This window comes from Streptomyces sp. NPDC091281 (assembly GCF_044757425.1).
Lineage (GTDB): Bacteria > Actinomycetota > Actinomycetes > Streptomycetales > Streptomycetaceae > Streptomyces.
In genome coordinates, this window is sequence record NZ_JBIVUY010000013.1 from 54,954 (window position 1) to 110,548 (window position 55,595).

The 55,595-nt window shown below is 73.7% G+C and carries 51 protein-coding genes, 1 pseudogene and 1 riboswitch (2 of these 53 cut by a window edge); of the genes and pseudogenes, 33 read left to right on the forward strand and 19 right to left on the reverse strand.

Annotation, left to right across the window (positions count from 1 at the left end):
- Both ACIQPQ_RS29120 and ACIQPQ_RS29125 read right to left on the reverse strand, forming a co-directional pair.
- Window positions 1-844, reverse strand: partial view of an alpha/beta hydrolase gene (locus ACIQPQ_RS29120; RefSeq protein WP_401309449.1) — the 5' portion only. The gene continues 284 nt to the left of window position 1, outside the view; the window shows 844 of its 1,128 coding nt (coding positions 1-844); it begins with the start codon at window positions 842-844; its stop codon lies off the left edge, out of view.
- Window positions 845-1,256: 412 nt separating this feature from the next.
- Entirely contained in the window at window positions 1,257-1,982 is a 726-nt protein-coding gene (locus tag ACIQPQ_RS29125; RefSeq protein WP_401309451.1) for a class II aldolase/adducin family protein, read from the reverse strand.
- 220 nt (window positions 1,983-2,202) lie between these two features.
- Here ACIQPQ_RS29125 and ACIQPQ_RS29130 point away from each other — a divergent pair, with 220 nt between their 5' ends.
- From ACIQPQ_RS29130 to ACIQPQ_RS29160, 7 genes are all read left to right on the forward strand, one after another.
- Complete coding sequence (locus ACIQPQ_RS29130; RefSeq protein WP_401309454.1) at window positions 2,203-3,486, forward strand: anion permease; 1,284 nt, start codon at window positions 2,203-2,205, stop codon at window positions 3,484-3,486.
- A gap of 34 nt (window positions 3,487-3,520) precedes the next feature.
- Entirely contained in the window at window positions 3,521-3,742 is a 222-nt protein-coding gene (locus ACIQPQ_RS29135) for a hypothetical protein (RefSeq protein ID WP_401309456.1), read from the forward strand.
- 178 nt (window positions 3,743-3,920) lie between these two features.
- Window positions 3,921-3,994, forward strand: a riboswitch (cobalamin riboswitch).
- Window positions 3,995-4,123: 129 nt separating this feature from the next.
- Complete coding sequence (locus ACIQPQ_RS29140) at window positions 4,124-5,068, forward strand: cobalamin biosynthesis protein (RefSeq protein WP_383772173.1); 945 nt, start codon at window positions 4,124-4,126, stop codon at window positions 5,066-5,068.
- A complete protein-coding gene (locus ACIQPQ_RS29145) occupies window positions 5,065-6,696 on the forward strand; it encodes a cobyric acid synthase (RefSeq protein WP_401309459.1) in 1,632 nt (543 codons plus the stop codon). Before ACIQPQ_RS29140 ends, ACIQPQ_RS29145 begins: the two co-directional genes overlap by 4 nt.
- Complete coding sequence (locus ACIQPQ_RS29150) at window positions 6,693-8,804, forward strand: putative cobaltochelatase (protein WP_401309462.1); 2,112 nt, start codon at window positions 6,693-6,695, stop codon at window positions 8,802-8,804. The genes ACIQPQ_RS29145 and ACIQPQ_RS29150 overlap by 4 nt, the downstream gene beginning before the upstream one ends.
- Window positions 8,804-9,403, forward strand: a complete 600-nt coding sequence (gene cobO, locus ACIQPQ_RS29155; protein ID WP_401309465.1) for a cob(I)yrinic acid a,c-diamide adenosyltransferase — start codon at window positions 8,804-8,806, stop codon at window positions 9,401-9,403. The genes ACIQPQ_RS29150 and cobO overlap by 1 nt, the downstream gene beginning before the upstream one ends.
- An 8-nt stretch (window positions 9,404-9,411) precedes the next feature.
- Window positions 9,412-10,926 (forward strand): cobyrinate a,c-diamide synthase, encoded by a 1,515-nt coding sequence (locus tag ACIQPQ_RS29160; RefSeq protein WP_401309468.1) that lies wholly within the window; start codon window positions 9,412-9,414, stop codon window positions 10,924-10,926.
- Window positions 10,927-10,997: 71 nt separating this feature from the next.
- Here the strand turns inward: ACIQPQ_RS29160 and ACIQPQ_RS29165 are convergent, their stop codons facing one another.
- On the reverse strand, window positions 10,998-11,726 hold the full coding sequence (locus ACIQPQ_RS29165) for a ZIP family metal transporter (RefSeq protein WP_401309471.1): 729 nt from the start codon (window positions 11,724-11,726) through the stop codon (window positions 10,998-11,000).
- A gap of 66 nt (window positions 11,727-11,792) precedes the next feature.
- On the opposite strand from ACIQPQ_RS29165, the pseudogene ACIQPQ_RS29170 reads away from it, so the two are divergent.
- Window positions 11,793-12,161: pseudogene (locus ACIQPQ_RS29170) on the forward strand (cobalamin biosynthesis protein); the annotation flags it as partial.
- A 104-nt stretch (window positions 12,162-12,265) separates the two neighbouring features.
- Window positions 12,266-13,435, forward strand: coding sequence for an Rv2231c family pyridoxal phosphate-dependent protein CobC (gene cobC / locus ACIQPQ_RS29175; protein WP_401309474.1), 1,170 nt, complete (start codon window positions 12,266-12,268; stop codon window positions 13,433-13,435).
- 3 nt (window positions 13,436-13,438) lie between these two features.
- On the opposite strand, the gene ACIQPQ_RS29180 is transcribed toward cobC, so the two are convergent.
- Window positions 13,439-14,347: a DeoR/GlpR family DNA-binding transcription regulator gene (locus ACIQPQ_RS29180; RefSeq protein WP_401309477.1), complete on the reverse strand. Its 909-nt coding sequence runs from the start codon at window positions 14,345-14,347 to the stop codon at window positions 13,439-13,441.
- A gap of 355 nt (window positions 14,348-14,702) precedes the next feature.
- Here ACIQPQ_RS29180 and ACIQPQ_RS29185 point away from each other — a divergent pair, with 355 nt between their 5' ends.
- The 8 genes from ACIQPQ_RS29185 (at window position 14,703) to ACIQPQ_RS29220 (ending at window position 23,303) form a co-directional block, all read left to right on the forward strand.
- On the forward strand, window positions 14,703-15,530 hold the full coding sequence (locus tag ACIQPQ_RS29185; protein WP_401309480.1) for an endo alpha-1,4 polygalactosaminidase: 828 nt from the start codon (window positions 14,703-14,705) through the stop codon (window positions 15,528-15,530).
- 328 nt (window positions 15,531-15,858) lie between these two features.
- Window positions 15,859-17,196 (forward strand): ABC transporter substrate-binding protein, encoded by a 1,338-nt coding sequence (locus tag ACIQPQ_RS29190; protein ID WP_401309482.1) that lies wholly within the window; start codon window positions 15,859-15,861, stop codon window positions 17,194-17,196.
- 6 nt (window positions 17,197-17,202) lie between these two features.
- Complete coding sequence (locus ACIQPQ_RS29195; RefSeq protein WP_401309485.1) at window positions 17,203-18,144, forward strand: carbohydrate ABC transporter permease; 942 nt, start codon at window positions 17,203-17,205, stop codon at window positions 18,142-18,144.
- A complete protein-coding gene (locus ACIQPQ_RS29200) occupies window positions 18,141-19,043 on the forward strand; it encodes a carbohydrate ABC transporter permease (RefSeq protein ID WP_401309487.1) in 903 nt (300 codons plus the stop codon). Before ACIQPQ_RS29195 ends, ACIQPQ_RS29200 begins: the two co-directional genes overlap by 4 nt.
- Window positions 19,044-19,212: 169 nt before the next feature.
- A complete protein-coding gene (locus ACIQPQ_RS29205; protein ID WP_401309490.1) occupies window positions 19,213-20,175 on the forward strand; it encodes a carbohydrate kinase family protein in 963 nt (320 codons plus the stop codon).
- Window positions 20,172-21,482, forward strand: coding sequence for an alpha-glucosidase/alpha-galactosidase (locus ACIQPQ_RS29210; RefSeq protein ID WP_383772199.1), 1,311 nt, complete (start codon window positions 20,172-20,174; stop codon window positions 21,480-21,482). Before ACIQPQ_RS29205 ends, ACIQPQ_RS29210 begins: the two co-directional genes overlap by 4 nt.
- Before the next feature lie 49 nt (window positions 21,483-21,531).
- Window positions 21,532-22,419 carry an SIS domain-containing protein gene (locus ACIQPQ_RS29215; protein WP_401309493.1) on the forward strand — a complete coding sequence of 296 codons (888 nt, stop codon included), beginning with the start codon at window positions 21,532-21,534 and terminating at the stop codon, window positions 22,417-22,419.
- Between the two features lie 20 nt (window positions 22,420-22,439).
- A complete protein-coding gene (locus ACIQPQ_RS29220; protein WP_401309495.1) occupies window positions 22,440-23,303 on the forward strand; it encodes a class II fructose-bisphosphate aldolase in 864 nt (287 codons plus the stop codon).
- A gap of 221 nt (window positions 23,304-23,524) precedes the next feature.
- On the opposite strand, the gene ACIQPQ_RS29225 is transcribed toward ACIQPQ_RS29220, so the two are convergent.
- The 5 genes from ACIQPQ_RS29225 to ACIQPQ_RS29245 all read right to left on the reverse strand — a co-directional run bounded on the left by ACIQPQ_RS29225 (window position 23,525) and on the right by ACIQPQ_RS29245 (window position 28,535).
- On the reverse strand, window positions 23,525-24,502 hold the full coding sequence (locus tag ACIQPQ_RS29225) for an SCO1860 family LAETG-anchored protein (protein ID WP_401309497.1): 978 nt from the start codon (window positions 24,500-24,502) through the stop codon (window positions 23,525-23,527).
- Between the two features lie 154 nt (window positions 24,503-24,656).
- Window positions 24,657-25,757, reverse strand: coding sequence for an amidohydrolase family protein (locus tag ACIQPQ_RS29230; RefSeq protein ID WP_401309500.1), 1,101 nt, complete (start codon window positions 25,755-25,757; stop codon window positions 24,657-24,659).
- Between the two features lie 275 nt (window positions 25,758-26,032).
- Entirely contained in the window at window positions 26,033-26,851 is an 819-nt protein-coding gene (locus tag ACIQPQ_RS29235) for an amino acid ABC transporter ATP-binding protein (RefSeq protein ID WP_401309503.1), read from the reverse strand.
- A complete protein-coding gene (locus ACIQPQ_RS29240; protein ID WP_401309505.1) occupies window positions 26,848-27,684 on the reverse strand; it encodes an amino acid ABC transporter permease in 837 nt (278 codons plus the stop codon). Before ACIQPQ_RS29240 ends, ACIQPQ_RS29235 begins: the two co-directional genes overlap by 4 nt.
- Window positions 27,681-28,535, reverse strand: coding sequence for an ABC transporter substrate-binding protein (locus tag ACIQPQ_RS29245; RefSeq protein ID WP_401309508.1), 855 nt, complete (start codon window positions 28,533-28,535; stop codon window positions 27,681-27,683). Before ACIQPQ_RS29245 ends, ACIQPQ_RS29240 begins: the two co-directional genes overlap by 4 nt.
- 224 nt (window positions 28,536-28,759) lie before the next feature.
- Between ACIQPQ_RS29245 and ACIQPQ_RS29250 the strand changes: the two genes are divergently transcribed.
- From ACIQPQ_RS29250 to thpD, 5 genes are all read left to right on the forward strand, one after another.
- Entirely contained in the window at window positions 28,760-29,860 is a 1,101-nt protein-coding gene (locus ACIQPQ_RS29250; protein ID WP_401310003.1) for a pyridoxal-phosphate-dependent aminotransferase family protein, read from the forward strand.
- A gap of 267 nt (window positions 29,861-30,127) precedes the next feature.
- Window positions 30,128-30,643 carry a diaminobutyrate acetyltransferase gene (gene ectA, locus ACIQPQ_RS29255; RefSeq protein ID WP_401309511.1) on the forward strand — a complete coding sequence of 172 codons (516 nt, stop codon included), beginning with the start codon at window positions 30,128-30,130 and terminating at the stop codon, window positions 30,641-30,643.
- A gap of 111 nt (window positions 30,644-30,754) precedes the next feature.
- Entirely contained in the window at window positions 30,755-32,035 is a 1,281-nt protein-coding gene (gene ectB / locus ACIQPQ_RS29260; protein ID WP_401309514.1) for a diaminobutyrate--2-oxoglutarate transaminase, read from the forward strand.
- Between the two features lie 69 nt (window positions 32,036-32,104).
- The gene (locus tag ACIQPQ_RS29265) at window positions 32,105-32,509 is read left to right on the forward strand and encodes an ectoine synthase (protein ID WP_401309517.1); all 405 of its coding nucleotides are present in this window, start codon (window positions 32,105-32,107) and stop codon (window positions 32,507-32,509) included.
- A 7-nt stretch (window positions 32,510-32,516) separates the two neighbouring features.
- Window positions 32,517-33,437, forward strand: a complete 921-nt coding sequence (gene thpD, locus ACIQPQ_RS29270) for an ectoine hydroxylase (protein ID WP_401309520.1) — start codon at window positions 32,517-32,519, stop codon at window positions 33,435-33,437.
- Between the two features lie 67 nt (window positions 33,438-33,504).
- Here the strand turns inward: thpD and ACIQPQ_RS29275 are convergent, their stop codons facing one another.
- The 5 genes from ACIQPQ_RS29275 to ACIQPQ_RS29295 all read right to left on the reverse strand — a co-directional run bounded on the left by ACIQPQ_RS29275 (window position 33,505) and on the right by ACIQPQ_RS29295 (window position 38,490).
- Window positions 33,505-34,593 carry an aminotransferase class V-fold PLP-dependent enzyme gene (locus ACIQPQ_RS29275; RefSeq protein ID WP_401309523.1) on the reverse strand — a complete coding sequence of 363 codons (1,089 nt, stop codon included), beginning with the start codon at window positions 34,591-34,593 and terminating at the stop codon, window positions 33,505-33,507.
- An 89-nt stretch (window positions 34,594-34,682) separates the two neighbouring features.
- A complete protein-coding gene (locus ACIQPQ_RS29280) occupies window positions 34,683-35,441 on the reverse strand; it encodes a DsbA family oxidoreductase (protein WP_401309526.1) in 759 nt (252 codons plus the stop codon).
- Between the two features lie 118 nt (window positions 35,442-35,559).
- A complete protein-coding gene (locus ACIQPQ_RS29285; protein ID WP_401309529.1) occupies window positions 35,560-36,066 on the reverse strand; it encodes a GNAT family N-acetyltransferase in 507 nt (168 codons plus the stop codon).
- Window positions 36,067-36,136: 70 nt separating this feature from the next.
- A complete protein-coding gene (locus ACIQPQ_RS29290; protein WP_401309532.1) occupies window positions 36,137-36,745 on the reverse strand; it encodes a DUF1349 domain-containing protein in 609 nt (202 codons plus the stop codon).
- Between the two features lie 212 nt (window positions 36,746-36,957).
- Window positions 36,958-38,490 carry an aldehyde dehydrogenase (NADP(+)) gene (locus tag ACIQPQ_RS29295; RefSeq protein ID WP_401309534.1) on the reverse strand — a complete coding sequence of 511 codons (1,533 nt, stop codon included), beginning with the start codon at window positions 38,488-38,490 and terminating at the stop codon, window positions 36,958-36,960.
- A 124-nt stretch (window positions 38,491-38,614) separates the two neighbouring features.
- Here ACIQPQ_RS29295 and ACIQPQ_RS29300 point away from each other — a divergent pair, with 124 nt between their 5' ends.
- The 3 genes from ACIQPQ_RS29300 (at window position 38,615) to ACIQPQ_RS29310 (ending at window position 41,546) form a co-directional block, all read left to right on the forward strand.
- Window positions 38,615-39,472 carry an IclR family transcriptional regulator gene (locus ACIQPQ_RS29300; protein ID WP_383772233.1) on the forward strand — a complete coding sequence of 286 codons (858 nt, stop codon included), beginning with the start codon at window positions 38,615-38,617 and terminating at the stop codon, window positions 39,470-39,472.
- A gap of 3 nt (window positions 39,473-39,475) precedes the next feature.
- Window positions 39,476-39,946 carry a GNAT family N-acetyltransferase gene (locus ACIQPQ_RS29305; protein WP_401309536.1) on the forward strand — a complete coding sequence of 157 codons (471 nt, stop codon included), beginning with the start codon at window positions 39,476-39,478 and terminating at the stop codon, window positions 39,944-39,946.
- A 148-nt stretch (window positions 39,947-40,094) separates the two neighbouring features.
- Window positions 40,095-41,546 carry a peptidoglycan D,D-transpeptidase FtsI family protein gene (locus tag ACIQPQ_RS29310; RefSeq protein ID WP_401309538.1) on the forward strand — a complete coding sequence of 484 codons (1,452 nt, stop codon included), beginning with the start codon at window positions 40,095-40,097 and terminating at the stop codon, window positions 41,544-41,546.
- 18 nt (window positions 41,547-41,564) lie between these two features.
- Here the strand turns inward: ACIQPQ_RS29310 and ACIQPQ_RS29315 are convergent, their stop codons facing one another.
- The 4 genes from ACIQPQ_RS29315 to ACIQPQ_RS29330 all read right to left on the reverse strand — a co-directional run bounded on the left by ACIQPQ_RS29315 (window position 41,565) and on the right by ACIQPQ_RS29330 (window position 46,140).
- Window positions 41,565-43,070, reverse strand: a complete 1,506-nt coding sequence (locus ACIQPQ_RS29315; protein ID WP_401309541.1) for an NCS2 family permease — start codon at window positions 43,068-43,070, stop codon at window positions 41,565-41,567.
- 140 nt (window positions 43,071-43,210) lie between these two features.
- On the reverse strand, window positions 43,211-43,843 hold the full coding sequence (locus ACIQPQ_RS29320) for a TIGR03086 family metal-binding protein (protein WP_401309544.1): 633 nt from the start codon (window positions 43,841-43,843) through the stop codon (window positions 43,211-43,213).
- Between the two features lie 90 nt (window positions 43,844-43,933).
- Entirely contained in the window at window positions 43,934-45,187 is a 1,254-nt protein-coding gene (locus ACIQPQ_RS29325; RefSeq protein ID WP_401309547.1) for a hypothetical protein, read from the reverse strand.
- On the reverse strand, window positions 45,184-46,140 hold the full coding sequence (locus ACIQPQ_RS29330; RefSeq protein ID WP_401309550.1) for a 5-dehydro-4-deoxyglucarate dehydratase: 957 nt from the start codon (window positions 46,138-46,140) through the stop codon (window positions 45,184-45,186). Before ACIQPQ_RS29330 ends, ACIQPQ_RS29325 begins: the two co-directional genes overlap by 4 nt.
- A 219-nt stretch (window positions 46,141-46,359) precedes the next feature.
- Between ACIQPQ_RS29330 and ACIQPQ_RS29335 the strand changes: the two genes are divergently transcribed.
- The 8 genes from ACIQPQ_RS29335 to ACIQPQ_RS29370 all read left to right on the forward strand — a co-directional run bounded on the left by ACIQPQ_RS29335 (window position 46,360) and on the right by ACIQPQ_RS29370 (window position 55,095).
- Window positions 46,360-47,223: an NAD-dependent epimerase/dehydratase family protein gene (locus ACIQPQ_RS29335; protein ID WP_401309553.1), complete on the forward strand. Its 864-nt coding sequence runs from the start codon at window positions 46,360-46,362 to the stop codon at window positions 47,221-47,223.
- A gap of 353 nt (window positions 47,224-47,576) precedes the next feature.
- Window positions 47,577-48,347 carry a DeoR/GlpR family DNA-binding transcription regulator gene (locus ACIQPQ_RS29340; protein ID WP_383772247.1) on the forward strand — a complete coding sequence of 257 codons (771 nt, stop codon included), beginning with the start codon at window positions 47,577-47,579 and terminating at the stop codon, window positions 48,345-48,347.
- A 161-nt stretch (window positions 48,348-48,508) separates the two neighbouring features.
- Window positions 48,509-49,879: an ABC transporter substrate-binding protein gene (locus tag ACIQPQ_RS29345; RefSeq protein ID WP_401309557.1), complete on the forward strand. Its 1,371-nt coding sequence runs from the start codon at window positions 48,509-48,511 to the stop codon at window positions 49,877-49,879.
- Window positions 49,876-50,826 (forward strand): carbohydrate ABC transporter permease, encoded by a 951-nt coding sequence (locus ACIQPQ_RS29350; protein WP_383772251.1) that lies wholly within the window; start codon window positions 49,876-49,878, stop codon window positions 50,824-50,826. The genes ACIQPQ_RS29345 and ACIQPQ_RS29350 overlap by 4 nt, the downstream gene beginning before the upstream one ends.
- Window positions 50,823-51,647 (forward strand): carbohydrate ABC transporter permease, encoded by an 825-nt coding sequence (locus ACIQPQ_RS29355; RefSeq protein WP_383772253.1) that lies wholly within the window; start codon window positions 50,823-50,825, stop codon window positions 51,645-51,647. The genes ACIQPQ_RS29350 and ACIQPQ_RS29355 overlap by 4 nt, the downstream gene beginning before the upstream one ends.
- Window positions 51,644-52,633, forward strand: coding sequence for a zinc-dependent alcohol dehydrogenase family protein (locus tag ACIQPQ_RS29360; RefSeq protein WP_383772255.1), 990 nt, complete (start codon window positions 51,644-51,646; stop codon window positions 52,631-52,633). Before ACIQPQ_RS29355 ends, ACIQPQ_RS29360 begins: the two co-directional genes overlap by 4 nt.
- Before the next feature lie 205 nt (window positions 52,634-52,838).
- The gene (locus ACIQPQ_RS29365) at window positions 52,839-53,789 is read left to right on the forward strand and encodes an RNA-binding protein (protein WP_401309562.1); all 951 of its coding nucleotides are present in this window, start codon (window positions 52,839-52,841) and stop codon (window positions 53,787-53,789) included.
- A gap of 94 nt (window positions 53,790-53,883) precedes the next feature.
- Window positions 53,884-55,095, forward strand: a complete 1,212-nt coding sequence (locus tag ACIQPQ_RS29370; RefSeq protein ID WP_401310006.1) for a TerD family protein — start codon at window positions 53,884-53,886, stop codon at window positions 55,093-55,095.
- Window positions 55,096-55,244: 149 nt separating this feature from the next.
- Here ACIQPQ_RS29370 and ACIQPQ_RS29375 read toward each other — a convergent pair whose 3' ends face one another.
- Window positions 55,245-55,595 carry the 3' portion of a MarR family winged helix-turn-helix transcriptional regulator gene (locus tag ACIQPQ_RS29375; protein ID WP_401309565.1) on the reverse strand. The gene runs 120 nt beyond the window's last position, so the window shows 351 of its 471 coding nt (coding positions 121-471); its start codon lies off the right edge, out of view; its stop codon occupies window positions 55,245-55,247.

The following is a 55,595-nucleotide window of genomic DNA, read 5'->3' on the forward strand; positions in this document are numbered from 1 at the left end:
CGCCCGGCGTGTGGCGGGCCGAGGCCAGCGCCCGCAAGGTGGCCGGCCAGTCCAGGACCGGCGAGTCCAGGACCAGGCCCGCGACACGGTCACGCACCCCGGAGCGGGCGGCGGCGCGCAGGGCCATCGTGGCGCCGGTGGACCAGCCCAGCAGCACCAGGCGCTCGGCGCCGTGCCGGACCGCGTGACGCATCGCCGCGTCCAGGTCGCGCCACTCCGTCTCACCGAGGTGGCCCAGGCCGTCCGGCGGGCGGGGCGCGCCGAGGTCGCCGCGGTAGGAGAGGGCGAGCACCGGGAAACGCAGGGCGTGCAGGAACGGCAGCAGGTTCAGGACGTGCTCGCGGGTCGTGCCGAGGCCGTGCACCGCGATCACCCAGGTGCGGCGGGCGGCCGGGACGAACCACGCGGGCAGCGGGCCCAGCTCGCCGGGCAGCTCCACGTCCGTGTGGTCCAGGCCGAGGGTCGCGGTCGGGTTGCCGACGTACAGGTTCGGGGTGAGCCAGACCGCGTCGCCGGGGGTGAGGGTGCCGTGCGTGACGCGCTCCAGACGGCGTACGACGGTGTCGGCGGAGGGGGCCGGGGCGGTGAGGACCGGGCCCACCACCGCGTGGGAGCCGTCTCCGGCGAGGCCGTACGTGCCGGGGCGGAGGGAGGCGAGGGTGCGGGTCAGTGTGATGTGGCCCTCGGCGGTGGCGTGCACGGTGAGGCGGGGCTCGGTGGGGAGGGGGCGGCCCGGGGGTGCCTTCAGCGCGGCGTCGCTGGCGAGGCGGCCGGCGGCGATGGAGGCTGCGCCTGCGGCCAGGGCGGCGGTGACGGCGGCGGTGGTTGCGGTGACGGTGCGCACCTGTCCAGTGTCCTGGCCCATCTTGTTCGGGGCCAGTGGAGGGGGGTGGGGGGGTGTCGGGTGCGGGTGGGGACTCGGGGGGTGCGCAGTTCCTCGCGCCCCTGGGGGTTTCCCTGGCGGGGAGTGCGTTTGTGCGGGTTGGACTGGTGCTGTGCGCGGTTCCCCGCGCCCCTGAGGGGGGTTCCGTGACCGGGGGTGATTGTGCGGGTTGGACCCGTGCTGTGCGCGGTTCCCCGCGCCCCTGAGGGGGGTCCCTGACCGGGGGTGACTGTGCGGGTTGGACCCGTGCTGTGCGCGGTTCCCCGCGCCCCTGAGGGGGGGTTCTCCCTGACCGGGGTGTCGGGTGCGGGTGGGGAAGCGGACCGTGCGCGGTTCCCCGCGCCCCCAAGCGGCCGGCCGGGCCGGGGGCCGGTTATGGGTGTTGGCCGTAGGTGGTCAAGGCCTTGGTGGCTTCTGTGAGTTGGGTGGGGGTGAGGAGGGTGGGGGTGAGGGTGGGGTGGGTGGTGGCGGTGAGCCAGAGGTGGCAGAGGTATTCGAGGTGGGCGGTGCGGTCGTAGGCCTGGGCGAGGGTGGGGGCGTGGGCGAGGGTGCCGTGGTTCTGGAGGAGGCAGGCCGTGCGGTCGGTGAGGGCGGTCAGGGCGTGGGCGGCGAGTTCCTCGGTGCCGTAGGTGGCGTAGGGGGCGACCCGTACGGGTCCGCCGAGGGCGGCGGTCATGTAATGGATCGGCGGCAGCTCGGTCACCAGGGTGGAGACGGCCGTCGCGTGCACGGCGTGGGTGTGGACGATCGCGCGGGCGTCGGTGGCCCGGTACACGGCGAGGTGCAGGGGCAGTTCGCTGGTGGGGCGGAGGGTGCCGAGGACCTGGCGGCCCGCGAGGTCGACGCCGGTGGCGTCGGCGGGGGTGAGGCGGTCGTAGGGGACGCCGGTGGGGGTGACGAGGACCAGGTCGCCGACCCGGACCGAGACGTTGCCGGAGGTGCCGACGACGAGGCGGTCGGCGACCGTGCGGCGGGCCGTGGCGACCAGGTCGTCCCAGGCCTCCGCCACCTCCTCCGTCACCTCCTCCGTCACCTCCTCGGGGGCCGGTGCGGCGGGGCTGTCGGGGTGGTTCTCGGGGGCGCGTCGCTGCTCTGCCATGGGCCGATCGTGCCAGGTGACGTAAGTCTCTTTCGGGGCCCCTCCGGGGGGTCCCTGCGGACGGTCAGGAGCGGGGGCCCGTGCGGCACTTGGGCCGGTGGGGACGAGGAGAAGAAAACCGGGCCGCGCGGACACTTCGAAGCCCCGCTCAGTTCATCTTCCGTTCACCCAGGTTACCTACGTTCGTCCGGCCAATGACTTCGAACGATTGCCTGGGTAAATGGAAAACTTCTCGCTGATCCTCGCGATTGTGGTCATCACCGCACTCGCGTTCGATTTCACGAACGGTTTTCATGACACCGCCAACGCGATGGCCACGACCATCTCGACCGGTGCGCTCAAGCCCAAGGTCGCGGTGGCCATGTCCGCCGTCCTGAACCTTGTGGGTGCCTTCCTCTCCGTGGAGGTCGCCAACACGATCTCCAAGGGTCTCGTCGACGAGACCGGCATACGGCCCGAGGTCATCTTCGCCGCCCTGGTCGGCGCGATCCTCTGGAACCTGCTGACCTGGCTCGTGGGCCTGCCGTCCAGTTCCTCGCACGCCCTGATGGGCGGCCTGATCGGCGCCACCATCGCCTCGGCGGGCGCCGGCGCGGTGCACGGCGACGCGCTGGTCACCAAGGTCCTCATCCCGGCGATCGCCGCGCCCCTCGTGGCCGGTGTCGCCGCGATGCTCGCCACCCGCCTCTCCTACTCCCTGGGCCGCAAGGCCGACGGCAAGGCCGCCGAGAAGGGCTACCGCGCCGGGCAGATCGCCTCCGCGGGCCTGGTCTCCCTGGCCCACGGCACCAACGACGCCCAGAAGACGATGGGCATCATCACCCTGGCCCTGGTCGCGGGCGGCGCCGTCGCCCCCGACTCCGACCCGCCGATGTGGGTCATCCTCTCCGCGGGCATCGCCATCGCGCTCGGCACCTACCTCGGCGGCTGGCGCATCATCCGCACCATGGGCAAGGGCCTCACCGACCTCCAGCCGCAGCAGGGCTTCGCCGCCCAGACCAGCGCGGCGACGGTCATCCTGGCCTCCTCGCACCTCGGCTTCTCCCTCTCCACCACGCACTCGGTCTCCGGTGCGGTGATGGGCGCGGGCCTCGGCCGCAAGGGCGGGGTCGTCCGCTGGTCGACCGCCACCCGGATGTTCGTCGCCTGGGGCCTGACCCTCCCGGCCGCCGCCGTCGTCGGTGCGCTCGCCGAGTGGGTCACCGGCTTCGGCGACTGGGGCACGGCGCTCGTCGCGGTCTTCCTCGTCGGCTCCAGCGCCTGGATCTGGAAGCTGTCGCGGCGCGAGGTCGTCGACCACACCAACGTCAACGCGGCCGAGGACGAACCGGCCGGAGTGGTCACCACGGCCATCGCCGCCGTCACCCCGCCCCCGGCGGGCCAGATCGCCGACGACCTGACCGCCACCATCCCGGCCCCGCAGACCGCACCGGTCGCACCGGCCGCCCCGGTCGAGTCCGCCCCTCCGGCGTCCTCGGCACCCTCGGCCGCCACCCCCGCCTGAGCCACGCCCCACCGGTTGTGAAGGAAACAGCAGTATGAAGATCGACTGGGCGGCGCTCGGCTCCGTGTTCGGGGTCAGCCTCGTGGTCACCGTGGCCCTCGTGGGCCTGTTCACCCTCGGCATCATGGGCCTCTCCCGGCGCGAACGCGCCGCGGCCCAGGGCGGTACGGCGGCCCTCGCGGTCACCGGCGCCTACGCCTGCTTCGCCGCCTGCGCGGCGGCCGTCGCGTACGGGATCTCCCTGATCGTCGCCTGACGGCCACGGCCGACGCGGCGTCGTACGGACACCGGAGGGCCGGGTGCCCGCCTCCCCCGAGGCGGGCACCCGGCCCTCCGCGTGTGGGGTTGTGCACACTCACCTCCGCGCAGGTCAACGGCAGGTTGACGGGTTCTGCGGCCCGTGGTGGACTTCCCTGGCCATGTACGGCAGCAGGAGAGGAAGCCGGTGCGAATCCGGCGCGGTCCCGCCACTGTCACCGGGGTGCCCGGCCCCGGGAGCCAGGAACTCTCGCCGCCGGTCTCGTCGAACCAGGGCGTGGACACCCTGAGTGAGGACACGTCGTCATGCCCGGCTCCCGCCCGAGGTCACGCGCCCGGTCGTCGTCCCGTCCGACCGCCCCCGCGGCCGGCTGAGCCGATGGGTGCCGATCGCCGCTACGCGTACGGTGCCGCCGCCGGCCTCCTGGGCGACCTCCTCCTCGGCGACCCGCGCCGCGGGCATCCCGTCGCCGTGTTCGGGCGGGCCGCGGGCGCCGTCGAGGGCGCGTTGTGGCGCGACCACCGCGGATGGGGCGCCCTGCACACCGTCGTCTGCGCCGGAGGCGCCGTCGCCCTCGGGGCCGCCGCCGCACGCGCCGTACGCCCCTCCCCCGCCGCCTCCGTCGCGCTGACCGGGGCCGCCGTGTGGGCGGTCGTCGGCGGGACCTCGCTGGTGCGCGAGGCGCGGACCGTCGGGCGGGCGCTGGCGGCCGGGGACGTCGAGGGCGCGCGGGCCCGCCTGCCGCACCTGTGCGGGCGCGACCCGCAGGCGCTGGACGCCGACGGGATCGCCCGCGCGGTCGTGGAGTCCGTCGCCGAGAACACCTCCGACGCGGTCGTCGGGGCGCTGGTGTGGGGCGCCGTCGCCGGGGTGCCCGGCCTGCTGGGCTTCCGCGCCGTCAACACCCTGGACGCCATGGTCGGCCACCGCTCGCCGCGCCACCTGCGCTACGGCTGGGCCTCGGCCCGCCTCGACGACCTCGCGGGCTGGCCGGGGGCGCGCCTCACCGCCGTGCTCGCCGCCGTCGCGGGCGACGATCCGCGGGGCGCCGTACGGGCCTGGCGGGCCGACGCCGGACGGCACCCGAGCCCCAACGCCGGTCCCGTGGAGGCCGCGTTCGCGGGAGCCCTCGGGGTGCGGCTGGGCGGCACCCTCTCCTACGGCGGGCGGGTCGAGCACCGGCCCGTGCTCAACGGGGAGACGGGGCGGCCGGTCGCCGTCACCGACATCGAACGCGCCGCCCGGCTCTCCCGCCGGGTCGGCCTCCTCGCGCTCGGCGTCACCGTCGCCGCGCGCCTGGCCCTGAAGGGACGCCGGTCATGAGCGGGGGGCTGCTCGTCGCGGGGACGACCTCGGACGCGGGCAAGAGCGTCGTCACCGCCGGGATCTGCCGGTGGCTGGCGCGGCAGGGCGTGAAGGTCGCGCCGTTCAAGGCGCAGAACATGTCGCTCAACTCGTTCGTGACGCGGGAGGGCGCCGAGATCGGGCGGGCGCAGGCCATGCAGGCGCAGGCCTGCCGGGTGGAGCCGACCGCGCTGATGAACCCGGTGCTGCTCAAGCCGGGCGGCGAACGCAGCAGCCAGGTCGTGCTGCTGGGGAAGCCGGTCGGCGAGATGAGCGCGCGCGGCTACCACGGCGGACGGCAGCAGCGGCTCCTCGGGACCGTGCTGGACTGCCTGGCCGAGCTGCGGAGCACGTACGACGCGGTGATCTGCGAGGGCGCGGGCAGCCCCGCCGAGATCAACCTGCGGCGCACCGACATCGTCAACATGGGCATCGCCCGCAACGCGCGGCTGCCCGTGGTGGTGGTCGGGGACATCGACCGGGGCGGGGTGTTCGCCTCGTTCTTCGGGACGGTCGCCCTGCTGTCGCCGGAGGACCAGGCGCTGGTCGCCGGGTTCCTGGTGAACAAGTTCCGCGGGGACGTCTCGCTGCTGGAGCCGGGCCTCGACATGCTGCACGGGCTGACCGGGCGGCGGACGTACGGGGTGCTGCCGTTCCGGCACGGGCTCGGGATCGACGAGGAGGACGGGCTGCGGGTCTCCCTGCGCGGCACCGTCCGCGAGGCGTCGGTGGCGCCGCCGGTCGGCGCGGACGTGCTGCGCGTCGCGGTGTGCGCGGTGCCGCTGATGTCGAACTTCACCGACGTCGACGCGCTGGCCGCCGAGCCGGGCGTCGTCGTGCGGTTCGCGGACCGGCCGGAGGAACTCGCCGACGCCGACCTGGTGGTGGTGCCCGGCACCCGGGGCACGGTCCGGGCGCTGGCCTGGCTGCGCGAGCGCGGGCTCGCCGACGCGCTGGTCCGGCGGGCCGCCGAGGGGCGGCCGGTGCTGGGGCTGTGCGGCGGGTTCCAGGTGCTGGGCGAGCACATCGAGGACGACGTCGAGTCGCGCGCCGGAGCCGTGGACGGGCTCGGTGTGCTGCCGGTGCGGGTGCGGTTCGCCCGCGAGAAGACCCTGGCCCGGCCGGTCGGCGAGGCCCTCGGCGAGCACGTCGAGGGGTACGAGATCCACCACGGCGTCGCGCAGGTGGGCGGCGGGGAACCCTTCCTGGACGGTTGCCGGGTCGGCGCGACCTGGGGCACCCACTGGCACGGCTCGCTGGAGTCGGACGGCTTCCGGCGGGCGTTCCTGCGCGCGGTGGCCGCCGCCGCGGGCCGCCGGTTCGTCCCGGCGCCGGACACCTCGTTCGCCGCGCTGCGCGAGGAACAGCTAGACAGGCTGGGCGACTTGATCGAGGAGCACGCGGACACGGACGCGCTGTGGCGGCTCATCGAGTCCGGCGCGCCACCGGGGCTGCCGTTCGTGCCGCCGGGTGCGCCCGCGCAGCCGCCCCAGGAGACGGACGAGCCACCGGGCCGGTCGGAGAACGCGGTGCGGGACGAATCGGAGAGCGCGCCGCAGGGCGCGAAGAGCACGGTGCAGGGCGAGTTGGAGGGCGACAAGAAGTGAGTACCCCGTTCCCGTTCACGGCCGTCGTCGGCCAGGACGATCTGCGGCTCGCGCTGCTGCTCAACGCCGTCTCCCCGGCGGTGGGCGGCGTGCTGGTGCGCGGCGAGAAGGGCACCGCCAAGTCGACGGCGGTACGGGCCCTTTCGGCGCTGCTGCCCGAGGTGGCCGTGGTGCCGGGCTGCCGGTTCTCCTGCGACCCGGCGGCCCCCGACCCCGGCTGCCCGGACGGCCCGCACGAGCCCGGTCCGGGCGGTGCCCGGCCCGCCCGGATGGTCGAACTGCCCGTCGGCGCCTCGGAGGACCGCCTCGTCGGCGCCCTCGACATCGAGCGGGCCCTCGCCGAGGGCGTCAAGGCCTTCGAGCCCGGCCTCCTCGCGGACGCGCACCGCGGCATCCTCTACGTCGACGAGGTCAACCTCCTCCACGACCACTTGGTGGACCTGCTGCTGGACGCGGCGGCGATGGGCGCCTCGTACGTCGAGCGGGAGGGCGTGTCCGTACGGCACGCGGCGCGGTTCCTGCTGGTCGGCACGATGAACCCCGAAGAGGGCGAGCTGCGGCCGCAGTTGCTGGACCGGTTCGGGCTGACCGTCGAGGTGGCCGCCTCCCGCGAACCCGACCAGCGGGTGGAGGTGGTGCGGCGCCGGCTCGCCCACGACGACGACCCGGAAGGCTTCGCCGCCCGCTGGCGGGACGAGGAGGCGGACGTACGGGCGCGGATCGTGGCGGCGCGGGAGCTGCTGCCGTCGGTCGTGCTGGGCGACGGGGCGCTGCGGCGGATCGCGGCGACCTGCGCCGCGTTCGAGGTGGACGGCATGCGCGCCGACATCGTGATGGCGCGGACGGCGACGGCGCTGGCGGCCTGGGCGGGGCGGACCGACGTGCTCGCCGAGGACGTACGGCAGGCGGCGCTGCTGGCGCTGCCGCACCGGCGGCGGCGCAACCCGTTCGACGCGCCCGGCCTGGACGAGGACAAACTCGACCGGACGCTGGAGGAGTTCGGGGACGACGACCCCGAGCCCGAGCCCGATCCTGGGCCGGATGCCGACCCCGACCCCGATCCCGATGGGGGTCCGGACGGGCCCGGTGGGGGTGGCGACGGCGGCGGGGGCGGGCTGCCTCCGTCGGGCGGACCGGACGGACCGGACGCCGGGACCGCCGAAGCCCCCCAGAACACGGGGGACACGGGAGACACGGGGGACTCAGCGGATCAGGGCGAGGCGGGTGAGTCCGGTGCCGTGCCCGGGGCCCGGCCGGGCGGGGGCGGGGAGCAGCGGCCCGCGCCCGCGGCCGAGCCGTTCCGGACGAAGGTGCTGAGCGTGCCCGGTCTCGGCGAGGGCGCCGCCGGGCGGCGTTCGCGGGCGCGGACCGAGCACGGCCGGACCACCGGGGCCCGCCGTCCGCGCGGCACCCTGACCAAACTGCACCTGGCGGCGACCGTGCAGGCGGCGGCCCCGCACCAGCGGGCGCGCGGCCGGGACGGGCGCGGGCTGGTGGTGCGCCGCGACGACCTGCGGCAGGCGACCCGAGAGGGCCGCGAGGGCAACCTCGTGCTGTTCGTGGTCGACGCCTCGGGGTCGATGGCGGCGCGGCGGCGGATGGGTGCCGTGAAGGGCGCCGTGCTGTCGCTGCTGCTGGACGCCTACCAACGGCGCGACAAGGTGGGCCTGGTGACGTTCCGGGGCGGCGCGGCGGAGGTCGCGCTGCCGCCCACCTCGTCGGTGGACGCCGCCGCCGTACGCCTGGAGTCGCTGCCCACCGGCGGGCGGACGCCGCTCGCGGCGGGGCTGCTGCGGGCGCACGAGGTGCTGCGTGTGGAGCGGCTGCGGGACCCGGCGCGGCGCGCGCTGGTCGTGGTCGTCACCGACGGCCGGGCCACGGGCGGGCCGGACCCGGTCGGCCTCGCGGGGCGCGCCGCGCGGCTGTTCGCGGCCGACGGGGTCGCCTCGGTCGTCGTGGACTGCGAGTCGGGGCCGGTCCGGCTCGGCCTCGCCGGGCTTCTGGCACGGGAGCTGGGCGGTACGGCGGTGACGCTGGAGGAGCTGCGGGCGGACGCGATCGCCGGGCTGGTCAAGGATGTTCGGGGCGATTCGAGGAGGGCCGCGTAGTGCCGCAGGGACAGCCGAGTGTCATACCGCAGGACGGGCTGACGACCCGTCAGCGGCGTAACCGGCCGCTGCTGATGGTCCACACGGGCGTGGGCAAGGGCAAGTCGACGGCCGCCTTCGGGATGGCGCTGCGCGCCTGGAACCAGGGCTGGCCGATCGGGGTGTTCCAGTTCGTCAAGTCGGCGAAGTGGAAGGTCGGCGAGGAGAACGCGCTGCGCGTGCTGGGTGCCTCCGGCGAGGGCGGCACCGTCGACTGGCACAAGATGGGCGAGGGCTGGTCCTGGGTCCAGCGGGACGCGCAGCTCGACAACGAGCAGAAGGCGCGCGAGGGCTGGGAGCAGGTCAAGCGGGACCTCGCCGCCGAGACGTACAAGCTGTACGTGCTCGACGAGTTCGCGTATCCGCTGCACTGGGGGTGGGTGGACGTGGAGGAGGTGCTGGACGTGCTGCGGGAGCGGCCGGGCACCCAGCACGTCGTGATCACCGGGCGCAACGCGCCGGAGCCGCTGCTGGCGGCGGCGGACCTGGTGACCGAGATGGCGAAGGTGAAGCACCCGATGGACGCGGGGCAGAAGGGGCAGAGGGGCATCGAGTGGTGAGTTCGCCGATGCCCACGCTGGTCGTCGCCGCGCCCTCGTCGGGCAGCGGCAAGACCACCGTGGCGACGGGGCTGATGGCCGCGCTCGCCGCGCGGGGCCTCGCCGTGTCCCCGCACAAGGTCGGCCCGGACTACATCGACCCCGGCTACCACGCCGTCGCGACGGGGCGGCCGGGGCGCAACCTCGACGCGTACCTGTGCGGAACGGACCTGGTCGGGCCGCTCTTCCTGCACGGGGCGCGCGGCTGCGACATCGCCGTCGTCGAGGGCGTGATGGGCCTGTACGACGGGGCGTCCGGCGAGGGTGAGCTGGCGTCGACCGCGCAGGTCGCGAAGGTGCTGCGGGCGCCGGTGGTGCTGGTGGTCGACGCGTCGTCGCAGTCGCGGTCGGTGGCCGCACTGGTGCACGGATTCGTGTCGTGGGACCCCGAGGTGCGGATCGGCGGCGTGATCCTCAACAAGGTGGCCTCGGACCGCCACGAGGCGCTGCTGAGGGAGGCGTTGGAGGGGTGCGGGGTGCCCGTGCTGGGGGTGCTGCGGCGGACGGAGCGGGTGGCGACGCCGTCCCGGCATCTGGGGCTGGTGCCCGCCGCTGAGCGGGGGTCGGCCGCGGTGGCGGTGGTGGAGGAGATGGGGGCGCGGGTCGCGGAGGGGTGCGATCTGGAGGCGCTGGTGCGGCTGGCGTGGACCGCCGGGGTGCTGGAGTGCGGGGTGTGGGACGCGCGGGACGCGGTCGAGGGGGGTCCGCCGCGGTCGGCCCTCTCGGTCCCGGGCCAGGGGGCGGTGCCCTCGGGTGCGCTGGACGCGGCGGTGCGCTCGGGCGGTGGTCCGGAGGCGGCGGTGCGCTCGGGCGACGGACCGGAGGCGGCGGTGGTCTCGGACGGCCTGGACGAGACGGCGCCCGTCGTGGCCGTCGCGTCGGGGGCCGCGTTCACCTTCTCCTACGCCGAGCACCGGGAGCTGCTGGCCGCCGCGGGGGCGGTCGTGGTGCCGTTCGACCCGCTGCGGGACGAGGAACTGCCCGAGGGGACGGCCGGGTTGGTGATCGGCGGCGGGTTCCCCGAGGTGTACGCAGCCGAGTTGTCGGCCAACGAGCCGTTGCGCAAGGCCGTGTCCGTGTTCGCGGAGCGGGGGGCGCCGGTGGCCGCCGAGTGCGCCGGACTGCTCTACCTGTGCCGCGAGTTGGAAGACCTGCCGATGTGCGGGGTGCTCGACGCGACGGCGCGGATGTCGGGGCGGCTGACCCTCGGCTACCGGGACGCGGTGGCCGTCGGCGACAGCGTCCTCGCGGTGGCCGGGACCCGGATGCGCGGGCACGAGTTCCACCGCACCGTCGTCGAACCGGGCGCGGGCGCCGCCCCCGCGTGGGGCATGCGCACGCCCGTACGGCGCGTCGAGGGGTTCGTGGCGCGCGGCGTGCACGCCAGCTACCTGCACACGCACTGGGCGGCCGGGCCGCAGGTGGTCCGGCGGTTCGTGGAGCAGTGCCGGACGGCGGCGCGGACGGCGGTCCGCACGCCGTGAACGACGGGCCGCACCCCGTGAACAGCGGGCCGCACGCCGTGAACGGCGGGCCGTCGTCCGCCGGGGCGGTCTCACTCCGCGAGGCCGACCACCAGCCAGATGAACGCCGCGCCCGCGATCGTGCACAGCAGCGTCGAGCGGGCCGGGTGGTGGTGGTGCGCCTCGGGCAGGATCTCGGCCGCCGCCAGGTAGAGCAGCGCGCCGCCGAAGAGGCCCAGGTAGCCGCCGAGGACGGGTTCCGGGATGGTCACGAACGCCGTCGAGGCGGCGCCGGCGACCGGGGCCGCCGCGTCCGCGAAGAGCATGGTCAGCGCCTTGCGGCGGTCGTTGCCGTAGAGGCTGGTCAGCGTGTACGTGTTGAAGCCGTCCGCGAAGTCGTGGGCGACGACCGCCACCGCGACCGCCGCGCCCATGCCGCCGCCGATCTGGAAGGCCGCGCCGATCGCGACGCCGTCCATGGCGCTGTGGCCGACCATCGCGGCGGCCGCCGCGAGACCCACCTCGGGGCTGCGCCCGGCGTGCTCCTCGGCGCCGTGCGCGGCCTGCCGGTGCGCCAGCAGACGTTCCACCAGATGGGCCAGCAGGAACCCCGCCACGAACAGCAGCAGGGCGGCCGGGACGCCGAACACCTCCCGGCCCGCCGCGTCCAGCGCCTCGGGGAGCAGGTCGAGGCCGACCACGCCCAGCATCAGGCCACCGGCCAGGCCCAGCACCAGGTGACGGCGGTCCGTGACGCGCTGCGCCGTCCAGCCGCCGGCCAACGTCATGAGGAACGCGCAGAGCGCGACAGCCACCGCCATGGCCCCTTCGTATCCGATGAGGGCCCGGCGACGCACATCGGGCAGCGCCCCGGAAGCGGCGAGCAGTCCTTGGTGGTGGGCGTCGGCGCCGCCACCGGTGTCTCCGTGGCGGAGGTCGTGGAGCTGGTGCGGGACACTCTGCGGACGGCGGGGCTGTCCGTGCGGGCGGTCGTCGAACTGGCGACCGTGGCGGCGCGGCGGGACGAGCCCGGCGTCGTCGGGGCCGCCGCGCGGCTCGGGGTGCCGCTGGTGGCGTACTCCGCCGCCGAGCTGGCCGCCGTGCCGGTGCCGAACCCGTCGGACGTGACGCTGGGCGCCACCGGGACGCCGTCGGTGGCGGAGGCGGCGGCGCTGGCGCGCGGCGGCGAACTCCTCGTGCCCAAGCGGAAGTCGGCGGGCTCCCCCGCGAGGGCGACCTGCGCGGTCGCACGACGCGATCACCCCTTCCCCGCAGTCCACCGCCTCCCGTCGGTCCGCCCCCTCTCCACGGTCGACCCGCTCCCCGCGGTGCGTCCCCTTCCGTCCTCCCAGGAGCAGCCGTGAGCATCCCGCCGGACCCGTGCCCTCCCCCGTACGCCGACGGGCCGGATCTGCGGCACCACGGGGACGCCGAAGTGCGCGACGACGGGGCGGAGCTGGTGGATCTCGCGGTCAACGTGCGGGCGGACACGCCCCCTTCGTGGCTGCGGGAACGCCTCGCCGCCTCGCTGGCCGGTCTCGCGGCCTACCCCGACGGGCGGGCCGCGCGGGCGGCGGTCGCGGAGCGGCACGGGCTGCCGGTGGAGCGGGTGCTCCTGACGGCGGGCGCGGCGGAGGCGTTCGTCCTCCTCGCCCGCGCGCTGAAGGTCCGTCACCCGGTGGTCGTGCACCCGCAGTTCACCGAGCCGGAGGCGGCGCTGCGGGACGCCGGGCACAGCGTCGGCCGGGTGCTGCTGCGCGCGGCGGACGGGTTCCGCCTGGACCCGGCGGCGGTCCCCGAGGACGCCGACCTGGTCGTGGTCGGCAACCCGACCAACCCGACGTCGGTGCTGCACCCCGCCGACACGGTCGCCGCGCTCGCCCGGCCGGGGCGGACGCTCGTGGTCGACGAGGCGTTCATGGACGCGGTGCCCGGCGAGCGGGAGTCGCTGGCGGAGCGCACCGACGTCCCCGGACTGGTCGTGCTGCGCAGCCTGACGAAGACCTGGGGTCTGGCCGGGCTGCGCGTGGGCTATGTGCTGGCCGCCCCGGAGACCGTCGCCGAGCTGGCGCGGGCGCAGCCGCTGTGGCCGGTGTCCACCCCGGCGCTCGTCGCGGCCGAGGCGTGCGTGTCCCCGCGCGCGCTGGCCGAGGCGGCGCACGCGGCCCACCATACGGCCGCCGACCGGGAGCGGCTGGTCGCCGGGCTCGCGGCGTTCGCGGACGCCGGGGTGTCCGTCGCGGGGCCCGCCGAGGGCCCGTTCGTGCTGGTCCGGCTCCCCGGCGCGCACGAGGTACGGCGACGGCTGCGCGCCCTCGGGTACGCGGTCCGGCGCGGCGACACCTTCCCCGGCCTCGGGGAGGAGTGGCTGCGGCTGGCCGTACGCGACCGCGCCACCGTCGACGGCTTCCTCACGGCCCTGGGAGCGGCGCTGCACACGGCACCGGCAGCGGCGCCGGCACCACGCGGGGCGCGGCAGGGAACGGCGCTGCACGCGACGACGGACCCGGCGACCCCCGCGGCGGAGTGACCCTCACGTCTCCGTCGCCCGCGTCACCCGCACCCCCCGCGCGCCGATGCGTGCCGCCTCCTCCGGGTCGACGTCCTCGTCGGTGATGAGGGACGTGACCATCTCGATCGGGCAGATGCGGGCGAGGGTTGCCTTGCCGACCTTGGAGTGGTCCGCGACCACGACGGCCTGCGAACTCCCTTCCACGAAGGCCCGGTTGGTGGCGGCCTCCAGCGGGTCGTGGGTGGTGCAGCCGCGGGCCGCGCCGATGCCGTCGACGCCGAGGAAGGCGATGTCCATGTGGTGCTCGCCCAGGGCCCGTTCGGCGCCGGGGCCGACCAACTCGTAGGTCTGGCTGCGGGCGTGGCCGCCCGTCATGATGAGCCGGATCTGCGGCTGCGGGGCCAGTTCGGCGGCGATGTTGATCGCGTTGGTGACGACGGTGATCTGCCCGCGGGTGGCGAGCAGCCGGGCGATCTCCAGGGTGGTGGTGCCGCCGGTGAGCCCGACGGCGTCCCCCTCGGCGACGAGCCGCACCGCGGCCTGCGCGATCGCGCGTTTCTGCGCGCGGAAGCTGTCCGCCTTGCGGCGCAGGGGCAGTTCGAGGCCGTTGTCGACGGCCACCCCTCCCCCGTGCGTGCGGCGCAGCAGTCCCTGTTCGCTGAGGAAGCGCAGGTCGCGGCGGACGGTGGCCTGGGAGACGGCCAGCCACGCGGAGAGGTCCAGCACGTTGGCCGCGCCGCGCTCCCCGACCTGCTGGAGAATCCGCAGGTGGCGTTCGCTCCTGGTGCGGCGGGCGACCGCGGCCGCCTCGTCGGCCCCGCCGTCCGGTCCCCCGGCCGGGTCCGCGCCCGCCCAGTTCCCCCGCCCTGTTCCTGTCGCCGTCGCCGGGGCCGGTCGTCCGGGCCCCGTCCCCGTTTCGGTCTCCGTCATGAAGACACCTCTCCTTTCCACGGCCGCACCCGCCGGGGACGTACGGTCCCCGGCCCCCTCGCGGACGCTGCGGCCGGTCCGTGGCGCCCTTGGGGGCGGGTCGGTGCCGACGGCAGTCGTACGCCCCCCATGGTGCGCGATGTTGACTGTAACGAACAGATATTGCGCGTTTCCACTTCCTTGACGTGACTGAATGTGGCCTGTTTACTCCCTTCCACGCTGAAGTCCAGGACTTCACGCCAGAGGTACGCCCAGCCGGTAAGCCATCGAGCGAGTCCGGCCCGAGTCGCCAGGCACTCCCGTGCGGGGGGTGACCGAGGCGGGGACGTGCCCACGCGACACGGAGCTCAACTCGATGAAGCTTCCTCAGAGGAACGGGCGCTGGGCGCCCATTGCCGTCGCCGCTGCTGCCGTCGCAGCAGTGATCACCGCCCCGGCGTCCGCCCAGGCCGCCTCCGTCACCCTGCCCCCGGTCGGGGCGAAGTGGGACTACCAGATCGGTCAGGCGTACACGCCGCCCGCCGGGGTCAAGATCGTCAGCCGGGACTGGAAGGCGGCGCCGGCCGCCGGGCTGTACAACATCTGTTACATCAACGCCTTCCAGACGCAGAAGCAGGGCGAGGTGCCGGACGGCATCCAGGACTGGCCCTCGGACCTCAAGATCAAGGGCAGCAACGGCAAGGACGCCATCGATCCGGAGTGGAAGGAGGCGATCCTCGACATCACCACGGACGCCAAGCGCCAGCGGATCGCGACCCGGATCAAGAGCCACATCGACGACTGCGCGTCCAAGGGCTTCAACGCCCTGGAGCTGGACAACTACGACAGCTTCACGCGCGGCGTGGTCAAGGGCAAGATCACCAAGGCGCACGCCGAGGCCTACGTCCGCATCCTCTCCTCGTACGGCCACAGCAAGGGCCTGGCCGTCGCCCAGAAGAACACCGCGGAACTCGCCTCGCGGCACGCGCTGAACGGCCTCGACTTCGCCGTCGTGGAGGACTGCGGCCGGTGGACCGAGTGCGGTGACTTCGTCGACGCGTTCGGCAACAACATCGTCGTCGTCGAGTACACCGACGGGGGCCTGGCCACCGCCTGCGAGTACGGCGGCCGCATCAGCGTCGTCCGCCGCGACGAGAACGTCACGGCACCCGGCAGCGGGGAGTACCGCTACGGCACCTGCTAGGTGCCGTACCGGCGGGGCGGGCCCGGCGATCCGCCCCGCCGTCGACCGGCCCAGGCCGAGCACTTCGGGCACGACGGTCTGAGCACAGCGGTCCCAGCACGTCAGCCCTCCGGGTGTCCGGCGCCGGACACCCGGAGGGCAGGCCACCCGCACCTCCCCCGGAACACCCGCACATCCCCCCAGCCACTCCCCGAGCACCCGCACATCCCCCCAGCCCCTCCCCCCACCGGAGCCCCCCGCACCCCCACGGAAACTCCCCCTCGCGCCCGCACCGCGCCGCAGCCCCATCCCCCGAGCACGTCCCACCCACCACCGCCTGGAGGTACAGATGGCCACGCCCCCGTTCTGTCCGAAGACCACCCCGAACCGACGCAGCGTGCTGGGCGCCGGCGGAGCGGTCGCGCTCACGGCGCTGGCCTCACCCGTACTGACCGCCTGCGGCACGCAGGACGACGGCACCTCGGCGGACGGGACCGTCCGGATCGACATGTGGCACGGGCAGACGGACACGGGGCTCACCGCGATCAAGGAACTGGTCGCGAGATTCGAGCGGGAGAACCCCAAGATCAAGGTGAACCTCGGCGGGGGTGTCATCGCGGACAACATGCTCCAGAAGGTGACCGCCGGTCTCGCCTCGGGCTCGGTGCCGGACATCGCGTACATCTTCGGCTCCGACCTGGCGAGCGTGGCCCGCAGCCCGCAGCTGGCGAACCAGACGAAGTTCGTCGAGTCGCGGTCCGTGCCGTGGAAGCAGTACTGGCCGGCCGCCCGCGACGCGGTCACCGTGAAGGGCGAGGTCCGGGCCACCCCGGCGCTGCTGGACTCGCTGGCCGTGGTCTGCAACAAGAAGGTCTTCCAGGACGCGGGCGTGCCGCTGCCTACGGCCGACTGGTCGTGGGACGAGTTCATCGAGACCTCCCGCAAGCTCACCGACTCCAAGGCCAACGTGTTCGGCACGGGCTGGCCGGGCGCCGGTGACGAGGACACCGTGTGGCGGATCTGGCCGCTGATCTGGGACCTCGGCGGGGACGTCCTCAGCAAGGACGGCAAGGAGGTCGGCTTCGCCGGTCAGCCCGGACTGCGCGCGCTGGAGACGATCTCGTCCCTGGTGAAGGACAAGAGCTGCTACGTCGACCCCAAGCCGGGCGGCGAGCAGATGTACCAGGTCTTCGCGGGCGGACGGCTCGCCATGGTCGCCACCGGCCCCTGGCAGCTGCCCGACATCCGCCAGGCCGGCATCGACTACCACGTCGTGCCGCTGCCCGGCTTCAACGGCACCTCGGTCACCATCTCCGGCCCCGACACCTGGGCCGTCTTCAACAACGGCGCCGCCCGCCTCAAGGCCGCCCAGACCCTGGTGGGCTGGCTGATGGAGCCGGAGCAGGACGTCGACTGGGGCATCAAGGCGGGCTCCCTGCCGCTCAGCCCGGCCGCCGAGAAGCTGCCGAAGTGGCACGAGCACGCCGCCGCCGTCCCCGGCCTCGCGGTGTTCACCGCCGCCCTGGAGACCGCGCGCGTGCGGCCCGCGCACCCTGCGTACCCGCAGATATCGAAGGCGATGGGCGAGGCGATCACCGCCGTCCTCCTCCAGCGCAAGTCCCCCGCGGCGGCGCTGCGGACCTGTGTCGAGGCGTCCAACCAGGCGCTCGCGGAAACGAAGGCCTGATCCGGCATGGCACGGCCCGCACCCCTCACCCTCGACCCGCGCGCGGAGCGCCGGCGGCGGACCGCGAAGGTCCGCGAGTCGGCCACGGCCTGGGCGTTCGTCTCCCCCGCCGCGCTCGTCATCCTCGGCCTCAGCATCGTCCCGGTCGTCTGGTCGTTCCTGCTGTCGTTCCAGTCGTCCGACCTGCTCACCCCCAGCACCTGGGTGGGCCTGGAGAACTACCGGCGCCTCAGTGACGACCCGGAGTTCGCCGAGGCCGTCCGCAACACCCTCCTCTACACGGTGCTGTACGTCCCGCTCAGCATCCTGCTCGGCCTGGTGCTGGCCCTCGCGCTCAACCGGCGCATCCGCTTCACCGGCCTGTACCGCACGCTGATGTTCGTGCCGTTCGTGGTGTCGGCGACCTCGCAGGGCGTGCTGTTCTCCTTCATCCTGGACCCCCAGTTCGGCGCCGCGAACTCCCTCCTGGACCGGCTCGGCATCGGCGCCCAGGGCTTCCTCACCGACCCCGGCCAGGCCCTGCTGGTGCTGGTGGGCATCTCGGTGTGGAGCGGCACCGGCTTCTGCGTGGTCATCTTCCTCGCCGCCCTCCAGGACGTGCCGAAGGAACTGACCGAGGCGGCCTCACTGGACGGCGCCAACCACTGGCACGTCCTGCGGCACGTCACCCTGCCCGCCCTCGGCCCGGTCAGCGTCTTCCTCGTGCTGTGGCAGACCATCAACGCCCTCCAGGTGTTCGACCTGGTGTACGTCACCACCAAGGGCGGCCCGCTCGGCTCGACCACCCTGGTCGTCTACTTCGTGTGGGAGCAGGCCTTCAAGAACTTCACCGCCGGATACGGCGCGGCCGCCGCCTACCTCGTCGCGCTCGCCCTGCTGCTGCTCACGGTCGTCCCCGCGACGGCCCGGCGGCTGCGGGCGCGCAGGCTGAAGGGAGCCGGGGCATGACCCTCACCCACGACCACCGGCCGACCGCGGGAGTCCCCGTGCACAAGGAACCCGCTCCGGCGACCGCCCGGCCGCGCCGCAGGCGGCTGCTCCCCTTCGACCCCTGGCACCTGGTGCTGGCCCCGCTCGCCCTGCTGTTCGCGGCGCCGCTGCTGTGGCTGCTGGTCAGCTCGGTGATGAGCAACGCGGAGATCAACCGGTTCCCGCCCGCGCTGTGGCCCTCCGGGATCGACCTCGCCGGGTACCGCTTCGTCCTCAACAACGCGATGTTCCCGCAGTGGTTCGGCAACTCGCTGATCGTGTCGGCGGTGGCGGTCACCGCGAACCTCGTCTTCGGCACCCTCGGCGGCTACGCCTTCGCCCGGATGCGGTTCGGCGGCTCGCGGATCGTGCTGGCGCTGATGCTGGCGACCATGGTGATCCCGTTCCAGCTCACCATGATCCCGACGTTCCTGGTGATGAAGCAGCTCGGCCTGATCGACACCCTCGGCGCGCTGATCGTGCCCTCGCTGGTGACGCCGTTCTCGGTGTTCCTGCTGCGGCAGTTCTTCCTGTCGCTGCCGCGGGAGCTGGAGGAGGCCGCCTGGATCGACGGCTGCGGACGGCTGCGGATCATCCTGCGGATCGTGCTGCCGCTGTCGCGGCCCGCGCTGAGCACGGTCGCCGTCCTGACGTTCCTCACCACCTGGAACGACCTGTCCTGGCCGCTGATCGCGATCAACCACGAGACCAGCTACACCCTGCCGCTGGGCCTGACCACCTTCCAGGGCCAGCACCACATCCAGTGGTCGGCCGTGATGGCGGGCAACGTCATCACCGTACTGCCGGTGCTGATCGCCTTCCTGGCCGCGCAGAAGACCTTCATCCGCTCCATCACCTCCACCGGCCTCAAGGGCTGACCGGCCGCCGGGCGGCCCCCGCCCGGCGCACCCGCACCCCCGTCCCCACCCCCCGTACCGACCCAGCGCACGGACACCCGTCCGCCCCGCGCTCCCCCGGCGTGCCCGGACGGCACCCCGCCCCGCACCCCGACCCCGGCACCCGCCCTCTCCTCACCCTGGACGCACCATGCCGCGCACCTTCGACCTCCTGGTCATCGGCGACGCCAACCCGGACGTCATCATCGGACCCGTCACCGCCCCGCTCGACTTCGGACAGCGGGAACAACTCGTCGACCACGGCGTCATGACGCTGGGCGGCTCCGCCGCCATCACCGCCTGCGGCGCCGCCCGCCTCGGCCTCGGTGTGGCCTTCGCGGGCCGGGTCGGCGACGACGAGGCGGGCCGCTACGTCCGTGACCGGCTCGCCGCCCGCGGCGTCGACGTCGACGCGCTCCACCTGGACCCCGCCCTGTCGACCCCGCTCACCGTGAGCGTCACGCGCGGCGAGGGACGCGCCATCGTGACCGCCGCCGGGACCCTGCCCCGCATCGCGGCCACCGACGTGCCCGCGGAGCTGCTGGCCGCCGCCCGGCACGTGCACTCCGCCTCGTTCTTCCTGATGCCCGCCCTCGCCGCCGGACTGGCCGGACTGTTCCGGGCGGCGCGCGCGGCGGGCGCCACCACCTCCCTCGACACCAACGACGACCCGGCCGGGCAGTGGGCCTCGCCCGCCCTGACCGAGGTCCTCGCGGAGACCGACCTGCTGCTGCCCAACGCCCAGGAGGCCCGCCGGCTCGCCGGGGTCCCCGAGGAGGCGGGGCTCGCCGGGACGGCCCGGCTGCTGACCCGGCGCGGACCGGCGGTGGCCGTCAAGGACGGTGCCGCGGGCGCCCTCTACGACGACGGCACCACCGCCGTCCACCGGGCCGCCCAGCCCGTCGCGGACGTACGCGACACGGTCGGCGCCGGGGACAGCTTCGACGCCGGGTTCATCGCGGCCCGCCTGCGCGGCCTCCCGCCCGAGGAGGCCCTCGCCGTCGCCGGTGCGTGCGGCGCCCTGTCCACCCACGGCTTCGGGGGCACCGACGCCCAGCCCACCTGGGCCGAAGCCCTCGCCACCCTCCCGAACACTGGAGCTGTTTCCTCATGACCGCCCCCAAGGTTGTCCTCGTCGGCGCAGGCAGCGTCGTCTTCACCCAGGGCCTGCTCGCCGACCTGTTCTCCTTCCCGGAGCTGGGCGACGCCCACATCGCCCTGCACGACATCTCCGAGGAGCGCCTCGCCACCGCCGAGGCCGCCACCCGCTACATCGCCGACCAGCTCGGCGCCCACCCCAAGGTCACCGCGCACCTGGACCGGCGGGCCGCGCTGGCCGACGCGGACTTCGTGCTGAACCTGGTCCAGATCGGCATGCACGAGGCCACCCGCACCGACTTCGTCATCCCGGCGCGCTACGGCCTCTCCCAGACCATCGGCGACACCCTCGGCGTCGGCGGCATCTTCCGCGCGCTGCGCACCTTCCCGTTCCTGAAGGCCCTCGGCGAGGACATCCGCGCCGTCGCCCCCGACGCGTGGCTGCTCAACTACACCAACCCGATGGCGATGAACGTGCAGTACCTCTCCGAGGCCACCGGCCTGGAGCGGGTCGTCGGGCTCTGCCACTCCGTGTACTGGACCCTGCACGACCTGAGCAAGCTGGTCGGCGTCCCGCTCGACGAGGTCACCTACACCGCGGCGGGCGTCAACCACCAGGCGTGGGTGCTGCGGTTCGAGCACAACGGCGAGAACCTGTACGAGCGGCTCGACGCGCTGATCGAGAAGGACCCGCAGCTGCGCCGCCGCACCCGCGTCGACATGTACCGGCGCCTCGGCTACTACCCGACCGAGACCAGCGAGCACTCCTCCGAGTACGTCCCCTGGTACCTGCACCACCCCGAGGAGATCGAGCGGCTGCGGCTGCCGGTCGGCGCCTACCTCGACATCAGCGACGAGAACCTCACCGCCTACGCCGAGACCCGCGACGCGCTCGCCGCCGGCACCCCGCTGACCGTCGAGGGCACCATGGAGTACGCCCCGCAGATCATCCACAGCATCGTCACCGGCACGCCCCGCACCATCTACGGCAACGTGCCCAACCGGGGCCTCATCGAGAACCTGCCCGCGCAGGGCACGGTGGAGGTGCCCTGCCTGGTGGACGGCACCGGCATCCGGCCCACCCGCGCCGGACGGCTGCCCGCGCAGCTCGCCGCGCTGAACCGGGCCTACCTGAGCATGAACGACCTGGTGGTGCGGGCCGCGGTGGAGGACGAGCCGCGGCACATCCGGCACGCCGCGATGGTCGACCCGGCGACCGCCGCGACCCTGCCCGTCGAGCGGATCTGGCAGCTCGTCGACGAGATGGTCGAGGCGCACGCCCCGCTGCTCCAGCCCTCCCTGCGCGTCCCCCTCGGCGCCTGACCCGCGCCCCACCCCCTGTCTGTCCGCCTCCCTCATGTCTGGAGCACCCATGTCCCACACCTCCCAGGAGATCGCCTCCCAGCCCGTCGCCTGGCAGCGCGCGCTCGACGACCTGCCCGCGCACACGGTGGCGCTGCCCCGGCGAGGGGAACGGGTCGCCGTCATCGGCTGCGGCACCTCGCTGTTCGTGGCGCAGGCCTACGCGGCGCTGCGCGAGGAGTCCGGCCAGGGCGTCACCGACGTGTTCCCCGCCTCCGAGGCCCGCCTCGGCCGCGGCTACGACCGGGTGCTCGCCCTGACCCGGTCCGGCACCACCACCGAGGTGATCACCGCGCTCGCCGCCGGGACCGCCGACGCCGTCGTCACCGTCGTCACCGGTGTGGCGGGCTCGCCCGCGACCGTCACCGCCGACCATGTGATCGTGCTGGACCACGCCGACGAGAAGTCGGTGGTGCAGACCCGGTTCCCGACCACCCTGCTGGTCCTGCTCCGCGCCCACCTCGGGCTGCCGGTGCAGGCCGCGCTCGCAGACGTGCGCACCGCCCTCGAACTGCCGCTGCCCGACGAGCTGACGGGCGCCGAGCAGATCACCTTCCTCGGCCTCGGCTGGGCGGTGGGCCTCGCCAACGAGGCCGCGCTGAAGGTACGGGAGACCGCGGGCCACTGGACCGAGTCGTACTCGGCCATGGAGTACCGGCACGGCCCGATCGCCGTGGCCCGCAAGGGGCGCGCGGTGTGGAGCCTGACCCCGGTGGACCCGTCGCTGGCCGCGCAGATCCGGGAGACCGGCGCCGCGCTGCGCGAGCCGTCGCTGGACCCGCTGGCCGAACTGGTGCTCGCGCAGCGGGTGGCGGTGCGGCTGGCCGAGGCCGCGGACCGCGACCCGGACAACCCGGTGAACCTCACCCGCTCCGTCATCCTCAGCCCCGCCGGCTGACTCACCCCGGGACACCGCACATGCCTCTCACCCCTACCCACGAGCTGCTCGCCCCCGTCCCGGCGGCGGTGGGCGCGTTCAACGCCGTGACGCTGGAACAGGTCGAGGCCATCCTCGACGGCGCCGGACAGGCCGGGCTGCCCGTCATCCTCCAGATCAGCCAGAACGCGGTCGACTACCACGGGGCGCTCGCCCCGATCGCCGCCGCCGCGCACGCCGCGATCCGGGCCGCCGAGATCCCGGCCGCCCTCCACCTCGACCACGCCACCCGGACCGACCTCATCGAGGAGGCCGTCGAACTGGGCTTCACCTCGGTGATGTACGACGGCGCCCACCTGCCCTGGGAGGAGAACGTCGCCCGTACGCGGCAGACGGCCCGCTGGTGCCAGGGGCGCGGCGTCTTCGTCGAGGCCGAACTCGGCGAGGTCGGCGGCAAGAACGGCGCCCACGCGCCCGGCGTACGCACGAGCCCCTCACAGGCGGCCCGGTTCGTCGCCGACACCGGCGTCGACGCGCTGGCGGTGGCGGTGGGCACCTCGCACCACATGACCGAGCGGACCGCCGCCGTCGACCTCGAACTGGTGCGCCGCCTGCGGGAGTCGGTGCCGGTGCCGCTGGTGCTGCACGGCTCCAGCGGCGCGGACGACGCGACCCTCGCGGGGGCGGCCGAGGCCGGGATGCGGAAGATCAACGTGTCGACGTATCTCAACGTGGCCTTCTCCGGCGCGGTCCGGGAGGCGCTGGACGGCGACGCGGGCCTCGTGGACCCGCGCCGCTATCTGCGGCCCGCGCGCGCCGCGATGGCCGGGCGGGTCGCCCATCTGCTGCGGCTGCTGGCCTTCCCGGCGGAGCACACGGCGCCGCAGCCCACCGCCGTCGGCTGAACGGAGCACACGGCGCCGCAGCCCACCGCCGTCGGCTGAACCGGTCGGCCGACGGCTGACCGCGACCGACGGACGGCACCGGGGACCGCCCGGCGGTCGCCGGACACGGACGCGGGCCGGGCGCGGGGAGTGTGAACGGCTCCCCGCCCCCGGCCCGCAGGCATCTCCGCCGTCAGGGGCAACGGCGGCGACCACCCGGGGTGTTCAGGCGTACGGGTCGGTCAGGACCCGTGGCTGCGGCGGCGGGCCAGCACCAGCGCGCCACCGCCGACCACGACCAGGGCGAGCGCCCCGCCCGCGACGTACGGGGTGGCCGAACTGCCGCCGGTCTCCGCGAGGTTGGCCTCGGCGGGGGCGCCCTGCGGCTTGGTGTCGGCCGGTCCGGCGGGGCCGGGCGCCGAGGCCTGCCCGGTCTCCTCGGCGCCGGGCTCCTGCGACTCCTCGGGCTCCTGCTCCGGCTCGGGCTCCTCGGCGCGGTCGGCTCCGGGGGTCTCGCAGGTGGCCTTCGCCAGGGTGACGGTGCCGGTGACCTCGGCGACGTTCAGCTTCAACGGGTTGACGGACACGGTGAGTTGCAGGGCCGTGGCCGCCGCTGTACGGGAGGTGGTGGTGCGCTGGGACAGGTCGAGACGGACCTCGCCGACGCCGGGGACCTTCACCTCGGTGGTGCCGCCCGCGGAGACGGTGACCCGCTTGCCGAGGACGGTGACGGTGCCGATCGGGGTGGTCGTGGCGACCGGCTTCCTCCCCGTCTCGCAGACGGCCTTGGAGGAGACGGCGTCCAGTTCGACGAGGGAGAGCAGCGGCAGTCCGGGCACGTGCAGCCTGGCGTGCGCGATCCGGGTGGACGCCTCCGCCTTCCCCTTCCCGACGGTCGCCCTGGCCTCCGCGACGTCGGCGCGCAGCACGTTGACCGGGCGGCCCTTCTCGACGCCGTCGAGGGTGACGGTGAGCGCGGTCTTCTCCGCGCTCGCGGGTGCCTCGACCTCGTTCAGGGTGACCGCGAGCGGGACGTCGACGGTCTTGTTGAGCAGCGCCACGTCGAGACCGGTGCGCAGTACGACGGCGCTCGCGCGGCCTTCGTCGGTGGCGTGCGCGGTGTGCGCCCCCGCCAGCACCGCGGGACCTGCGGCGAGGGCGGTGGCGGCCAGCACGGTGGCACAACGGCGTGCGGGCATACGGAAGTTGTTGCCGTTCAAGTGGTGGGACCCCCAGAGAGAATGCTTGGGACCTCGAAAGGATGTCGCACCACCGGCCGTTCGACAGCGATCCCCCCGGAGTTCACACCATCGTGGCGCACCCGCACAGATGCCCGACGTCCAGCCGCCGAACAGGCGGGCGCGGCAATGGGGTTCAGCCGGTGACCCGGCCGTTGAGGATCACCCGCTCGGGGGCCGCCAGGACGCGGACGTCGGCGCGCGGGTCCTCCGCGTAGACCACCAGGTCGGCGGGGGCGCCCTCGTCGAGGCCGGGGCGGCCGAGCCATTCGCGGGCGGACCAGGTGGTGGCGGCCAGGGCGCGCAGCGGGGGGATGCCCGCGGTGACGAGTTCCTCGACCTCGGCGGCGACCAGGCCGTGTGGGAGGGAGCCGCCCGCGTCGGTGCCGACGTAGACCGGGATGCCCGCGTCGTAGGCGTTGCGGACGGTCTCGTGGCGGCGGGCGTGCAGGCGGCGCATGTGGGCGGACCAGACGGGGAACTTGGACTCGCCCGCGGCGGCGAGTCCGGGGAAGGTGGCGATGTTGACCAGGGTCGGCACGATGGCGACGCCGCGGGAGACGAACAGCGGGATGAGGTCGTCGGTGAGGCCGGTGGCGTGTTCGACGCAGTCGATGCCCGCCTCGACCAGGTCCCGGAGGGAGTTCTCGGCGAAGCAGTGCGCGGTGACGCGGGCGCCGAGCCGGTGGGCCTCCAGGATGGCCGCCTCGACGGCGTCGCGCGGCCAGCAGGGGGCGAGGTCGCCCTCCCCGCGGTCGATCCAGTCACCGACCAGCTTCACCCAGCCGTCACCGCGCCGCGCCTCGCGGGCGACGCAGGCGACGAGGTCCTCGGGCTCGATCTCGTGGGCGTAGCCGCGCAGGTAGCGGCGGGTGCGGGCGATGTGCCGCCCGGCCCGGACGATCTTGGGGAGGTCGTCGCGGTCGTCGACCCAGCGGGTGTCCGAGGGCGATCCGGCGTCCCGGATGAGGAGGGTCCCGGCGTCGCGGTCGGTGAGCGCCTGCTTCTCGGCGACGTCCTGCGGGACCGGCCCGTCGTGGCCGAGGCCCACGTGGCAGTGCGCGTCGACGAGGCCGGGCAGCGCCCAGCCGTCCACGGTGCGCACGTCGCGGGCCCCGGCGGGCCGCTCGTAGGTGACCCGCCCGCCGACGACCCAGAGTTCGTCCCGCACCTGGTCCTCGTCCGGCCCGGCGAGAATCCGCCCCCGTACGTGCAGCACCGCGTCGTGATCGCTCATGCACGGCACCTTAACCAGGCACGGGCTCCGAACGTCAGGGCCCACCACCGGGCACCCACCGCGGGTGCGGGGGCGGGGGCGGCCGACCCAGGGGCGGCCGAACCGACGGCGGCCCGTCCGGGGACGGCCAGACCGAGGCCGGGCCGATCCGACCAGTGCCCGGTCGCCGTCACCGCCCGGCCGAGGTCACCCCCGGTTGCGGCCGACCGCCGCTCGGTCTCCGCCGCTCGGCCTCCGCCGGGCGACCCCGACCGGCGCCACCCCCGGCGGGACCGTCATGCCTTACCGGGACCCCCCGCCGTGTCCTCCTCCACCTCGGCCATCGCCGGGTCGAGGAGGCGGGAGAGGAAGTGGCGGGTGCGGTCGTGGCGGGGGGAGCCGATGACCTGTTCGGGGGTGCCGTCCTCGACGACGACGCCGCCGTCCATGAAGACGACGCGGTCGGCGACCTCGCGGGCGAAGCTCATCTCGTGGGTGACGACCATCATGGTCATGCCCTCGCGGGCGAGCATCCGCATGACCGCGAGGACGTCCCCGACCAGCTCCGGGTCGAGCGCGGAGGTCGGCTCGTCGAAGAGCATCACCTCGGGGCCCATGGCCAGCGCGCGGGCGATGGCGACGCGCTGCTGCTGGCCGCCGGAGAGGGAGGCCGGGTAGGCGGACGCCTTCTCGGAGAGGCCGACGCGGGCCAGGTTCTCGGCGGCGTTCTTCGCGGCCTCCGCCTTGGAGCGCCGCAGCACCCGCCGCTGGGGCAGGGTGAGGTTCTCGGTGACGGTGAGGTGCGGGAAGAGGTTGAACTGCTGGAAGACCATGCCGATCCGGCGCCGGGCGGCGTCGATGTCGACGTCGGGGTCGGTGAGTTCGGTCCCGCCGACGTGCACCTCCCCGGCGCTGGGCTCCTCCAGGAGGTTCACGCAGCGCAGCAGCGTCGACTTGCCGGAGCCGGACGGCCCGATGACGCACACCACTTCGCCGGGCGCGATCTCCAGGTCGATGCCGCGCAGCACCTCGTTGTCGCCGAAGGACTTGCGCAGGCCCCGTACCCGGATCTCCGGGGTGACGGCGGCGTCGCGGGGTGTTTCCGCCCGGCTCATTTCACGGCCTCCTGGGCCTTGGCCTCCATGCGGCGCACGACGAAGCCGAGCGGGATCGTCACCAGCAGGTAGCACAGGCCGGCGACGAGGATCGGCGTGGAGTTGGCGGTCGTACTGGCCAGGTCGCGGCCGTACTTGGACAGTTCGCGTTCCTCCAGCGTGACGCCGAGGAAGAGCACCAGCGAGGAGTCCTTGAAGAGCAGGACGAGTTCGTTGGTGAGCGGCGGCAGGATGATCCGGAACGCCTGCGGGATGATGATGGAGACCATGGCGCGGGCCGGGGAGAACCCGAGGGAACGCGCCGCCTCCATCTGCCCCTTGGGCACCGCCTGGATGCCGGCCCGGATGGTCTCGGCCATGTAGGCGGCGGCGACCAGGCCGAGCGCGAGGGCGACCTTGCCGTAGGTGCCGCCGACGATCTCGGTGCCGGGGAAGGCGAGCGGGATGGCCACGCCGATGAAGATGAAGATCAGCAGGGCGGGCAGGCCGCGGAAGATCTCGATGTAGATCCCGGCGAGCCAGCGGTAGGGGCCGACGGACGACAGCCGCATCAGCGCGATGACCATGCCGAGCGCGAGCCCGACGGCGAAGCCGGTCACCGTGTAGAGCACGGTGTTCTTCAGCGCCAGGGTGATGACGTCCGGGAACATCTGCTGGGCGATGTCGGCCTGGGCGAACTGGTTCTTGAGGCGCGCCCAGTCCGCCGAGACCGCGAACGCGATCACGGCGGCGACGAAGACGACGTACTGGACGCCGCGTGAGACGCGGCGCTTCTGCCGCCGGGTGAGTCCCTTCCGGCGGGGCACGGGACCGGTCTTCGCCGTGTCGCTCATGAGGCCGACGGGGAGGCGGCGGCCGCGTCGTACGGGCCGATCCACTGCTCGTAGATCTTCTTGTAGGTGCCGTCCGCCTTGGCGCCCTCGATGGCCTTGTCGATGGCCTTGACCAGCGCGGTGTTGCCCTTCTTCACGGTGAAGCCGTACTGCTCGCCGGTGTCGAGGTTGTCGACGACCTGGAAGGAGGCGGCGGTGGTCTTGTCCTTGAGCCAGCCCTGGACGACCGGGTAGTCGATGACGACGGCCTTGACCTGGCCGGTGCGCAGGCCGTTGAGGACGGCGTCGGAGGACTCGAAGGAGACCGGGTCGAAGCCCTGCTTCTTGACGTAGTCCTCGCCGGTGGTCTGCGCCTGCGCGCCGAGCTTGACCTTCTTCGCCTTGATGTCGGCGAGGGAGGTGACCCCGGCCTTCTTGTCGACGAGGACGGCCTGGGTGGCGTCGAAGTACGGCACCGAGAAGTCGACGTTCTTCTTGCGCTCGTCGGTGATGGTCATGCCGGCGGCGGCGAGGTCGCACTCGCCGGAGTTCAGGAAGGCGCCGGTCTTGAAGTTCTCGAACGGCGTGTCGAGGATGCTCTGCTTCACGCCGAGGTCCTGGGCGACCAGGTCGATCAGCGCGACGTCGAAGCCCTGCACCTTGCCGTCGATCTCCGACTGGAACGGCGGGTAGGGCAGGTGGGTGCAGGTGGTGAGCTGCCCGGCCTTGGCCAGTTCGACGCCGCCCGCGGCGGTCTTGGAGGCGCCGCTGCCGCCGTCGTCGGTGGAGGTGCAGGCCGCCACGAGCATCAGCCCGGCGGTGACGGTGGTGGCGGCGAGGACACGGGACCGACGCCCGGAGAGCGGGTTCACGGCGGGCCTTCCTGTGGGGGACGGGGGTGGACGGGGGCCATGCCCCGAGGGCATGGGGAAAGTACGAGTTCCGATTATAAGGAAAAGTTTGAGACCCCCAAACCATTCCCATGGTCCCGCGCCGGTCCGGCCTGCGAAGTCACCCGCCCGCCGCCGGTCCGGGCCCCGCGCGCCCCGCCCGTTACCCTCGTCACGTCTACCCCGTGAGCGAAGAGAGCACCCCCGTGACCCACCCCTTCCTGGACCTCGCCCCGCTGAGCGCCGCCCGCTTCGCCTCCGTCGAGGACCGGGTGGCCCGGCTGCTGGACACCCGGCAGGACGTGGTGATCACGCAGGGCGAGGCGCTGCTGCCGCTGGAGGGCGCGATCCGCGGCACCGCCGGTCCCGGCACGACCGCGCTGAACGTGATCACCGGCCCGTACGGGCAGACCTTCGGCGACTGGCTGCGCGACTGCGGCGCCACGGTGATCGACCTGGCGGTGCCCTTCCACACGGCGGTGACCGCGGCGCAGATCCGGGAGGCGTTCGCCGCGCACCCGGAGATCGGTTTCGTGTCGCTGGTGCACGCGGAGGCGGCCACCGGCAACACCAACCCGGTCGCGGAGATCGGCGAGGTCGTCAAGGAGCACGGCGCGCTGTTCTACCTGGATGCGGTGGCGTCGGTGGGCGCGGAGCCGGTGCTGCCGGACGCGTGGGGCGTGGACCTGTGCGTGATCGGGGCGCAGAAGGCGATGGGCGGTCCGGCGGGGGTGTCGGCGGTGTCGGTGAGCGAGCGGGCGTGGGCGGTCATGGCGGCCAATCCGGGTGCGCCGCGCCGTTCGTACCTGTCGCTGCTCGACTGGAAGCAGCGCTGGATCGACGGCGGCCGGACGGTGCTGCCGCACGCGCCCGCGCAGTTGGAGATGCTCGGCCTGGAGGCGTGCGTGGCGCGGATCGAGGCGGAGGGCCTGGACACGGTCATGGCGCGGCACGCCTCCGCGGCGGCGGCTACCCGCGCGGGGGCCCTGGCGCTCGGCGGCGGGCTGACGCCGTACGTGCGGGAGGCGCGGGACGCGGCGCCGGTGGCGACGACGCTGCGCACCCCGCCGGGTGTCCCGGCCTCGGAGCTGGTGGCGCGGGCGCTGGCGGCCGATCCGGCGCTGCCGCTGGCGGCGGGCGGGGGCGCGCTCGCCGGGGAGATGATCCGGGTCAACCACTACGGCGCCGAGGCCACGCCGGGCGCGGTGCGCGGGGCCCTGGTCGCGCTGGGCGCGGCGCTGGCGGAGCGGGGGGCGGACGTGGACGTCCTGGGGGCGCTGCGGGCGGCGGAGAATTCCTGGAAGTAAGGCCTTTTCCGGCCGCTTTTCCTCACCGGAATTCCGGTGAATTAGCGGAAGGGGATTCCCGTAGTACTCCTGCCCGGATATCCAGGGCTCAAACTCGGCGATTTTTCGGGCAGGTTACGTCCGGGTGACGCATCGCACAGGATCTTGGATTTGCCCGCTTTTGCGCCCCCCATAAGGGGACATAAAGCCCTCCCGTCTCAGCGGCATCACGGAATCACCGCTCCTCGTTCATGCATTTTTGAATATCGCTAGGTAAGTTCCTTCCGCATGACTGCCCCACAAGCAGACCTGCGGATCGACCGCCCGTCCGTGGCCGACGGCGCCGCTCTCTGGCGCCTCGCCAAGGAATCCGGGAACCTCGACCTGAACTCCTCCTACAGCTATCTGCTGTGGTGCCGTGACTTCGCCGGCACCACGGCGGTGGCCCGTGCCGAGGACGGCCGTCCCGTCGGGTTCGTCACCGGGTTCCTGCGGCCCGAGGCGCCGGAGACCCTGCTGGTGTGGCAGGTGGCGGTGGACGCCGCGCACCGGGGGCGGGGCCTGGCCGCCGCCCTGCTGGACGCGCTGACCGCGCGGCTCGCCGCCGAGCGTCCGCTGACCGCCGTCGAGACCACGATCACGCCGGGCAACACCGCCTCCGAGCGGCTGTTCGCCTCGTTCGCCGCCCGGCACGGGGCGGGTGTGACCCGCGAGGTCCTGTTCGGCGCGGAGCTGTTCCCCGACGGCCCGCACGACCCGGAAGTCCTGTACCGGATCGGTCCGTTGGCCGCGCCCGTCGCCTGACACCGACGCCCCGCACACGCCACACCCCCGCCCCGCCACGCCTCTGCCACCCACCTCTGCCCCGCCACGCCCCCGCACCCGTTCCCCCACCGCACCGAGGAGAGCTTCGCCGTGACCATCACCCAGCCCGACCTGAGCGTGTTCGAGACCCTGGAGTCCGAGGTCCGCAGCTACTGCCGCGGCTGGCCCGTCGTCTTCGACACCGCGCGCGGCAGCCGGATGCACGACGAGGACGGCCACGCCTACCTCGACTTCTTCGCCGGTGCCGGGTCGCTCAACTACGGCCACAACAACCCCGTCCTGAAACGGGCGTTGATCGACTACCTGTCCCGTGACGGCGTCACCCACGGCCTGGACATGTCGACCGTCGCCAAGCGGACCTTCCTCCAGACCTTCCAGGACCTGGTGCTGCGCCCGCGTGACCTGCCGTACAAGGTGATGTTCCCGGGCCCGACCGGCACCAACGCCGTGGAGTCCGCGCTGAAGCTGGCGCGGAAGGTGAAGGGGCGCGAGGCGATCGTGTCGTTCACCAACGCCTTCCACGGGATGTCGCTCGGCTCGCTGGCCGTCACCGGCAACGCCTTCAAGCGGGCGGGCGCGGGCGTCCCGCTGGTGCACGGCACACCGATGCCGTTCGACAACTACTTCGACGGACAGGTCCCGGACTTCCTGTGGTTCGAGCGGCTGCTGGAGGACCAGGGCTCCGGTCTCAACAAGCCCGCCGCGGTGATCGTGGAGACCGTGCAGGGCGAGGGCGGCATCAACGTGGCCCGCCCGGAGTGGCTGCGCGCGCTGGCCGGGCTGTGCGAGCGGCAGGACATGCTGCTGATCGTCGACGACATCCAGATGGGCTGCGGCCGGACCGGCGCCTTCTTCTCGTTCGAGGAGGCCGGGGTCACCCCGGACATCGTCACCGTCTCCAAGTCCATCAGCGGCTACGGCCTGCCGATGTCGCTGTGCCTGTTCAAGCCCGAGCTGGACGTCTGGGAGCCGGGCGAGCACAACGGCACCTTCCGCGGCAACAACCCGGCGTTCGTGACCGCCACGGCCGCGCTGGAGACGTACTGGGCCGACGGCTCCGCGATGGAGAAGCAGACCCGCACCCGCGGCGAGCAGGTCGAGACGGAGCTGATCTCGATCACCGAGGAGAACCTCGCCGACGTCAAGGAGTACCGGGGCCGCGGTCTGGTCTGGGGCCTGGAGTTCCACGACAAGGGCCGCGCCGAGCGGGTCGCCCGCCGCGCCTTCGAACTCGGTCTGCTCATCGAGACGTCCGGCCCGGAGAGCGAGGTCGTCAAGCTGCTCCCGGCGCTGACCATCACCCCGGAGGAGCTGGACGAGGGCCTCGCCGTCCTGGCCCGCGCGGTCCGCGAGACCGCCCCCGGCACCTGACGAGCCGTCATATTACGCCCGGCACAACCGACTTGACCCCGTCACCGACCAGGAAGGCATGACACCACCGTGATCGTCCGTTCGTTCAAGGACATCGAAGGCACCGACCGGCATGTGAAGGCCGCCTCCGGCACCTGGGAGAGCAAGCGCATCGTGCTCGCCCGGGAACGGGTCGGCTTCTCGCTGCACGAGACGATCCTCTACGCGGGCACGGAGACGTCGATGTGGTACGCCCACCACGTCGAGGCCGTGGTCTGCGTCGAGGGCGAGGCCGAGCTGACCGACCACGAGACCGGGCTGACGCACACCATCACGCCCGGCACCCTGTACCTCCTCGACCGGCACGAGCGGCACACGCTCCGCGTCAAGGAGGACTTCCGCTGCCTCTGCGTGTTCAACCCGCCCGTCACCGGACGGGAGGACCACGACGAGAACGGCGTCTACCCGCTGCTGACCGAACCCGAGGAGGTCTGAACCCCGTATGACCACGACCCACCCCACCCTGTCCGACCCGTCCGCCACCGTCCCCGACCTCTACCCGAGCCGCGCGGCCACCGAGCGGACCGTGCCGCGCCAGGACCCGGTCGTCTGGGGCGCCCCGGACGCGCCCGGCCCGTTCGAGCCGCTCGACCTCCAGTCGTTCCAGCGGGACGGCTTCGTCGGCGTCGACCGGCTGCTGGAGGACGACGAGGTCGCCGTCTACCGCGACGAGCTGGACCGGCTGGTGGCCGATCCGGCGATCCGCGCCGACGAACGCTCCGTCGTGGAACCGCAGTCGCAGGAGATCCGGTCGGTGTTCGAGGTGCACCGGATCAGCGAGGTCTTCGCCCGGCTGGTGCGCGACGAGCGGGTCGTGGGCCGCGCCCGGCAGATCCTCGGCTCGGACGTCTACGTCCACCAGTCGCGCATCAACGTCAAGCCCGGTTTCGGCGCCTCCGGTTTCTACTGGCACTCCGACTTCGAGACCTGGCACGCCGAGGACGGGCTGCCCCGGATGCGGACGGTGTCGGTCTCGATCGCGCTGACCGAGAACCACGACACCAACGGCGGCCTGATGATCATGCCGGGTTCGCACCGGACGTTCCTCGGCTGCGCGGGCGCCACCCCGAAGGACAACTACAAGCAGTCGCTCCAGATGCAGGACGCGGGCACGCCCTCGAACGAGGCGCTCACCGCGCTGGCGTCCGAGCACGGCATCAAGCTGTTCACCGGCCGGGCCGGTTCGGCGACCTGGTTCGACTGCAACTGCATGCACGGGTCCGGCGACAACATCACGCCGTTCCCCCGCAGCAACGTCTTCATCGTCTTCAACAGCGTGGAGAACGCGGCCGTCGAGCCGTTCGCTGCGCCTGTGCGGCGGCCCGAGTTCATCGGCGCGCGGGACTTCACCCCGGTCCGCTGAGCACGGACCCCCGACGAGCCGCAGCCCCGGCCCCGGCCTTGGCCCTGGCCCCCGAGCCGGCCGCCGTTCAGCCGGAGAGCGCGTCCAGCAGGCGGTCCACGTCGACGGCCGTGTTGTAGAGGTGGAAGGCGGCGCGGAGATTGCCCGCGCGGTCGGACACCTCGATGCCCGCGCGGCTCAACTCCGGCTGCCGAGCGCCGAGTCCGGGCACGGACACGATCGCCGAACCGGGGGCGGGCACGGGCTGGTGGCCGAGGGCCGCCAGCCCGTCCCGGAACCGGTCGGCGAGCGCCGTGTCGTGCGCGTGCACGGCGTCCACGCCGAGTTCTTCGAGGAGTTCGAGGGACGGGCGCAGTCCGGCGTAGGTGAACAGGGCGTGGGTGAGGTCGAACCGCCGCGCGGAGTGGGCGAGTTCGGTGACCGGGCCGTAGCAGCTGTCCCAGGGGCGCTCGGCGGCGACCCAGCCCGCCAGGACCGGGGTGAGGCCGCCGAAGTCCTCGGGGACGGTGAAGAAGGCGGCGCCGTGCGGGCCGAGCAGCCACTTGAAGGAGACCGCGGCCGTGAAGTCGTGGGCGTCCGCGTCCATCGGGAGCCAGCCCGCGGCCTGGGAGTAGTCGACGTAGGTCCGGGCGCCGTGCGCGGTGGCCGCCTCGCGCAGGGCGGGCAGGTCGGCGACGCGGCCGTCGGCGGACTGCGCGGCGCTGACCGCGACCAGCGCGGTGTCCGGGCGGACGGCGTCGGCGATCCGCTCCAGCGGGACCGCGCGGACCTTGAGGTCGCCGCGGAGGTGGAAGGCGTTGAGGACCGAGGTGAAGTCGTCCTGGGCGGTGAGCACTTCGGCGCCCGCGGGCAGCGAGGCGGCGATCACCGCGGTGTGCGCGGCGACCGACGCGCCGAGCGCCACCCGCGCGGCGGGCACCCCGGCCAGCCGGGCGTAGGCGGCCCGGCAGGCCTCGACGTCCTCGAAGAGCGGGGTCTGCGGACGGCCCTCCGCCCGCAGCAGCGCCGCCTCGTGCAGGGCGGTGACGGTGCGGGCGGGGAGCAGGCCGTTGCTCGCGGTGTTGAGGAACGTGCGCGCGGGCCCGCCGGACCCGGCGGGCGCGGCGGGCGCGGCGGGCGAGAACTCGGTGCGGACGAGGGTCTCGAAGGTGTCCATGGCTCTACTGTGCGGCCCGGCGCACCTCACGTCCATTGCTGATTTCTAAGCCGTTTCCCCAAGAAACGCTTATAGGTCGGGGGTGCGGGTCAGTGCCGGGCGGCGCCGTCGGGCCGCGCCGCGCCGTCCTGCGGGACCGCGCAGCCGTCGGGGCCGCACGCCTCGGCGTCGCCCGCGCCCGCCGGGTCGACGAGCTTGAGCGGGGAGCGCGCGTCCCACGCCTGGGTGAGGGCCTGGGTGAAGACCTCGGCGGGCTGGGCGCCGGAGACGCCGTAGGCGCGGTCGAGGACGAAGAAGGGCACGCCGTTGGCACCGAGCTGGGCGGCCTCGCGTTCGTCGGCGCGGACCTCGTCGGCGTAGCGGGCCGGGTCGGCGAGGACGGCGCGGACGGTGTCGGCGTCGAGGCCGGCCTCCACGGCGAGGGCCACCAGGCGCTCGTCGCCCTCGCTGAACAGGGAGCGCTCCTCGGCGAAGTTGGCCCGGTAGAAGAGCTGGATCAGCTCGTCCTGGCGGCCGTGCTCCTTCGCGAGGTGCAGCAGGCGGTGCAGGTCGAAGGTGTTGCCGTGGTCGCGGTCGCGGCTGCGGTAGTCAAGGCCCTCGGCGGCGGCCTGGGCGCCGAGGTTGTCCTCCCCGGCCTGGGCCTGCGCCTCGCTCATCCCGTACTTCTTGGTCAGCATGGCCAGCACCGGCTGGACGTCGCCCTTGGCCCGCCCGGGGTCCAGTTCGAAGGACCGGTGCACGACCTCGACCTGGTCCCGGTGCGGGAAGGCCGCGAGCGCCTTCTCGAAGCGGGCCTTGCCCACGTAGCACCAGGGGCAGGCGATGTCGCTCCAGATCTCGACGCGCATGACTCGGCTCTCTCCCGTTCGTCCGGACCGGGTGGAGACCGCCTCCACCCACGTGGAGACCACCTCCACCCAGTCGGTGAACGTTCAAGCGGTACGGCTCATTCCCCCGCCCGCGCCGCTAGGCCGTGTCCGCCCCGGTGCCGTCGGTCCGCAGGTCGAGGCGGAGACACAGGTGGTGGTCGCCCTCGGCGGGCGGGTGGGCCGGGTCCGGGGTCCAGCCCTGGCGGGCGTAGAAGGCACGGGCGCGCGCGTTGCCGGTGTGGACGTCGAGGACGGCGGCGCCGCGGGCGTCGGCGTGCCACTGCTCCACGCAGGCCGCGTGCAGGGCGGTGCCCGCGCCGGTCCGCCAGTGGTCGGGGTCGATGTGGAACTGGAAGAGCTTGACCAGGTCGGCGGGCCCCTCCTCCGGGGTGCGGAAGGAGGCGACGCCGACGATCCGGCCCGCCTCGACGAGGCACAGCACCTGCCCCTCCGGGCGGGCGATCGCCGTACGCCAGGCGGCGACCCAGTCGGTGCCGTCCTGCGGGACGCCGTCGGGGTAGTACGTCGCCCGGGCGCGGGCGTGCAGCGCGATGATCGCGCCCGTCTCGGCGCGCACGGCGGTCCGGATCACTCGGCCTGGCATCACTCGCTCCCTGCTCACGCCACGGAGGACGGGCCGCGGCCCCGGCTGGTTCCGCGGGGACCCGTGCCGCTCAGCTCCCGTCCCGCAGGTCGTCGGGCCAGGCCGGGCGGAACTCCAGGTGGTCGAAGGTGACCACGCACCCCTCCCCCATCGGCGACTGCGCGAGGAACCCGACCAGCGCCGCCCCCGTCTCCTCCGTGTCCCCGAGGGTGAACAGCCGGACGAAGGTCCAGTGCCGGCCGTCGCGGGAGGCGTGGAAGGCGAAGGCCCGCCCGGTCCTGCTCACCCGCAGCCACACGGAACTCCCGTCCACGGTGAAGGAGTTGGCGTCGTCGGAGTGACCGCGGGTGACGACCGTGCAGATGGTGGCGACGTCCGGGGAGTACTCCAGGCACAGCTTGGCCCAGGCGCGCGGGCCGACGTGCACGTAGAGCGCCCCGGCGTCGAAGGCGCTGTTGAAGCCGACGGTGACCCGTACGCTCAGCTGGAAGTCGCCCTCGGGCGCGCCCAGCAGCCGGGGCGCGTCGGAGGCGCTGTCCAGGGCCTCGCCGGTCGGCGGCACGAACCGGTCCTGGTGCGGTCCGGCCCACCCGCTGAGCATCCCGTCCTCGTGGGACCAGTGCCCGTCGGGCCCGTATGTGCGCAGGGGGAACGGCAGTTCGGGAAGTTCGTCGTCCATGGGCGGAGTCTTCCAGCATCCCGTGCCCGCGCGCAGGGGGCGGCGGCCGAACGCGCCGGACGGGGGTTCGACGTACGTGCGGACGGCCGCACCGCTGCGGGGACGCACGGCCGCGAGACCGCCCGCCGGTACGGCTGCCCGGCGGTACGGTCCGGCTCCCGACCCGCGCCCGCTCCCCCTCCACCCCGCCCCGCTCACCCCCGGAGGGAGGTTCAGTTCTCCCGGTGGTTGTCCACCCGGCGGGGCAGGCCGAGGGGGTTGGCGTCGTGGAGTTCCGGGGGGAGCAGCGCCTCGGGGGTGTTCTGGTAGACGACGGGACGCAGCCAGCGTTCGATCGCGGTGGCGCCGACCGAGGTGGAGAGGGAGGTGGTGGCCGGGTAGGGACCGCCGTGGTGCTGGGCGGGGGCGACGGCGACGCCGGTCGGCCAGCCGTTGACGACGACGCGGCCCGCGAGCGGGGTCAGCGCGGCGAGGAGGTCGGCGCCGTGCCCCGCGCCGGACGCCTCCTCGGCGGAGAGCTGCACGGTGGCGGTGAGGTTGCCGGGCAGGCGGGCGAGGACCGCGCGGGCCTCGGTGTCGTCGGTGTAGCGGGCCACCACGGTGACCGGGCCGAAGCACTCCTCCAGCAGCAGGTCGTGCGGGCCCGGCGCGGTGAGCCGCCCGGCGGGGACCGTGAGGAAGCCCGCGCTGACGGTGTGCTCGCCGCCCGCGCCGGGGGTCACCGGGCTCTCCACGTCCGGGAGTTGGGCGCGCTCGGTGACCCCGGCGAGGAACGCGTCGCGCATGCGGTGGTCGAGCAGGACGCCCGGATCGGTGTCGCTGACGGCGTCGGTGAGCGTCTTCACCAGGCCGTCGCCCGCCGCGCCGGACGGTACGAGGACCAGGCCGGGCTTGACGCAGAACTGGCCGGTGCCGAGGGTCATGGACCCGGCGAGGCCGGTGCCGATCCCGGCGGCGCGCTCGGCGGCGGCGGCCTCGGTGACCAGGACCGGGTTGAGGGAACCGAGTTCGCCGTGGAAGGGGATCGGCACGGGCCGGGCCGCCGCCGCGTCGAACAGGGCGCGCCCGCCGCGGATCGAGCCGGTGAAGCCCGCGGCGGTGATCACCGGGTGCCGGATCAGCTCGACGCCCGCGTCGAAGCCGTGCACGAGGCCGAGGACGTCGGCGGGCAGCCCGTGCCCGGCGGCGGCCCGGCGCAGCACCTTGGCGACCAGCTCGGAGAGGGCCGGATGGTCGGGGTGAGCCTTGACCACGACCGGGTTCCCGGCGGCCAGCGCGCTCGCGGTGTCCCCGCCGGCCACCGAGAAGGCGAAGGGGAAGTTGGAGGCGGAGTAGACGGCGACGACGCCGAGCGGGACCTTGTGGCGGCGCAGGTCGGGGACGGGCGGGACGGCGCTGTCGTCGGGGTGGTCGATGACGATGTCGAGGAAGGCGCCCTCCTCGACGACCCCGGCGAAGGCGCGCAACTGGTGGCAGGTGCGGGCGAGTTCACCGGTGAGCCGGACCGGGCCGAGGGCGGTCTCGGCGTCGGCGACCTCCACCAGCTGCTCGCGGGCCGCCGTCAGGTGGTCGGCGGCGGCACGCAGGAACGCGGCGCGCACGGCCCGGTCGGCGAGCGCCCCGCGCGCGGCGTGCGCGGCGCGGACGACGGTGTCGACCTCCTGCGGCGTGGCCTCCACGGCGACCTGCTCCCGCGGCTTCCCGGTACGGGGGTCGACACTCCAGACTGGTGCTGCTGCTGTCACCGCGGGTCCTTCCACGTCGTCGTCCACCAGAGGCGTTCGATATGCTGAACACCGTCTCCGGTGATGAATACGCTGCCGGGTGACTATATCTTCAGCTTCTCGTCGAACGAAGGGGTCAAGGGCGATGACGGCTGGTGAGGCGGGGGCCGGGACCGGAGCCGCGGGAGCGAGACCGGCGGACGCCACGGACACACCGCACGCCCTGAGCAGCGCGGCGGCGGCCGGTGCGGGCGGGGCGCAGGTCAAGTCCGCGGTGCGCACGGTCGAGCTGCTGGAGTACTTCGCGGGGCGCCCCGGCATGCACTCGCTGGCGTCCGTGCAGGAGGCCGTGGGCTATCCGAAGTCCAGCCTCTACATGCTGCTGCGCACCCTGGTCGACCTCGGCTGGGTCGAGACGGACGCCACCGGCACCCGGTACGGCATCGGCGTACGGGCGCTGCTGGTCGGCACCTCCTACATCGACGGCGACGAGGTCGTCGCGGCGGCCCGGCCCACGCTGGACCGGCTCGCCGACGACACCACCGAGACCATCCACCTGGCCCGGCTCGACGGCACCAACGTCGTCTACCTCGCCACCCGCCAGTCCCAGCACTACCTGCGCCCCTTCACCCGCGTCGGCCGCCGGCTGCCCGCCCACTCCACCTCGCTGGGGAAGGCGCTGCTCAGCACCTACACGGACGACCAGGTCCGCAAGCTGCTGCCGGAGACGCTCGCCTCGCTCACCGAGCACACGATCACCGACCGCGAGCAGCTCGTCGAGGAGCTGCGGCAGATCCGCGAGCAGGGCTTCGCCGTGGACCGCGAGGAGAACACGCTGGGGCTGCGCTGCTTCGGCGTGGCGATCCCGTACCGGACCCCGGCGCGGGACGCGATCAGCTGCTCGGTGCCGGTGGCCCGGCTGACCCCGGCGCACGAGCAGACCGTGAAGGACGCGCTGTTCGACGCGCGGGACCGGCTGACCCTGGCGACCCGGAGGCTCTGAACCGTGGACGTGGACCTGCGTGCGGTGCACGACAGCGACCTGCCGGTCTTCTTCCGGCAGCTCAACGACCCCGAGTCCCTGTGGATGGCGGCGTTCACCCCGGCCGACCCCGCCGACCACGAGGCCTTCACGGCGCACTGGAAGCGGATCCGCGCCTCCTCCGCCGTGCAGCGCACGGTCCTCGTCGACGGTGACGTGGTGGGCAGCGCCGCGGTCTACGGCGAACCGGGCGAGCGCGAGGTGACGTACTGGGTGGACCGCGCGTACTGGGGGCGGGGCATCGCCACGGCCGCCCTCGGGCTGCTGCTGGCGGAGGTGCCGGAGCGCCCGCTGTTCGCCCGTGCGGCGGCCGACAACGCGGGCTCGCTGCGCGTCCTGGAGAAGTGCGGCTTCCGGGTGACCGGGCGGGACTCCGGGTACGCGAACGCGCGGGGCGCGGAGACCGCCGAGGTCGTGCTGCGGCTGGAGGCCTAGCGGCCCGGCTCGGGCACGCCGGGGCACGCCGCACCGGCCCCGGCGGCCGTTCCCGTCCTCCCGGCCCGGATGAACGGTTCCTGAGAAACATGAGAAAAGCGGACGATCAGGAACGATCGCCTCCGCCCCGCTCGTCCTCCTGATCACCATGAACAAGACGATCAGGCGCGCCTCCGTGTTCACCCTGCTGCTGGTCCTCGCCCTGCTGGTGCGGGCGACCTGGGTGCAGTTCTACGAGGGGCGGGCGCTCGCCGACTCCCCGGACAACCGGCGCAACGCCATCGAGACGTACGCGGCCCCGCTCGGGAACATCGTCGTGGCCGGTGCGGCGGTCACCGGCTCGGCGCGGACGGCGGGCGGCGACCTCGCGTACCGCCGCACCTACACCGACGGCCCGCTGTACGCGGCGGTGACCGGCTACGCCTCGCAGAGCTACGCGCCCACCCAGCTGGAGGGCGTCTACGCCGACCTCCTCAACGGCACCGACCCCCGGCTGCGGACCGTCATGGACACGGTGACCGACCGGCGGGCGGACCCGGGGACCGTGGTCACCACGATCGACCCGGACGTGCAGAAGGCGGCCTACCGGGCGCTCGGCGACAAGAAGGGCGCCGCCGTCGCGATCGACCCGGCGACCGGCCGCGTCCTGGCGGTGGTGTCGACGCCGTCGTACGACCCGTCGGCGCTCACCGACGCCGGCACCGCCGGGGCCGCCTGGAAGAAGCTGACCGGCGACCCGGACAAGCCGCTCACCAACCGGGCGCTGCGCCAACCGCTGCCGCCGGGATCGACGTTCAAGCTGGTCGTCGCGGCGGCGGCGCTGGAGAACGGGCTGTACGACTCGGTGGACGAGCGGACCGACAGCCAGGACCCGTACACCCTGCCCGGCACGACGACCGTGCTGCGCAACGAGAACCCGTCCGCGCCCTGCGAGAACGCCTCGATCCGGGTGGCGCTCCAGTACTCCTGCAACAACGTCTTCGCCCACCTCGCCGTCCGGCTGGGGCAGGACGAGATCAAGAAGACCGCCGACCGGTTCGGCTTCGACGACCGGACCCAGGACATCCCGGTGCGGGCGTACCCGAGTGTCTACCCGACCGGCATGGACGCGGCGCAGACCGCCCTCACCGGCATCGGCCAGTTCGACGTGACGGCCACCCCGCTCCAGATGGCGATGGTCTCCGCCGCGCTCGCCAACGGGGGTGAACTCGTCGCCCCGCACATGGTGTCGCGGGTCACCGACGGCGGCGGCGACGTCCTGGCGGACCTCGACGGGCAGGCCACGACGACCCGCGTGGTGAGCGAGCGGACCGCCGAGCAGCTGCGGTCCGCGATGCGCACGGTCGTCGAGGACGGCACCGGCACCAACGCCCGGATTCCGGGCGCCGAGGTCGGCGGCAAGACGGGCACCGCCCAGCACGGCGAGAACAACTCCGAGACGCCGTACGCCTGGTTCACCTCCTACGGCGTCTCCGGGGACCGGCAGGTCGCGGTGGCGGTGGTCGTGGAGCAGTCCGACGCGGCCCGCTCCGAGGTCAGCGGCAACGGGCTGGCCGCGCCGGTCGCCAAGGCCGTCATGGAGGCGGCGCTGAAGAGCTGAACTCCGTTGCGGGCCCGGCTACTTCACGCCGAGAAGCTGCTCCAGCGGGTCGATCGCGAAGTACACGGCGAACAGCGCCGACGCGCCCCACAGCAGCGGGTGCACCTCCCGCGCCCGGCCCAGCACGGTCTTGATGAGGACGTAGGAGAGGAAGCCCGCGCCGATGCCGTTGGTGATGGAGTAGGTGAACGGCATCACGGCGATCGTCAGGAAGGCGGGGACGGCGATCTCGTAGCGGTCCCAGTCGATGTGCTTGACCTGGGTCATCATCAGGAATCCGACGGCGACCAGGGCCGGGGCCGCCGCCTGGAGCGGGACGATGGTGAGCAGCGGGGTCAGGAACAGGGCGAGGGCGAACAGGCCGCCGGTGACGAGGTTGGCGAAGCCGGTACGGGCGCCCTCGCCGACCCCGGCCGCGGACTCGATGTAGGAGGTGGCGGAGGAGGCGGAGGCCGCGCCGCCCGCGACGGCCGCCGCGCCGTCGACCAGCAGCACCCGGCCCAGATGGGGCACCTTGCCGTCCTCGTCGAGGAGGCCCGCCTCGGCGCTGACGCCGACGACGGTGCCCATGGTGTCGAAGAAGTCGGACAGCACGAGCGTGAAGACCAGCAGCACGACCGTGATCGCGGTGGTCTGCGAGAACGCGCCGAACAGGCTGAAGTGGCCCAGCAGTCCAAAGTCGGGGGTGTCGACGACCGAGTCGGGCCACGCGGGCGTGGTCAGCCCCCACGACTCCACGTCGGCCAGGGAGTCCACGACGAGCGCGACCGCGGTCATGACGACGATGCTGATGAGGAGGGCGCCCCGGACCTTGCGGGCGAGCAGCGCGATCGTGAGCAGCACCCCGAGGCAGAAGACCAGCACCGGCCAGCCGGTGAGGGTGCCGGACCCGCCGAGCTGCACGGGCACGGTGGTGCGGGCGGCGTCGGGGACACGGCTGACGAACCCGGCGTCCACGAAGCCGATGAACGCGATGAACAGGCCGATGCCGACGCTGATGGCCTGCTTGAGGGGCTGCGGGACGGCGTGCATGACGGCCTCGCGCAGCCCGGTCGCCACCAGGACGCAGATCAGCAGCCCTTCGAGGACGATGAGGCCCATCGCGTCGTCCCAGCTCATCAGCGGGGCGATCTGGAAGGCGACGACGGCGTTCAGGCCGAGTCCGGCGGCGAGCGCGAGCGGCAGGTTGCCGCCCACGCCCATCACGATCGTCATCACGGCGGCCACCAGGGCGGTGGCGGTGGTGAGTTGGACCGGGTCGAGGGTGTCGCCGAACTTGTCCTTCGCGCTGCCCAGGATCAGCGGGTTGAGGACGAGGATGTAGGCCATCGTGAAGAAGGTGGCGAACCCACCGCGTATCTCCCGGCCGTAGCTCGACCCGCGGGCGGAGATCCGGAAGTAGCGGTCGACGGCGGGCGCGAACCGCCCTGCGGGGACGGGCCGTTCGGTGGCCCGCCGCTCCTCGGAGGCCTGCCGCTCGTCGGAGGCCTGCTGTTCCTCGGGCGCCTGTGGGGCTTCGGACATGGCGAACTCTCCTCGGGGCCGTGGTGATCGTGCGCGGACGCTGGCTGGATTGTTCCCGCGCGCGAAACCCCTCAGGTTTTCGCCGTGTTACGGAATCGGCGGCGCCCCGGCTCCCGCTCCCCGCCGCGCGGCGGGCCCGGTCACGGCGTCCAGGCCGGGTCGCGTCCGCTGAGGCCGATCGCCCGGTCCAGCAGCGGGGCGTCGTCCGGGACGGGGACGACGGGGCCGAAGATGCCGCCCCGGTCCTCCTCCGCGGCCGAGGCGAGCAGGAAGGCGTGCGCGGCAGCCAGCGCGGCCGGATCGGGGGCGTAGGACTGGCCGGTGGCGCGGGCCAGGTCCCAGCCGTGGACGACGAGTTCGTCGACGGCGACCAGGCCCGCGATCTCGCCGGGCAGGTCGACACCGCCCGCACGGGTCATGCCGGTACGGGCCGCCGGGTCGCGCCACGCCTCGGCGAGTTCGTCGAGCACCCGCGGCAACTCCTCGCGCCAGCCGGGGGCGAGGGTCGGCGCGGACGGGTCGGGGACGGAGTCGGTGGTGGGGCCGAGGTCCTTGCGGGCGGCGTCGCGGAAGGCGACGGAGAGGCCCGCGACATGGCCGAGCAGGGCGCCGACCGTGGTCCCCGGGCAGGGGGTACGGTCCGCGAGCCGCTCGTCGGGGACGGCCGCCGCGAGCCGGGCGACGATCCGGGCCTGGGGGCCGAGGTCGGGAACGGCACTGCTCCCGCCGCCGGTCTCGGTGTCCGTACGGGCGTCGGCGTCGGTGTCGGTCATGTGCTGCTCCTGGGGCGCTGGGTCCGGTCCGGTGGTCGTAGGGGTGGACCGCCGCGGGGCCCGGAACTCATCGCCGGACGCGCCCCGGACTCAACCACCGGGCCCGGCCGCCCCCGCCCCGTCCGCCCCGGCTCCTGGTGCGCCTGCCTCCGGCGCCTCGTCCCCGGGGTCGCCCGACCGGAGCGTGGCCAGCCCCTCCCGTACGGCCGTCAGGTCCGCGTCCGAGGCGAGGCCGGCGTGGTAGAGGCGCAGCTCGGTGGCGCCGTGGGCGCGGGCGCGGGCCGCGTCGCGGGCGAGGGTGGCGGGGCTGCCGCCCATGCCGGAGACGACGGAGAGGTTGGCGGCGAGCACCGTGTCCGGCCGCCGCACGGCGGCGAAGGGCGTGAGGAGGGCCGGGCCGTCCGCGCAGGGCACGACCACGCCGTCGGCGACGGAGAGGATGTGCGCGGGGTCCACCCCGGCGTTGGCGCCGGTGTGGAAGGGCACGGGGTCGGCGTGCAGCAGGACCCGGAAGCCCGCGGGGGCCGCCGCCCGTACCGCCGCGACGGCCGCCTCCTGGAGGGTCCGGGCGGTCTCCGTGCGCCAGGCGAGGGCGGTCGCCGCCCGGTCGGCGCCGAGCCGCTTCTCCACGTCCGCCCAGCCGCCGTCGCCGGGCGGCAGGCCGCGCCACACCGGCTCCAGCGCGGCCCGCACGGCCGCCGCCAGCGCGTCGGGGTCCTGGCCGAGGCCGCCGTAGCCGTCCCGGCAGGCGGGGCAGAAGCAGAGGTCCATGAGGAAGCGGGCGGCCTCGTCGAGGGCGACGCCGCCGGTCTTGTCGTGGGCGTGCAGATGGGCGAGGCCGTACCAGCCGAGGGACTCCAGCTCGGTCCCGGCCGCGCCGGGACGGACGGCGGCCTCGGCGGCGAGGCCGGTCAGCAGGGCGCGGACGGCGGGCTGCGCGACGCACGGCGCCCAGGGGTAGCGGTCGCCGTGGGCGTTGACGACGGAGGTGTCCGGATGGTCGGCGCCCAGGCGGGAGTTGTGCGCCAGGACGACCCAGGTGTGCACCTCCAGACCGGCCCCGGCCAGCGCCTCGGCCGCCGTGCCGTACGCGTCGCCGGGCGCCCAGTCGCCCGACGGCAGGGGGCGCAGCGCGCGGCCGGTCCAGCAGGGGCCGGGCGGGTAGAGGACGGCGGCGTGCTCGGCGGTGACGACACGGTGGCGGGGGTGGCGGGGGGTGAGGGCGCGGGTGGAGTGGTAGGCGGCGGCGAGCGTGACCCGGTCCGCGCCGAGGGCGGCGAGGCGGCCGGGGGCGTAGGGGTCGCCGACGACGTCCCAGGGGTAGAGGAACGCCGACGCCCTCACCGTTCGTCGCCCGCCGTCGGCTCCAGCAGGGCGTGGCCGCGCTCGACGAGGCGGGCGAGGCGCTTGACGTGGTCCTCGGTGGGCTCGTGCAGCGGCGGCCGGACCTCGCCGACGTCGAGGCCGCGCAGCCGGACGCCCGCCTTGACCAGGGAGACGGCGTAGCCCGCGCCCTGTGCGCGCAGGTCGACCAGGGGGCGGAAGAAGCCGTCGAGGAGGCGGTGGGCGGTGGCGTCGTCGCCGTCGGTGAGGGCGCGGTGGAAGGCGAGGGCGATCTCGGGGGCGAAGCAGAACACGGCCGAGGAGTAGAGGGTGACGCCGATGCCCCGGTAGGCGAGCTGGGTGGACTCGGCGGTGGGCAGGCCGTTGAAGTAGAGGAAGTCGCCGGGCGCGTCGGTGCGGACGGCGCTGATGATCCGCTGCATGAGGTCGAGGTCGCCGAGCCCGTCCTTGAGGCCGATGATCCCCTCGGTGCGGGCGAGTTCCACGACGGTGCCGGGGGTGAACACGGCGTTGTCGCGCTGGTAGACGATCACCGGGAGGGGGGAGGCGGCGGCGATGTCGCGGTAGTGCCGCAGCAGGCCCTCCTGCCCGGCGACGACCAGGTACGGCGGCATGGCGAGCAGTCCGTCCGCGCCCGCGATGTGCGCGCGGCAGGCCAGGTCGGCGGCGAGGGCGGTGCCCTGGCCGACGCCCGCGACGACGGGGACCCGCCCGGCCGTCTCGGCGACGGCGGCGCGTACGCACCGTTCGAACTCCTCGGCGGTCAGGGCGTGGAACTCGCCGGTGCCGCAGCAGGCGAAGACGGCGGCGGCGCCCGCCTCGACCCCGGCGCGGACGTGCGCGCGGTAGGTGTCGAGGTCCACGGCGCCGTCGGGGCCGAAGGCGGTGACGGGGAAGAACAGCGGTCCGCCGCCGGGGGCGCGCAGACGGGCGGCGAGCGGGGCTGACGGCACGGGCACTCCCAAGGCTGGACGCTCACGTCTCTGATCAGTGTCCATGTTTCTGAACACTGAGGGACACCGTCACCCTAAGGAGACCGCTCACAGGCGGTCAAGCGGGCGGTCGGACCGCGTTCCCTGGCGTACGTACACGCATGTGAATATCATCCACGGACACATCCGCCTCGGAGGACCTTCCCCGGGGACGGGGAAGACCTGAGGAGGCCGAGCACCGTGAGCACCCCCGCCCCACGCGCCGTCCCGCACACAGCCCCGCGGACCACGCCGCCCGCCGCTCCCCGCACCGTGCTGCTCACCGGCGCCGCCGGGGGCGTCGGCACCCTGATGCGGGACCTCCTGCCCGCCTACGGCCACGACCTGCGCCTCCTCGACGTGCGCCCGGTCGAGGGCGCCCCGGACGCGATCACCGCCGACCTCGGCGACCGGGCGGCCCTGCGGGAGGCGGTGCGCGGGGTCGACGCGATCGTGCACCTGGCGGGGATCTCGCTGGAGGCCCCGTTCGAGAAGATCCTCAAGGCCAACATCGAGGGCACGTACCACCTCTACGAGGCCGCACGGGAGGAGGGCGTACGCCGGATCGTGTTCGCCTCCTCCAACCACGCCGTCGGCTACACCCCGTACCCCCGCGACGGCGCCCCGCCCGTCCCGGTCGACGCCCCGCGCCGCCCGGACACCTTCTACGGCCTGTCCAAGTGCTTCGGTGAGGACCTGGCCCAGCTCTACTGGGACCGGCACGGCCTGGAGACGGTGTCGATCCGCATCGGCTCCTGCTTCCCGGAGCCGACCAGCGTGCGGATGCTGTCGATGTGGCTCAGCCCGGCCGACGGCGCCCGCCTGTTCCACGCGGCGCTGACCGCCGACGCCGTCGGCCACACCGTGGTCTACGGCTCCTCCGCCAACACCCGCCTCTGGTGGGACCTCTCCGGGGCGCGGGCCCTCGGCTACACCCCCCTCGACGACTCCGAGCCGTACGCCGCCCGTCTCGTCGCCGAGCAGGGCGAACTGGACCCGGCCGACCCGGCGCAGGCCCGCCTCGGCGGCCACTTCGTGACCGACCCGCCGATCTGGCCGTACTGACCGGCCGGACCGAGCGGGGCGGCGCGACGGCGCCGAGGGTGACTCCCGCGGAGCGGTCTCGCGGGACGGCGGGAAATCGACGATTGACGGGCGGCCGGGCGGGCGCCGGGCGGGGGCGTACGGCGGGCGGGCAGCGAACGGGCCCGCCCGTCGGCGTATTCGGGCGCCCGCACCGCCCGATCCGGCCCGGCCCGGCACGCCCGCGCAGGTCCGTGGCGGGCACGGCCCACCCGGAACGGGCACAGACGGGCGACATCGGGCCCGCAACAGGCCTGGTCACCGCCGGAAGGCGACGGTAGAACTTCCCCCAGGGCCCGACCGGGCCCGAACGGGCAGGAAGGCGAGGTGACGGGATGACCCCGAGAACGGCGGAAGAGCGCCAACGGGAGATCGTGCGGGCCGCGCGCGCCACCGGCTCCGTCGACGTCGCCGCGCTCGCCACCGACCTGGGCGTGGCCAAGGAGACCGTACGGCGGGACCTGCGCGCCCTGGAGGACCACGGCCTGGTCCGCAGGACCCACGGCGGCGCGTATCCCGTGGAGAGCGCCGGATTCGAGACGACCCTCGCCTTCCGGGCCACCAGCCACGTGCCCGAGAAGCGCCGGATCGCCGCCGCGGCGGCCGGACTGCTCGGTGACGCCGAGACGGTCTTCGTCGACGAGGGCTTCACCCCCCAGCTCATCGCCGAGGCCCTGCCCCGCGACCGCCCGCTGACCGTCGTCACCGCCTCCCTGCCGGTGGCGGGCGCCCTCGCCGAGGCGGGGAACGTGTCCGTGCTGCTGCTGGGCGGCCGGGTCCGGGCCGGGACCCTCGCCACCGTGGACCACTGGACGACGAAGATGCTCGCCGGATTCGTCGTCGACCTCGCCTACCTCGGCGCCAACGGCATCAGCCGCGAACACGGACTGACCACCCCCGACCCGGCCGTCGGGGAGGTCAAGGCGCAGGCCGTACGGGCCGCGCGCCGCACCGTTTTCGCGGGGACCCACACCAAGTTCGGCGCGGTCAGCTTCTCCCGGTTCGCCGAGGTGAGCGCCCTGGAGGCGATCGTGACGAGCACCCTGCTGCCCGCCGCCGAGGCCCACCGTTACTCGCTGCTGGGCCCGCAGGTCCTGCGCGTGTGACCCCCGGACCCGGCGGCCGACCGCCCACCCCCTGACCCGCGGACCACACCCGCACCCCCCACGCCCCCACGCCGTCGGGGCGGGCACCCCCACACCCGCCCCGACCCCATATCTCCCCGTACACCCCTTTCTTCCCCTCTTCCTATGTCCAGGAGCGATCCATGCGTATCCCGAGCCGACGGAGGCCGCGCGTCACACTCGCCGTGGCCGCCGCTGGGACGCTGCTCGCCCCGCTTCTCTCCGGCTGCTGGGCCGGAGCGGGCGGGTCCGGTTCCGGCGGCGACTCCGTCAACGTCCTGATGGTCAACAACCCGCAGATGGTGGAACTGCAGAAGCTCACCGCCGCCCACTTCACCAAGGACACCGGCATCAAGGTGAACTTCACCGTGCTGCCCGAGAACGACGTCCGCGACAAGATCAGCCAGGACTTCGCCAACCAGGCCGGCCAGTACGACGTGGCGACCCTCTCCAACTACGAGATCCCCATCTACGCCCGCAACGGCTGGCTGCACGAGATGAACTCGTACGTGGCGAAGGACCCGGGGTACGACGAGCAGGACATCCTCAAGCCGATGCGGGAGTCCCTCACCGCCGACGACGGCAAGCTCTACGGCCAGCCGTTCTACGGCGAGTCCTCGTTCCTGATGTACCGCAAGGACGTCTTCGACAAGGCCGGGCTGACGATGCCCGCGAACCCGACCTGGACGCAGATCGCCGAGCTGGCCGCGAAGGTGGACGGCGCCGAGCCCGGCATGAAGGGCATCTGCCTGCGCGGACTGCCCGGCTGGGGTGAGGTGATGGCCCCGCTCACCACGGTGGTGAACACCTTCGGCGGCACCTGGTTCGACAAGGACTGGAAGGCCCGCCTGAACTCCCCCGAGTTCGAGAAGGCCGTGAAGTTCTACGTCGACCTGGTCCGCGACCACGGCGAGTCCGGCGCCGCCCAGTCCGGCTTCGCCGAGTGCCTGAACAACACCACCCAGGGCAAGGTCGCCATGTGGTACGACGCCACCTCGGCGGCGGGCCTCCTGGAGGCGGAGAAGTCCCCGGTCAAGGGCAAGATGGGCTACACCCCCGCCCCCGTCGAGCGCACCGAGTCCTCCGGCTGGCTCTACACCTGGGCCTGGGGCATCCAGAAGGCGTCCCGCAACACCGACAAGGCGTGGAAGTTCGTCTCCTGGGCCTCCAGCAAGGAGTACGAGGAGCTGGTCGGCGAGCAGATCGGCTGGTCCAACGTGCCCGCCGGGAAGCGCGCCTCCACCTACACCAACGCCGACTACCGGGCCGAGGCCGCCGCCTTCCAGGACATGACGAAGGCCGCCATCGAGGGCGCCCGACCCAAGGACCCCGGAGTCCAGCCGCGGCCCGCGCCCGGCATCCAGTTCGTCGGCATCCCCGAGTTCACCGACCTCGGCACCAAGGTCTCCCAGGAGATCAGCGCGGCCATCGCCGGACGCCAGTCCGTCGAGTCGGCCCTGAAGAAGTCCCAGCAGCTCGCCGAGCGGATCTCCGAGGAGTACGAGGGACGATGACCGCCACCACCGCACCGACCGCCGCGGCCCCCGGGACCGCCGCCACCGTACGGCCGCCCAAGCGGCCCTCGCCGAGAATGCGCGCCTGGGCCACCCGCGCCCCGCTGCTGCCCGCCCTGATCTTCATGATCGCCGTGACCCAGCTGCCGTTCGTGGCGACGCTGGTGATCAGCTTCTTCGACTGGAACGCCCTCTACCCCGACGCCCGCAGCTTCACCGGCTTCGACAACTACCAGCAGGTCCTCACCGACGAGGCGCTGCGCAAGTCGGTCTGGACGACCGTCCTGCTCACCGCCGCCGTGGTGATCACGAGCCTGGTCCTCGGACTCGCCCTCGCCCTGCTGCTGGACCGGAAGTTCCGCGGCCGGGGCATCGTCCGCACCCTGCTGATCGCCCCGTTCCTGGTGGTCCCGGTGGCGGCGGCCCTGCTGTGGAAGCACGTGCTCTACAACCCGGAGTACGGCCTGTTCAACGGTCTGCTGCACTACGTCGGCGGCCCGCAGCCCGACTGGGTCTCCGACACCCCGCTGCTCGCCGTCGAGGCCTCCCTGGTCTGGCAGTGGACGCCGTTCATGATGCTGATCCTGCTGGCCGGTCTCCAGGGCCGCGACCAGCAGCAGATCGAGGCCGCGAAGGTGGACGGCGCCAGCGAGTGGCAGATCTTCCGCCACCTCACGCTGCCGCACCTGCGCCGCTACCTCGAACTGGGCGCGCTGCTCGGCTCGATCTACATCGTGCAGAACTTCGACGCGGTGTTCACCATCACCTCGGGCGGCCTGGGCACCGCCAACCTGCCCTACACCGTCTACCAGAGCTTCTACCAGGCCCACGAGAACGGCCTCGCCTCGGCGGCCGGTGTCCTGGTCGTCATCGGCTCGATCATCATCGCCACGTTCGCGCTGCGCGTGGTGTCGTCCCTGTTCCGCGAGGAGGCCTCCCGCGCATGAACGCCGTACGCAGAAACGGTCTGGGCCTGCTCGCCTGGTTCGCCGGCATCGTCTTCTTCCTCCCCATCGCCTGGATGGCGCTGACCTCCTTCCACTCGGAGCAGGACGCGGCGACCAACCCGCCGTCCTTCACCGCGCCCCTCACCCTCGACGGCTACCGCGAGTTCTTCGGCGTCGACGGCGGCGCCAGCCCCTGGCCGTCGCTGATCAACTCCACGGTGGCGTCGCTCGCGTCGACCGTGCTGGTGCTGCTGCTGGCCCTGCCGGCGGCGTACGCGCTGTCGATCCGGCCGGTGCGCAAGTGGACGGACGTGCTGTTCTTCTTCCTCTCCACGAAGATGCTCCCGGTCGTCGCGGGCCTGCTGCCGCTCTACCTCTTCGCGAAGAACACCGACCTGCTGGACAACATCTGGCTGCTGGTCATCCTCTACACGTCGATGAACCTGCCGATCGCGGTGTGGATGATGCAGTCCTTCCTCGCCGAGGTGCCGGTCGCGGTCATCGAGGCGGCCCGCGTCGACGGGGCGCGGCTGCCGACGGTACTGGCCCGCGTGGTCGCGCCGATCGCGCTGCCCGGCATCGCCGCGACCGCGCTGATCTGCTTCATCTTCAGCTGGAACGAGCTGCTCTTCGCCCGGGTCCTCACCGGTGTCGTCGCGGAGACCGCGCCCGTCTTCCTGACCGGCTTCATCACCAGCCAGGGCCTGTTCCTGGCCAAGGTGTGCGCCGCGTCGCTCGTGATCTCCCTGCCGGTGCTCGCCGCGGGGTTCGCCGCCCAGGACAAGCTGGTCCAGGGCCTGTCGTTGGGAGCCGTCAAATGAAGGCCGCCGTCATCGAGTCCGTGGGCCGGGCCGTCGTCGCCGAGGTCCCGGACCCGACGCCGGGACCCCGCGAGGTCGTCGTCGAGGTCGCCGCCTGCGGCCTGTGCGGCACCGACCTGCACATCCTCCAGGGCGAGTTCGCCCCCAAGCTGCCGATCGTGCCCGGCCACGAGTTCGCGGGCACGGTGGTCGGGGTCGGCACCCAGGTCACCGAGGTCGCGGAGGGCGACCGGGTCGCCGTCGACCCCTCCCTGTACTGCCACGAGTGCCGCTACTGCCGTACCGGTCACAACAACCTGTGCGAACGGTGGGCCGCGATCGGCGTCACCACGGCGGGCGGCGCCGCGCAGTACGCCGTCGCCCCCGTCGCCAACTGCGTCAAGCTCCCCGAGCACGTCCGCACCGAGGACGCGGCGCTCGTCGAACCGCTCTCCTGCGCGGTCCGCGGCTACGACGTCCTGCGCTCCCGCCTCGGCTCGCACGTCCTGATCTACGGCTCGGGCACCATGGGCCTGATGATGCTGGAGCTGGCCAAGAAGACCGGCGCGGCCAGCGTCGACGTCGTCGACCTCAACCCGGCCCGCCTGGAGACCGCCCACCGCCTCGGCGTCTCGGGCGCCGCCGCGAACGCGGACGAGCTGGACCGCCCCCAGGGCTGGGACGTCGTCGTCGACGCCACCGGCAACGCCGCCGCCATCCAGGACGGCCTGGACCGCGTCGCCAAGGCGGGCACCTTCCTCCAGTTCGGCGTCGCCGACTACGCCACCCGCGTCCAGATCGACCCGTACCGCATCTACAACCAGGAGATCACCATCACCGGCTCGATGGCGGTCCTCCACAGCTTCGAACGCGCCGCGGAACTCTTCGCCAACGGCGTCCTCGACCCCGACATCTTCATCAGCGACCGCCTCCCCCTGACCTCCTACCCGGAGGCACTGAAGCAGTTCGCGTCGGGGGTGGGCCGCAAGATCGTGGTGGTGCCGTAGGGGGTGGTGCTCAGCCCGTCCGGGGGTGCGCCCTCTGGAGGAGCTTGAGGACGAGGCCCGTTCGGGGCCGAAGGGGGGTCTGGGGATGGTGGTTCCCAGCCCCCCTGGTCGGCGTCCAGTCCCGCAGGACGGCGGGCGGCGGCGCACTACGCTGACACCCCTTTCCTCAGCACAGGGGAGAGTCACCGTCAGCGCAGGGAGCAGCGTGCCACCGTCCTTCACCCGCCGGATCTCGAAGTACGACCCCGCCGACCGCGACGGACACGGGCACTACCTCGGCGCCGAGGACACTGTCAGCGACCGAGGCCCCGTCGAGGCGGCCTACCTCGCGGCGATCGCTGCCTTCGCGGCGGACGCGGGTGCCGACCGGCTGGAGATCCGTGAACCCGCGGTCGGCGGCTCCGTCCCCTTCGGCCCGGAGACGCCGGTGGACGGACATGGCCTGGCCGGGCTGTTCCCGCCGGACCTCTCGGGCTACCACGACGGTGCCGAGGTCTCGGTGGCCGTGGCGCTGGAGCTGGTCCGGGTCATGCTCCGCGGGCAGGGCGCGTGGTGTCGGCTGGAGCGGCAGGACACGTTCACCGTGCACGTCGGATGGGACCAGTACGTGTACGTCGGCAGCGACCGGCCCTGCGAGGCGGCCGTCGCCAGGACCCGGCACCTCGGCCTGTTCGCCGAACCGGTCACGGTGTCGCCCTACGCCGCCCACCTCGACGAACGGGAGGTGACACAGGCCGCGGACGAGGACTTCTGGGAGCGGGTGCGCGCGGAACTGTGCGCACCGCGGACACTGCTGCTGGAGGAGAGCCCCGTCCGTAACGCCACCCGCTGGCACCGTCTCACCGAGCGGAGTCTCGACGGGGTCCGCGCCGCGCTCGGCCCACGCGCGATGCTGACCGTCTGGCCGGATCTGAGTCCCGACGTCGACGCGGTCCTCGCCGGGCTGCCCGAGGACGAGACCGTGGACTTCGTGTGGGAAGAGCCGGGCGGGACGATCTGTCACGTCACCGTCGACAGGACCGACCACCCGCAGCTCGCCGCCTCGGTTGCGGGCGCGCGGGCGGCCTGTCTCCTACCCCTGGCCGTCGACCGACGCCACCCGCTGTTCCAGGTGGCCCTGCCCGACCGTGACGGCGTGCTGCGCGCCAGGTGGTGACCGCCTCGCCGCCCCACCCGTCCACCGGACCGACCGAACCCGAACGGTAAGGGAACGGTAAAACGCCCTCGCTCGTTCACCCGGCATGACAGCTATGACCCCCGGCTCGAACATCCCCCTCCCCACCCCCCGCGTCACGGTGGACGTCACCGCCCCCGTGCGGCTCGACGTTTCGGGCCTGCTGCTCACCGCCGACGGCAAGGTGCGCTCCGACGACGACTTCATCTTCTACAACCAGCCCAGCGGCCCCGGCGTGACGTACCGCTCGGGCGGCGGCACCGCCCCCGACGCGATCACCGTCGACACCGCCGCGCTCCCCCCGGGCATCGAGAAGATCGTCGTCACCGCGAGCCCCGACGCGGCGGGCCAGACCTTCCAGGGCGTCGAACCGACGGCCACGGTCCGCGGCGCGGACGACAACAGCGTCCTGGCCACGTTCACGCCCCCGCAGCTCGGCACCGAGACGGCACTGGTGGTCGTGGAGATCTACCAGCGCAACGGCGCCTGGAAGGTCCGCGCGGTCGGCCAGGGCTACGCGAACGGCCTGGCCGGCATCGCCACGGACTTCGGCGTCTCGGTGGAGGAACCGGCGGCGCCCGCCGCGCCCGCCGCGCAGCCGCAGCCGGTCACCCCGCCGCCCCCGCCCGCCCCGCCGCGGGCCCACGCCGCCACCCAGGCCGCGCCCCCGGCGCCGCCCGCTCCCCCGGCCGCGCCCGCGCCCGGCACGGGGAAGATCAACCTGGACAAGGGCCGCGTCAGCCTCCAGAAGAACCAGACGGTCTCCCTGGTCAAGGGCGGCGCCCCGCTGCTCTCGCAGGTCAAGATGGGTCTCGGCTGGGAACCGGCGTACCGCGGGAAGGACATCGACCTCGACGCGTCGGTGATCGCGTACGGCCCGCAGCGCAATCACATCGACAGCTGCTACTTCGGCAAGCTGACGATCCTGAACGGCGCGATCAAGCACTCGGGCGACAACCTCACCGGCGAGGGCGGCGGGGACGACGAGGTGATCGTCGTGGACCTGGGCCGCATCCCGCAGGAGGTGAGCGGCCTGGTCTTCACGGTGAACTCGTTCACCGGCCAGAAGTTCACCGAGGTCGCGAAGGCGTACTGCCGTCTGCTGGACGCGGCGACCGGCGAGGAACTGGTCCGCTTCGACCTGACCAGCGCGGAGGCGCAGACCGGCGTGATGATGGCGAAGCTGATCCGCCAGTACTCCGGCGAGTGGGAGATGACGGCGATGGGCGAGTTCGTGAAGGCCCGCACGGTCCGCAACATGGTGAAGCCCGCAGCCCAGTCCCTCTGACCGCCCCACCCCACCCCGCCCCACACCCCGCTACGCCGCCGCGTCGGAGACCCCGGTCCCCGACGCGGCGGCGTAGCGACGTATCCGCGTGTCCCGGGCCCCCGAGCTGCGGCGCGCCCCCACCCACGCGGGCGGTCCCGCCCATACCGCTACCCGAACGGCCCGTCGTCGACGAAGCGCCGCAGCGAGCGGGCGAACGCGGCGGCCTCGTCCTGCGGCCAGGAGGCGAGACTGTCGGCGATGCGGTCGGACAGGCGCGCGCGCAGCGTCCCCACGGCGCGCTCCCCCTCCTCGGTGAGGACGAGCAGGGTGCCGCGCCGGTCCGCGGGGTCCGGTTCGCGCCGGACGAGACCGGCCTCCTCCAGCCGGGAGGCGCGGCGGGTGACCCCGGACCGGTCGAGCCCCACCTCGGGGGCGAGGTCGGCGGCGGTGGACGGCCCGCTGCGGGCCAGGCCGCTGAGGACCGGATAGGTCAGCTCGTCCACGGCCTCGCCCATGCC

Bases quoted from the DNA above. Each gene is read 5' to 3' on its own strand.
- ACIQPQ_RS29230 (WP_401309500.1), bottom strand. From the start codon at position 25,757: ATGAGCGATCACGACGCGGTGCTGCACGTACGGGGGCGGATTCTCGCC.
- ACIQPQ_RS29235 (WP_401309503.1), bottom strand. From the start codon at position 26,851: ATGAGCCGGGCGGAAACACCCCGCGACGCCGCCGTCACCCCGGAGATC.
- ACIQPQ_RS29220 (WP_401309495.1), top strand. From the start codon at position 22,440: ATGCCTCTCACCCCTACCCACGAGCTGCTCGCCCCCGTCCCGGCGGCG.
- ACIQPQ_RS29240 (WP_401309505.1), bottom strand. From the start codon at position 27,684: ATGAGCGACACGGCGAAGACCGGTCCCGTGCCCCGCCGGAAGGGACTC.
- ACIQPQ_RS29315 (WP_401309541.1), bottom strand. From the start codon at position 43,070: ATGTCCGAAGCCCCACAGGCGCCCGAGGAACAGCAGGCCTCCGACGAG.
- ACIQPQ_RS29215 (WP_401309493.1), top strand. From the start codon at position 21,532: ATGTCCCACACCTCCCAGGAGATCGCCTCCCAGCCCGTCGCCTGGCAG.
- ACIQPQ_RS29145 (WP_401309459.1), top strand. From the start codon at position 5,065: ATGAGCGGGGGGCTGCTCGTCGCGGGGACGACCTCGGACGCGGGCAAG.
- ectA (WP_401309511.1), top strand. From the start codon at position 30,128: ATGACTGCCCCACAAGCAGACCTGCGGATCGACCGCCCGTCCGTGGCC.
- ACIQPQ_RS29275 (WP_401309523.1), bottom strand. From the start codon at position 34,593: ATGGACACCTTCGAGACCCTCGTCCGCACCGAGTTCTCGCCCGCCGCG.
- thpD (WP_401309520.1), top strand. From the start codon at position 32,517: ATGACCACGACCCACCCCACCCTGTCCGACCCGTCCGCCACCGTCCCC.
- ACIQPQ_RS29370 (WP_401310006.1), top strand. From the start codon at position 53,884: ATGACCCCCGGCTCGAACATCCCCCTCCCCACCCCCCGCGTCACGGTG.
- ACIQPQ_RS29180 (WP_401309477.1), bottom strand. From the start codon at position 14,347: ATGACGGAGACCGAAACGGGGACGGGGCCCGGACGACCGGCCCCGGCG.
- ACIQPQ_RS29350 (WP_383772251.1), top strand. From the start codon at position 49,876: ATGACCGCCACCACCGCACCGACCGCCGCGGCCCCCGGGACCGCCGCC.
- ACIQPQ_RS29195 (WP_401309485.1), top strand. From the start codon at position 17,203: ATGGCACGGCCCGCACCCCTCACCCTCGACCCGCGCGCGGAGCGCCGG.
- ACIQPQ_RS29210 (WP_383772199.1), top strand. From the start codon at position 20,172: ATGACCGCCCCCAAGGTTGTCCTCGTCGGCGCAGGCAGCGTCGTCTTC.
- ACIQPQ_RS29300 (WP_383772233.1), top strand. From the start codon at position 38,615: ATGACGGCTGGTGAGGCGGGGGCCGGGACCGGAGCCGCGGGAGCGAGA.
- ACIQPQ_RS29140 (WP_383772173.1), top strand. From the start codon at position 4,124: ATGGGTGCCGATCGCCGCTACGCGTACGGTGCCGCCGCCGGCCTCCTG.
- ACIQPQ_RS29165 (WP_401309471.1), bottom strand. From the start codon at position 11,726: ATGGCGGTGGCTGTCGCGCTCTGCGCGTTCCTCATGACGTTGGCCGGC.
- ACIQPQ_RS29185 (WP_401309480.1), top strand. From the start codon at position 14,703: ATGAAGCTTCCTCAGAGGAACGGGCGCTGGGCGCCCATTGCCGTCGCC.
- ACIQPQ_RS29360 (WP_383772255.1), top strand. From the start codon at position 51,644: ATGAAGGCCGCCGTCATCGAGTCCGTGGGCCGGGCCGTCGTCGCCGAG.
- ACIQPQ_RS29130 (WP_401309454.1), top strand. From the start codon at position 2,203: ATGGAAAACTTCTCGCTGATCCTCGCGATTGTGGTCATCACCGCACTC.
- ACIQPQ_RS29310 (WP_401309538.1), top strand. From the start codon at position 40,095: ATGAACAAGACGATCAGGCGCGCCTCCGTGTTCACCCTGCTGCTGGTC.
- ACIQPQ_RS29340 (WP_383772247.1), top strand. From the start codon at position 47,577: ATGACCCCGAGAACGGCGGAAGAGCGCCAACGGGAGATCGTGCGGGCC.
- ACIQPQ_RS29285 (WP_401309529.1), bottom strand. From the start codon at position 36,066: ATGCCAGGCCGAGTGATCCGGACCGCCGTGCGCGCCGAGACGGGCGCG.
- ACIQPQ_RS29160 (WP_401309468.1), top strand. From the start codon at position 9,412: ATGCCCACGCTGGTCGTCGCCGCGCCCTCGTCGGGCAGCGGCAAGACC.
- ACIQPQ_RS29205 (WP_401309490.1), top strand. From the start codon at position 19,213: ATGCCGCGCACCTTCGACCTCCTGGTCATCGGCGACGCCAACCCGGAC.
- ACIQPQ_RS29200 (WP_401309487.1), top strand. From the start codon at position 18,141: ATGACCCTCACCCACGACCACCGGCCGACCGCGGGAGTCCCCGTGCAC.
- ACIQPQ_RS29320 (WP_401309544.1), bottom strand. From the start codon at position 43,843: ATGACCGACACCGACGCCGACGCCCGTACGGACACCGAGACCGGCGGC.
- ACIQPQ_RS29290 (WP_401309532.1), bottom strand. From the start codon at position 36,745: ATGGACGACGAACTTCCCGAACTGCCGTTCCCCCTGCGCACATACGGG.
- ACIQPQ_RS29135 (WP_401309456.1), top strand. From the start codon at position 3,521: ATGAAGATCGACTGGGCGGCGCTCGGCTCCGTGTTCGGGGTCAGCCTC.
- ACIQPQ_RS29345 (WP_401309557.1), top strand. From the start codon at position 48,509: ATGCGTATCCCGAGCCGACGGAGGCCGCGCGTCACACTCGCCGTGGCC.
- ACIQPQ_RS29190 (WP_401309482.1), top strand. From the start codon at position 15,859: ATGGCCACGCCCCCGTTCTGTCCGAAGACCACCCCGAACCGACGCAGC.
- ACIQPQ_RS29280 (WP_401309526.1), bottom strand. From the start codon at position 35,441: ATGCGCGTCGAGATCTGGAGCGACATCGCCTGCCCCTGGTGCTACGTG.
- ACIQPQ_RS29125 (WP_401309451.1), bottom strand. From the start codon at position 1,982: ATGGCAGAGCAGCGACGCGCCCCCGAGAACCACCCCGACAGCCCCGCC.
- ACIQPQ_RS29355 (WP_383772253.1), top strand. From the start codon at position 50,823: ATGAACGCCGTACGCAGAAACGGTCTGGGCCTGCTCGCCTGGTTCGCC.